General features: G+C 42.1%; 52 protein-coding genes (1 of these 52 running past the window's edge). 33 read left to right on the top strand and 19 right to left on the bottom strand.

Annotated elements, in window-relative coordinates; genetic code table 11:
* Positions 1 to 297 precede the first annotated feature (297 nt).
* Positions 298 to 573 carry a plasmid maintenance system killer gene (locus GX654_09820; GenBank protein NLD37153.1) on the top strand — a complete coding sequence of 92 codons (276 nt, stop codon included), beginning with the start codon at positions 298 to 300 and terminating at the stop codon, positions 571 to 573.
* Positions 574 to 583: 10 nt separating this feature from the next.
* The gene (locus tag GX654_09825; GenBank protein ID NLD37154.1) at positions 584 to 925 is read left to right on the top strand and encodes a HigA family addiction module antidote protein; all 342 of its coding nucleotides are present in this window, start codon (positions 584 to 586) and stop codon (positions 923 to 925) included.
* Between the two features lie 206 nt (positions 926 to 1,131).
* Here the strand turns inward: GX654_09825 and GX654_09830 are convergent, their stop codons facing one another.
* From GX654_09830 to aspS, 4 genes are all read right to left on the bottom strand, one after another.
* On the bottom strand, positions 1,132 to 1,749 hold the full coding sequence (locus GX654_09830; GenBank protein ID NLD37155.1) for a flavodoxin family protein: 618 nt from the start codon (positions 1,747 to 1,749) through the stop codon (positions 1,132 to 1,134).
* Positions 1,750 to 1,821: 72 nt separating this feature from the next.
* Positions 1,822 to 3,273 (bottom strand): Asp-tRNA(Asn)/Glu-tRNA(Gln) amidotransferase subunit GatB, encoded by a 1,452-nt coding sequence (gene gatB / locus GX654_09835; GenBank protein ID NLD37156.1) that lies wholly within the window; start codon positions 3,271 to 3,273, stop codon positions 1,822 to 1,824.
* A gap of 57 nt (positions 3,274 to 3,330) precedes the next feature.
* On the bottom strand, positions 3,331 to 4,764 hold the full coding sequence (gene gatA / locus GX654_09840) for an Asp-tRNA(Asn)/Glu-tRNA(Gln) amidotransferase subunit GatA (protein ID NLD37157.1): 1,434 nt from the start codon (positions 4,762 to 4,764) through the stop codon (positions 3,331 to 3,333).
* Between the two features lie 2 nt (positions 4,765 to 4,766).
* The gene (aspS, locus tag GX654_09845; GenBank protein NLD37158.1) at positions 4,767 to 6,938 is read right to left on the bottom strand and encodes an aspartate--tRNA ligase; all 2,172 of its coding nucleotides are present in this window, start codon (positions 6,936 to 6,938) and stop codon (positions 4,767 to 4,769) included.
* A gap of 374 nt (positions 6,939 to 7,312) precedes the next feature.
* Between aspS and GX654_09850 the strand changes: the two genes are divergently transcribed.
* The 6 genes from GX654_09850 to GX654_09875 all read left to right on the top strand — a co-directional run bounded on the left by GX654_09850 (position 7,313) and on the right by GX654_09875 (position 14,962).
* The gene (locus GX654_09850; GenBank protein ID NLD37159.1) at positions 7,313 to 7,750 is read left to right on the top strand and encodes a hydrogenase iron-sulfur subunit; all 438 of its coding nucleotides are present in this window, start codon (positions 7,313 to 7,315) and stop codon (positions 7,748 to 7,750) included.
* An 89-nt stretch (positions 7,751 to 7,839) separates the two neighbouring features.
* Complete coding sequence (locus tag GX654_09855; GenBank protein NLD37160.1) at positions 7,840 to 8,508, top strand: hypothetical protein; 669 nt, start codon at positions 7,840 to 7,842, stop codon at positions 8,506 to 8,508.
* Positions 8,505 to 9,422: a methylenetetrahydrofolate reductase gene (locus tag GX654_09860; GenBank protein ID NLD37161.1), complete on the top strand. Its 918-nt coding sequence runs from the start codon at positions 8,505 to 8,507 to the stop codon at positions 9,420 to 9,422. Before GX654_09855 ends, GX654_09860 begins: the two co-directional genes overlap by 4 nt.
* A 21-nt stretch (positions 9,423 to 9,443) precedes the next feature.
* Positions 9,444 to 10,841: a hypothetical protein gene (locus GX654_09865; protein ID NLD37162.1), complete on the top strand. Its 1,398-nt coding sequence runs from the start codon at positions 9,444 to 9,446 to the stop codon at positions 10,839 to 10,841.
* A gap of 73 nt (positions 10,842 to 10,914) precedes the next feature.
* Complete coding sequence (locus tag GX654_09870) at positions 10,915 to 12,333, top strand: 4Fe-4S binding protein (GenBank protein ID NLD37163.1); 1,419 nt, start codon at positions 10,915 to 10,917, stop codon at positions 12,331 to 12,333.
* Positions 12,314 to 14,962, top strand: a complete 2,649-nt coding sequence (locus GX654_09875; protein ID NLD37164.1) for a glutamate synthase — start codon at positions 12,314 to 12,316, stop codon at positions 14,960 to 14,962. The genes GX654_09870 and GX654_09875 overlap by 20 nt, the downstream gene beginning before the upstream one ends.
* Positions 14,963 to 15,067: 105 nt before the next feature.
* Here GX654_09875 and GX654_09880 read toward each other — a convergent pair whose 3' ends face one another.
* Complete coding sequence (locus tag GX654_09880; GenBank protein NLD37165.1) at positions 15,068 to 15,406, bottom strand: P-II family nitrogen regulator; 339 nt, start codon at positions 15,404 to 15,406, stop codon at positions 15,068 to 15,070.
* Positions 15,407 to 15,552: 146 nt separating this feature from the next.
* Here GX654_09880 and carA point away from each other — a divergent pair, with 146 nt between their 5' ends.
* From carA to GX654_09895, 3 genes are read left to right on the top strand one after another with little or no spacing between them, the layout of a single operon-like run.
* A complete protein-coding gene (carA, locus tag GX654_09885; protein NLD37166.1) occupies positions 15,553 to 16,689 on the top strand; it encodes a glutamine-hydrolyzing carbamoyl-phosphate synthase small subunit in 1,137 nt (378 codons plus the stop codon).
* On the top strand, positions 16,682 to 19,915 hold the full coding sequence (carB, locus tag GX654_09890; protein ID NLD37167.1) for a carbamoyl-phosphate synthase large subunit: 3,234 nt from the start codon (positions 16,682 to 16,684) through the stop codon (positions 19,913 to 19,915). Before carA ends, carB begins: the two co-directional genes overlap by 8 nt.
* Positions 19,916 to 19,928: 13 nt before the next feature.
* Positions 19,929 to 21,350 carry an amidophosphoribosyltransferase gene (locus tag GX654_09895; protein ID NLD37168.1) on the top strand — a complete coding sequence of 474 codons (1,422 nt, stop codon included), beginning with the start codon at positions 19,929 to 19,931 and terminating at the stop codon, positions 21,348 to 21,350.
* A 39-nt stretch (positions 21,351 to 21,389) separates the two neighbouring features.
* Here the strand turns inward: GX654_09895 and GX654_09900 are convergent, their stop codons facing one another.
* From GX654_09900 to GX654_09955, 12 genes are all read right to left on the bottom strand, one after another.
* Positions 21,390 to 21,551: a hypothetical protein gene (locus GX654_09900; GenBank protein ID NLD37169.1), complete on the bottom strand. Its 162-nt coding sequence runs from the start codon at positions 21,549 to 21,551 to the stop codon at positions 21,390 to 21,392.
* Positions 21,541 to 22,086 carry a hypothetical protein gene (locus tag GX654_09905; protein NLD37170.1) on the bottom strand — a complete coding sequence of 182 codons (546 nt, stop codon included), beginning with the start codon at positions 22,084 to 22,086 and terminating at the stop codon, positions 21,541 to 21,543. Before GX654_09905 ends, GX654_09900 begins: the two co-directional genes overlap by 11 nt.
* Positions 22,087 to 22,100: 14 nt before the next feature.
* Entirely contained in the window at positions 22,101 to 23,936 is a 1,836-nt protein-coding gene (locus GX654_09910) for a VCBS repeat-containing protein (GenBank protein ID NLD37171.1), read from the bottom strand.
* The gene (locus tag GX654_09915) at positions 23,933 to 25,561 is read right to left on the bottom strand and encodes a VCBS repeat-containing protein (protein NLD37172.1); all 1,629 of its coding nucleotides are present in this window, start codon (positions 25,559 to 25,561) and stop codon (positions 23,933 to 23,935) included. The genes GX654_09910 and GX654_09915 overlap by 4 nt, the downstream gene beginning before the upstream one ends.
* 14 nt (positions 25,562 to 25,575) lie before the next feature.
* Positions 25,576 to 26,571, bottom strand: coding sequence for a PDZ domain-containing protein (locus GX654_09920; protein NLD37173.1), 996 nt, complete (start codon positions 26,569 to 26,571; stop codon positions 25,576 to 25,578).
* Positions 26,568 to 27,431: an ABC transporter permease gene (locus tag GX654_09925; protein NLD37174.1), complete on the bottom strand. Its 864-nt coding sequence runs from the start codon at positions 27,429 to 27,431 to the stop codon at positions 26,568 to 26,570. The genes GX654_09920 and GX654_09925 overlap by 4 nt, the downstream gene beginning before the upstream one ends.
* Positions 27,424 to 28,353: an ABC transporter ATP-binding protein gene (locus GX654_09930; protein ID NLD37175.1), complete on the bottom strand. Its 930-nt coding sequence runs from the start codon at positions 28,351 to 28,353 to the stop codon at positions 27,424 to 27,426. The genes GX654_09925 and GX654_09930 overlap by 8 nt, the downstream gene beginning before the upstream one ends.
* A 372-nt stretch (positions 28,354 to 28,725) precedes the next feature.
* Positions 28,726 to 28,926, bottom strand: coding sequence for a hypothetical protein (locus GX654_09935; protein ID NLD37176.1), 201 nt, complete (start codon positions 28,924 to 28,926; stop codon positions 28,726 to 28,728).
* A gap of 598 nt (positions 28,927 to 29,524) precedes the next feature.
* Positions 29,525 to 29,713: a PspC domain-containing protein gene (locus GX654_09940; GenBank protein NLD37177.1), complete on the bottom strand. Its 189-nt coding sequence runs from the start codon at positions 29,711 to 29,713 to the stop codon at positions 29,525 to 29,527.
* A gap of 138 nt (positions 29,714 to 29,851) precedes the next feature.
* Positions 29,852 to 31,435 (bottom strand): hypothetical protein, encoded by a 1,584-nt coding sequence (locus tag GX654_09945; protein NLD37178.1) that lies wholly within the window; start codon positions 31,433 to 31,435, stop codon positions 29,852 to 29,854.
* Complete coding sequence (locus GX654_09950) at positions 31,432 to 32,364, bottom strand: ABC transporter ATP-binding protein (GenBank protein ID NLD37179.1); 933 nt, start codon at positions 32,362 to 32,364, stop codon at positions 31,432 to 31,434. The genes GX654_09945 and GX654_09950 overlap by 4 nt, the downstream gene beginning before the upstream one ends.
* A complete protein-coding gene (locus tag GX654_09955) occupies positions 32,357 to 32,764 on the bottom strand; it encodes a GntR family transcriptional regulator (GenBank protein NLD37180.1) in 408 nt (135 codons plus the stop codon). The genes GX654_09950 and GX654_09955 overlap by 8 nt, the downstream gene beginning before the upstream one ends.
* A 150-nt stretch (positions 32,765 to 32,914) precedes the next feature.
* Here GX654_09955 and GX654_09960 point away from each other — a divergent pair, with 150 nt between their 5' ends.
* The 17 genes from GX654_09960 to GX654_10040 all read left to right on the top strand — a co-directional run bounded on the left by GX654_09960 (position 32,915) and on the right by GX654_10040 (position 50,161).
* Positions 32,915 to 33,673: a MerR family transcriptional regulator gene (locus GX654_09960; protein NLD37181.1), complete on the top strand. Its 759-nt coding sequence runs from the start codon at positions 32,915 to 32,917 to the stop codon at positions 33,671 to 33,673.
* An 82-nt stretch (positions 33,674 to 33,755) separates the two neighbouring features.
* Complete coding sequence (locus GX654_09965) at positions 33,756 to 33,989, top strand: hypothetical protein (GenBank protein ID NLD37182.1); 234 nt, start codon at positions 33,756 to 33,758, stop codon at positions 33,987 to 33,989.
* The gene (locus GX654_09970) at positions 33,979 to 34,410 is read left to right on the top strand and encodes a PIN domain-containing protein (GenBank protein ID NLD37183.1); all 432 of its coding nucleotides are present in this window, start codon (positions 33,979 to 33,981) and stop codon (positions 34,408 to 34,410) included. The genes GX654_09965 and GX654_09970 overlap by 11 nt, the downstream gene beginning before the upstream one ends.
* Positions 34,411 to 34,589: 179 nt before the next feature.
* Positions 34,590 to 35,042, top strand: a complete 453-nt coding sequence (locus GX654_09975) for a cupin domain-containing protein (GenBank protein NLD37184.1) — start codon at positions 34,590 to 34,592, stop codon at positions 35,040 to 35,042.
* 25 nt (positions 35,043 to 35,067) lie between these two features.
* Entirely contained in the window at positions 35,068 to 35,493 is a 426-nt protein-coding gene (locus GX654_09980; protein NLD37185.1) for a hypothetical protein, read from the top strand.
* A gap of 219 nt (positions 35,494 to 35,712) precedes the next feature.
* Complete coding sequence (locus GX654_09985) at positions 35,713 to 36,237, top strand: RNA polymerase sigma factor (protein ID NLD37186.1); 525 nt, start codon at positions 35,713 to 35,715, stop codon at positions 36,235 to 36,237.
* A gap of 203 nt (positions 36,238 to 36,440) precedes the next feature.
* Complete coding sequence (locus tag GX654_09990; protein NLD37187.1) at positions 36,441 to 37,190, top strand: hypothetical protein; 750 nt, start codon at positions 36,441 to 36,443, stop codon at positions 37,188 to 37,190.
* The gene (locus tag GX654_09995) at positions 37,187 to 37,660 is read left to right on the top strand and encodes a hypothetical protein (protein NLD37188.1); all 474 of its coding nucleotides are present in this window, start codon (positions 37,187 to 37,189) and stop codon (positions 37,658 to 37,660) included. Before GX654_09990 ends, GX654_09995 begins: the two co-directional genes overlap by 4 nt.
* A 27-nt stretch (positions 37,661 to 37,687) precedes the next feature.
* Positions 37,688 to 39,961, top strand: coding sequence for a VWA domain-containing protein (locus tag GX654_10000; GenBank protein ID NLD37189.1), 2,274 nt, complete (start codon positions 37,688 to 37,690; stop codon positions 39,959 to 39,961).
* A 107-nt stretch (positions 39,962 to 40,068) separates the two neighbouring features.
* A complete protein-coding gene (locus tag GX654_10005) occupies positions 40,069 to 40,422 on the top strand; it encodes a hypothetical protein (protein ID NLD37190.1) in 354 nt (117 codons plus the stop codon).
* Between the two features lie 189 nt (positions 40,423 to 40,611).
* A complete protein-coding gene (locus GX654_10010; GenBank protein ID NLD37191.1) occupies positions 40,612 to 41,160 on the top strand; it encodes a porin family protein in 549 nt (182 codons plus the stop codon).
* A gap of 274 nt (positions 41,161 to 41,434) precedes the next feature.
* Positions 41,435 to 43,414 (top strand): PAS domain S-box protein, encoded by a 1,980-nt coding sequence (locus GX654_10015; protein NLD37192.1) that lies wholly within the window; start codon positions 41,435 to 41,437, stop codon positions 43,412 to 43,414.
* A gap of 483 nt (positions 43,415 to 43,897) precedes the next feature.
* On the top strand, positions 43,898 to 44,308 hold the full coding sequence (locus GX654_10020; protein ID NLD37193.1) for a hypothetical protein: 411 nt from the start codon (positions 43,898 to 43,900) through the stop codon (positions 44,306 to 44,308).
* Positions 44,309 to 44,536: 228 nt separating this feature from the next.
* Complete coding sequence (locus GX654_10025) at positions 44,537 to 46,078, top strand: sigma 54-interacting transcriptional regulator (protein NLD37194.1); 1,542 nt, start codon at positions 44,537 to 44,539, stop codon at positions 46,076 to 46,078.
* 41 nt (positions 46,079 to 46,119) lie between these two features.
* On the top strand, positions 46,120 to 47,289 hold the full coding sequence (locus GX654_10030; protein ID NLD37195.1) for a pyridoxal phosphate-dependent aminotransferase: 1,170 nt from the start codon (positions 46,120 to 46,122) through the stop codon (positions 47,287 to 47,289).
* Between the two features lie 132 nt (positions 47,290 to 47,421).
* The gene (locus GX654_10035; GenBank protein NLD37196.1) at positions 47,422 to 48,339 is read left to right on the top strand and encodes a DUF362 domain-containing protein; all 918 of its coding nucleotides are present in this window, start codon (positions 47,422 to 47,424) and stop codon (positions 48,337 to 48,339) included.
* Positions 48,340 to 48,421: 82 nt separating this feature from the next.
* Entirely contained in the window at positions 48,422 to 50,161 is a 1,740-nt protein-coding gene (locus GX654_10040) for a 4Fe-4S binding protein (GenBank protein ID NLD37197.1), read from the top strand.
* Here GX654_10040 and GX654_10045 read toward each other — a convergent pair.
* Complete coding sequence (locus GX654_10045; protein NLD37198.1) at positions 50,151 to 52,478, bottom strand: cysteine--tRNA ligase; 2,328 nt, start codon at positions 52,476 to 52,478, stop codon at positions 50,151 to 50,153. The two genes, GX654_10040 and GX654_10045, sit on opposite strands and share 11 nt — an antisense overlap.
* Positions 52,479 to 52,786: 308 nt before the next feature.
* Here GX654_10045 and GX654_10050 point away from each other — a divergent pair, with 308 nt between their 5' ends.
* Entirely contained in the window at positions 52,787 to 53,074 is a 288-nt protein-coding gene (locus GX654_10050) for a co-chaperone GroES (protein ID NLD37199.1), read from the top strand.
* Between the two features lie 28 nt (positions 53,075 to 53,102).
* Entirely contained in the window at positions 53,103 to 54,755 is a 1,653-nt protein-coding gene (gene groL / locus GX654_10055) for a chaperonin GroEL (GenBank protein ID NLD37200.1), read from the top strand.
* Between the two features lie 124 nt (positions 54,756 to 54,879).
* Here groL and GX654_10060 read toward each other — a convergent pair whose 3' ends face one another.
* A complete protein-coding gene (locus GX654_10060; GenBank protein NLD37201.1) occupies positions 54,880 to 55,887 on the bottom strand; it encodes a transposase in 1,008 nt (335 codons plus the stop codon).
* Between the two features lie 432 nt (positions 55,888 to 56,319).
* On the opposite strand from GX654_10060, the gene GX654_10065 reads away from it, so the two are divergent.
* The 3 genes from GX654_10065 to GX654_10075 form a co-directional block, all read left to right on the top strand.
* On the top strand, positions 56,320 to 56,820 hold the full coding sequence (locus GX654_10065) for a hypothetical protein (GenBank protein ID NLD37202.1): 501 nt from the start codon (positions 56,320 to 56,322) through the stop codon (positions 56,818 to 56,820).
* Positions 56,821 to 56,894: 74 nt separating this feature from the next.
* Entirely contained in the window at positions 56,895 to 57,308 is a 414-nt protein-coding gene (locus GX654_10070; protein NLD37203.1) for a hypothetical protein, read from the top strand.
* A gap of 133 nt (positions 57,309 to 57,441) precedes the next feature.
* Positions 57,442 to 57,671, top strand: partial view of a hypothetical protein gene (locus GX654_10075; protein NLD37204.1) — the 5' portion only. It continues 175 nt past the right edge of the window; 230 of the gene's 405 nt are visible here — the first part of the coding sequence; it begins with the start codon at positions 57,442 to 57,444; its stop codon lies off the right edge, out of view.

Consider the following 57,671-nt stretch of genomic DNA (forward strand, 5'->3'; position numbering starts at 1 on the left):
GTACCATAGGTTTGTCCTCCTTTTGCTTTTGGGAATTCGTTTTGTCTGGTAACTTAACGATCTCCCATAAGGAGGACTTTTTCAATATCAAAATTCATTAACTAAAAACCGTTTTTGGACAAGAGTGGGGATGGACATAAAAAACTAAGAAACTCTGATAGATGTTGCTTTACAGAAAGGCTAGGCTTGTCCTTGACCTTATAGGAGAGACAAAGGTTCTTAGATTTATAAAAATGAAAATCTGTATCTCTAAAAATCCGATATTGACAGTGTATCAAATCGTGTTACAATGCTGCTATGATAATAAGTTTTAAGCATAAAGGGCTTAGTGAGTTATTTATTAAAGGCGCTTCTCGCAAGGTGCATCAGGATTTACAGTCACGCTGCTTACGACGTTTGGATGCTTTGGAACAGGCAGAAAACCTGACCGATTTGAATCTTCAAGGATTCAATTTTCATGGGCTTCAGGGGGTTCCAAAACGATACAGCATACATGTAAATGGGCCCTGGAGTATAACATTTGAATGGCAAGATGGTAATGCGCTTAAAGTCGATCTTGAACAATATCATTGAGGATTAAAAAATGAGAGAATATTTTGTTAAACGCCCCTTGAAACGGCCACCCACTCACCCTGGCGAGATATTACGAGAAGAGGTTCTAAATCATCTCGGTTTATCAGTCAGTGAGGCTGCCAAGCGTCTTAATGTATCGCGTCAGCAGTTACATCGCGTCTTAGCTTGTACTCATCCAATTACAACAGACATGGCGTTAAGAATTGGCAAGTTCGCTGGCAATGGACCCGGTCTATGGTTGAGAATGCAACAGGCCTATGATTTGTGGTATGCGGAAAATCGTTTGGCTGATGAACTGTCCAAAATCAAATCAATTACTCAAAAATGCACCAATGAATTAAGAAACGCCTGAAACAAATCAGATGAAGACTTCAGGACTATGCAGGATCAAAGTTTAAACATATTCCCATTTCTGTGATGAAATAGGGGTCAGGTCTGCCAATGACTCTTGCCAATTATGAAATAGGGGAGGATAATCCATAAAAAAGTAAATAACTATTGAAAGGCAGTAATATCGAGGCGGTTAAAGGTTGTTATCTTTAGCCGCCTTTGCTTATTTTAAACCGGCTCAAGCTTACACTTGTTTGATGAGGGCATGGTTGCAAGCCATTTACCTGTTTGCTTTGCGATAACAAGTTTATTATCCAGGTTTTCACGCCTTGCAGGCAGCATATCCACCACATCAAAGCCGCAGAACATGAGTGTGCGTTCAAGATTAAAGCAGCATGATGTTGTGCCGTTTCCGCTTCCTCCTGCATAGCATATCCCCATTGCTATTGGCCCCATATCATTATTAAAGGGGCCGGGCATGGGCGCATTCGGGTTAACAGGCCTTCTGGGTATCCTTGATTTTATCCTGCGTAACCTGTCCAGGAATGCCTTCATGCTCTCGCTCAGGTCAGCGAAATATACCGGGTTGGCAAAGACTGTTACATCGGCATTATCTATCTTTTCCACAATGGATGAAAAGTCATCCTGAATAACGCATTTGTCTTCATCCCTGCATATGCCCCAGCCATCCTTGTTGCACTGCCTGCAATGGCTGATATCCATTTTGGGAAGATATATGACCTCTGTTTTGCCACCTGCCTCTTTCACACCCTCACAAAGGGCGTTAATGAGCATAGCGGTTCTTCCTTCAGGGTTACGGCTTCCAGAGATGACGATTGTTTTCATTTGAGTGCCTCCATGGTTGTAATGGTAAAATATTCATTTACCTTGCGCCTTGAGCCCTGCGCCTTGAGCCAGTTATTTAAACCTTTTTTTCATAATGTCTCTAACAATTTTCGGATTCGCCTTCCCCTTTGTTTTTTTCATCACCTGCCCCAATAGAAAATCAACTGGTTTCGTATCACCCGCTTTTATCTGTGTAATGGCATCAGGGTTTTCCCTTTCCACCTCATCCAGTATTGCTTTAATAAGCGAGTCATCTGCAACAGGTTTAAGATCCTTTTCTTTAATTATTTCATCAGGACCTTTGCAGGTGCTGAACATCTCGGCAAGTACCTTTTTAGCTATGGCCTCTGTCAGTTCCCCCTTTGCTATAAGGTTTATAAGCCTTGCCATGTCCTCAGGTTTAACAGGACACTCGGCAATTGAAACAGATGCATCATTGAGATATCTGAAAAGATCATTGATTATCCAGTTACTGAGTCTTCGGTTGTCTTCACAGGTTTCAATTGCCGCGATAAAATATTCCGAAACAGCCCTGTCTCTTGTAAGGGTTATTGCATCGTTTTTCGGTATGTTATATTTCTCGATGATCATGGCCAGCTTCTGATCAGGCAGCTCTGGCATTGTGCCTGTTACTCTTTCTATAAATTCCTCATCAAGCTCTATCTCAAGTAGGTCAGGGTCAGGAAAATACCTGTAGTCAGGCGCATCCTCTTTGCTTCTCATGGGTAGCGTTATCTTTTTTACCTCGTCAAAGAGCATTGTTTCCTGCTTAACCTCTTTTCCTGATTCTATGATCTCCTTCTGACGTTTTACCTCGTACTCAAGGGCATCCATGATGAACCTGAAGGATGACATGTTTTTTACCTCTGCCCTGTTACCAAACTTCTTTTTACCCTTTTCTCTGATGGAGATATTTACATCGCACCTTAGCTGCCCCTTTTCCATGGCGCACTCGCTTATGCCGATGTACTGGATAGTCTGTTTCAGTTTCTCAAGATATGCCTTTGCCTCGGTAAGGGATCGCATGGGGTTATTTTCATGGTCTGTAACAATCTCAAGCAGGGGCACGCTTGAGCGGTTGTAATCCACAAGGCTGTAATCGGCCTCATCAAAGGAATCTGACGAGTGGACAAGCTTACCTGCATCCTCCTCCAGATGAATACGTTTTATGCCGACCCTGTAGGGCTCTCCATCATCTCCATCTATCTCAAGATAACCGTTTTCGCAGAAGGGTCTTTCATACTGTGATATCTGGTATCCCTTTGGAAGGTCAGGATAGAAATAATTTTTACGCGCAAATCTTGACAGCCTGTTTATACCGCAGTTCAATGCAAGCCCTGCCTTTACAGCATATTCAACAGCCTTTTTGTTAAGTACAGGTAAGGCGCCGGGTTGACCAGTGCAGACCGGGCATATGGCGCTGTTTGGCGATGCATTATATTTAACCGGACATTCACAGAAAAGTTTTGTCTTTGTATCCAGCTCAACATGTGTTTCAAAACATATGATCAGTTCATATTCCATTTTATTATCCTGATTGAATCCTTCCTCTTTTAACTTCTATCTTTGAGCTTTCAGCCTTCAGCTTATTTTCTCATACCCGCTCGCCACCCTTAAGATCATCTCCTCGTCAAATGGCCTACCTATTATCTGCATGCCAACCGGGAAACCATTGATGTCGCCGCATTTGACACTTACCCCCGGCAGTCCTGAAAGATTTAGTGATACAGTATAAATATCCACAAGGTACATCTGAAGTGGGTCAGCCATCTTTTCACCGATTTTAAATGGCAGGCACGGGGTGGTAGGTGTGATGATACAGTCTACCCTGTCAAACGCATGGTCAAAGTCTTTCTTAATAAGGTTCCTTACCTTTTGGGCCTTGAGGTAATAGGCATCATAGTACCCTGCTGAGAGCACATATGTGCCAAGCATGATCCTTCTTTTTACCTCGCTCCCAAATCCCCTGCTTCGGGTCTTTTCATACATCATTACAGAATCATCTGTGTCTGTATCGGCCCTGTATCCGTATTTCACGCCGTCATATCTGGCAAGGTTGCTGCTCGCCTCAGCGGTTGCAATAAGATAGTAGCTGCTTATTGAAGAGGAGGCATGGGGCAGCGATATCTCTTCAATCTCCATGCCGTTCTTCTCAAGAAGCCTTACTGCATTTATTACAGAATCCCTGATCCCCTTATCAAGCCCCTCTACAAAATACTCCTTTGGAAGACCAACCCTTAGACCCTTTACTCCCTTTTCAAGGGATGATGTGAAGTCAGGTGTCGCTACATTCGCTGAGGTGGTATCCTTCGGGTCATGACCGCATATGGAGTTCAGCATCATGGCGCAGGCATCTGCGCTTTTGCCCAGCACCCCTATCTGATCAAGGGATGATGCATATGAGATGAGCCCATACCTTGATACCCTGCCATATGTGGGCTTTATGCCGGTGATACCGCAAAATGCGGACGGCTGCCTTATGGAACCACCCGTGTCTGTGCCAAGGGCGATAATGGCCTCGCCTGATGCCACTGCTGCGGCTGAACCCCCGCTTGATCCCCCGCATACATAGTCAGTGTTTAAAGGGTTGCGGGTCGGGCCTATTATACTGTTTTCAGTTGATGAACCCATACCAAACTCATCAAGGTTGGTCTTTCCGATAATAACCGCACCATCCTTTATGGCCTTCTGAACGGCAGTTGCATTATATGTGGGGGTATAATTTTCAAGTATCCTTGAGGCGCATGTTGTTTTAATCCCCTTGGTACAGAGGTTATCCTTTATTGCAATGGGGATACCATTAATGGGTGATACTGCCTCTTTGGCCCTGATACGCCTGTCTGCCTCATCTGCCTGCCTAAGGGCAATCTCCCTTGTCCTTGATATATAGGCGTTAATAGACGGCTCTTTTTCATCCATCCTTTTAAATACAGATTCTGTAAGCTCCCTTGAACTTATTTCCTTTTTCTTAAGAAGCCCGGTTAGTTCAATTGCCTTTTTGTCACATAGTTCCATGATCAGTTCCCCTCTATTATTTTTGGCACCCTGTAATAACCATCTTCACGGTCAGGGGCATTATTAAGGAGTTCAAGGGGATTCTCTCTTTCAGCAGGTATATCATCCCTCCACACATTCTTCATATCAAGCACATGGCTTATCGGCGTTACATTTGTTGTATCGATCTCTTCCAGCTCTGCCACATAATCCAGTATTGAATTGAGGTCATTCCTGTACTTTAAGCTCTCCTCTTCGGTCATGCTCAGCCTTGCGAGCCTGGCTATGTGCCTTACCTCATCTGTACTGATCTTTTCCCTTTTAACATGAGCCTTTTTTGATGTCTTGATCCTGTCAGGATCTTTTTCATTACTGATTGCCTGTATGCCCTTGATGCCCCCTGTAAGACCAAGCTCATCAAGCTGTGACCTGTCCGCAAAGTTGGGCGCCTTGCTTAAGGGACAAAATGCCTTTCTGTTTTTGGGGAAGGCGATGACATCCCTGATGGATTGGGTATTAAGTATCATTGAGACAACCCTGTCCATTCCAAGGGCAAGCCCTGCATGCGGCGGTGCACCGTATTCAAGTGCCCTTAAGAAAAAGCCGAATTTTGCCTCTGCCTCTTCCTGGCTCAAGCCAAGGGCGGTAAATATCTTTTTCTGTATGTTCATGTCATGTATACGGATGCTTCCCCCTCCAAGCTCCTCACCGTTCATGACAATATCATATGCCCTTGAATTAAGGGAGATGAGCTCATCCAGATTATGGGGATCAAAATCTGTCCTCTCAGGCATGGTAAAGGGATGATGCTGTGAGCCGATTTTACCATCCTTGTATTCAAAGAGCGGGAAGTCTGTTACCCACACAGGGCAGAATTTATCCTTTGGTATCAGGTTATAGCGGTTTGCAACATGGAGCCTGAGATCGTTTAAGACCCTGTTTACAGGCTCCGGCGATGTATCGGCTATCATCATGAGCACATCACCATCCTCTGCACCAAACCTTTTGATGAGACCCTCCAGCTCTTTTTTGCTGAAGAACTGTACAATATTTGACTGGAGTTCACCATCAATAACCTTCATCCATGACATGCCTTTAGCGCCGAATGACTGGACTATCTTCATGGAATACTCATTCTGGAGCACATTCTTGCTTAATGCCTCAGACATCCCCTTTACACAAAAACCCTTAATTAACCCCTTCTTTTTTATAATCTGTTTGAAGATGGAATATTCTGTATCTTTGAGCAGATCTGTAACATCCTCAAAGGCCATGCCGAACCTCAGGTCAGGCCGGTCAACCCCGTATTTGTCCATTGCGGTTTTATAGGTCATACGCGGGAAGGGTCGTGGAAGCGTAATACCGCCGATGGCGAATATCCTTACAATAAGCTCTTCAATAAGCTCATATATAAACTCCTCATCAATAAATGATGCCTCCAGGTCAAGCTGAGTGAACTCGGGCTGGCGATTGGGTCTCAGGTCTTCATCCCTGAAGCAGCGCGCCACCTGAAAATACCTGTCCATGCCGCTCATCATGAGGAGCTGCTTGAAGAGCTGGGGAGACTGGGGAAGTGCATAGAATTTGCCCTGGTGGACACGGCTCGGCACAAGATAGTCCCTTGCACCCTCTGGCGTGCTGCGTGTAAGGAATGGTGTCTCTATCTCGTAAAAATGTCTTTCATCAAGATAGCTCCTTATGCATTTTAATATCTCATACCTCTTTATAAAGAGGTGCTGCATGGATGGGCGTCTCAGGTCAAGATACCTGTACTGCAGGCGGAGGTCTTCATCAACATTTTCAGGCCCGGCTGAGATATCCTCGTTAAGCACCATTGCCTTTTCTGAAATACGAAAGGGAAGGGGATTGGCGCTTGATAAAATTTTAATCTCGGATGCCTCCACTTCTATAGTGCCGGTTTTAAGGTTGGAGTTTTCTGTGCCCTTTTCTCTTAAGGCAGCCCTGCCTGTTATCTCTACGACATACTCTTCCTTTAAGGATGCAGCAATATCATAACAGTTTTTATTTTTTTCAGATGAAAATACCACCTGAACGATTCCTCTGATATCCCTTAAGTGAATAAAAAGTACATTACCATGGTCGCGGATGGCATCCACCCAACCCAGCAGGAGTATCTCTTTTCCTGTGTGGTGCGGGGTCACATCTCCGCAGTATATTCTATCTTTCCAGTTCATTTTATTTTATACCCTGTTGTTGTCTGATCTTTTATCATTTAAAAAAAAGAAAAGGTGTATAACATAATTTTTTAAAAAAAACATAGCTTATAGTTGCTTTATTATCAAGGTTACTTTATGGCTTAAGTTTTTTTAACCTTTACCCCTGTTTACTTACAGGTAAGTTTTTAACATATGATCATAAATAATTTTAGAAAAAAATTGACAAATATGTAAACCTTTGTTATTTTTTTGATCGTACAAAGAAGTACGTTTTATATAATTAAAGATGACAAAGACGTCGTATTTACCTTAAAGGTGCGGCGTCTTTTTTTTTACCTGAAAAGGTAATGGTTTAAAAAGAGATTTTAAAACCGGTAAGAAAGGATTAAGATATGGAAAAGCATAATAACTGTAATATCGCCATTTTTTACTGCCGGAATGTGCCTCAAAGTGATGAGAACACAAGGATAAATCTGGAAAAGAGGTACGGCAGTTCAATTAAATTTTTTCCGGTGGTGTGCAGCGGGAGGATGGATATCCTGCACCTTATGAAGGCGCTTGAAACCTTTGCAGATGCGGCATTTATAATCACCTGTCCTGAAGGCTCATGCCGCTATTTTGAAGGGAATATAAGGGCAATAAAAAGGGTGGAAATGGCAAGAAAGATTTTAGAAAACATAGGTCTTGAGAAAGAGCGCATAGGCATAATGATCGGGAACAGAAATGAGCCAAAAACCCTTGAAGAGCAGGTAAAGGCCATAATCGACCAGGTAAAAGGGCTTACCCCCTCACCGGTTCATATGCCTGTCAAGGCAGTCGTAAATGGTTGAAAAGGGTTTTGGGATAAATAATGTCCCAGGTTTTTAATGACCTGATTGAAAAATTGTTGCTTATTAAAAAAAATTATCTGGAGAAGAAAATGATAACGGCTGAACAGAAACCTGTTGATGAGATAAGGCGAATGATAGCCCCCTATAAGCGTATCCTGGTTGTCGGATGCGGATCATGTGTTGCGGAGTGCGCTGCAGGCGGGGAAAAAGAGACAGCCCTGCTGACCTCTGCTCTAAGGATGGCAGCGAAAATGAACAGGGAAGAAAAGATAATTGATGAGGTTACACTGGAGAGGCAGTGCGTCAAAGAGTTTGTGCTGAAACTTGATGATTATACAGCAAAATATGATGTTTTCCTTTCACTGGGCTGCGGTGCTGGTGTACAGGCAGTTGCCAATATATATCCTGAGGTTCCAATAGCCCCTGCCCTTAATACAGAATTTCTCGGCGAGACAAGGGATCAGGGGCTATGGGTGGAAAACTGCCAGGGGTGCGGTGACTGTATGCTTTTTGATTTCGGGGGGATATGCCCTATTGCAAGGTGCGCGAAGCAGCTCTTTAACGGGCCGTGCGGCGGATCAAAAAACGGGGTCTGTGAAGTAAACCATGAAATTCCATGTGCGTGGCAGGAGATAATAGAGAGGCTTTCAGCATTTAATGCCCTTGAAAAACTTGAGGCGATTTATCCCCCAAAGGACTGGTCAAAAAAACATGGAAACGGGCCCAGAAAGATAGTGAGGGAGGATCAGCAAAAGTGACAGTGAAAAGCAATCTGAAAAGGGTTCTTGAAGAGGGTAAATTTGCAGTGACCGCTGAATGCGGCCCGCCAAAGGGGGCTGACCCTGATGTGATAATGGAAAAGGCCGCCCTGTTAAAGGGTATAGTTGATGCGGTAAATGTAACTGATAACCAGACCGCTATTGTCAGGATGTCAAGCCTTGCTGCATGCAGCCTGTTGATAAAGGCCGGTATTGAGCCTGTTTTCCAGGTTACGGTAAGAGACAGAAACAGGATAGCCCTTCAGTCTGATATCCTTGGGGCCGCGGCCATTGGTATTAATAATGTATTATGCCTGTCAGGCGACCATCAGATATTTGGTAATGAGCCACAGTCAATGGGGGTTTTTGATATTGATTCAATACAGTTATTGAATGTTGTCAGGAATATGCGTGACAGGGGCAAGCTTTCAGGAGGGGACGAGTTAACAAAATCCCCTGACCTGTTTATAGGCGCTGCTGCCAACCCCTTTGCTGACCCCCTTGATTTCAGGGTGATAAGGCTGGCAAAAAAGATCGCTGCTGGAGCTGACTTTATCCAGACACAGTGTATCTTCAATATGGACAGGTTTGAAAAATGGCTTCAAATGGCCATTGACAGAGGGTTTACTGAAAAGACATTTATCCTGGGCGGGGTCTCACCCCTTAAATCAGCCGGAATGGCTAAGTATATGAACAATAATGTGGCCGGAATGGATGTCCCTGAATCTGTAATCAAAAGGATGGAGGGTGTGCCTAAGGATAAACAGAAGGAAGAGGGCATAAAGATATGTGTTGAAACGATTCAGCGGCTTAAGGGGCTTAAGGGTATAAAAGGTGTTCATATTATGGCCATTGAGTGGGAAGAGGCAGTTAACGAAATTGTCAAGAGGGCAGGGCTTTTGCCAAGACCTTAAAAAAATCAGGAGAATAAAAGATTGCCTTCAAAATATGTTATCCATACTAAACAGACCGATCACCGGTTTGAACCTTTGACAAAATCAGGTGTTATCGCCTGGGAAGAGGGGTGCCTGAAGTGCCCTGTCTGTGTGAAAAAGGAGTGTGTCTACGGTGTCTATGAAAAGAGGCAGCTTAGTCCCGGGCAGATGATCGACTCTATAGACAATAAATGCCAGAACTGCCTCAGGTGCGTTCAGAACTGCCCCGCGCAGCTTATCCAAAAGTCCATAAATCCTGAGTTCATGGAGATGGGTGATACCCACTGGACACCCGATATAATCGCCCGCTTATGGTACCAGGGTGAGACAGGCAAGATACCTGTCTCAGGCGCAGGTTATCCCGGCCCATTTTCAGGCCCCGGGTTTGACTCCATGTGGACAGATATGTCCGAGATTGTGCGTCCCACAAGGGATGGCATACATGGGCGGGAATATATAAGCACAGGGGTAGATATAGGCAGTACACCCAGGAACCTTCTCTTTGATAAAGAGGGCAGGATGGTGAAAAATGGTTCTGCCATATTGGATATCCCTTTGCCGGTCATAATGAGGGTGCCTGATTTTGGCGCTATCAGCGATAACACCATTAAAGGCTGGATATCCGCTGCAAAAAGACTGGAGACACTCCTGGCCATCCCTGTAAAAAGGATTATGCCCGATTTTCTAAAGCTGAGCGGACATATTATCCCTGTTATCTCTTCAACGGATATTGATGGGCTTAATGGGGATGAGCATACAAGGATGGTGGAGTATATTTGGGACGAAAACGGCCTGCGAAATATGGCAAAACTAAAGGAGCTCTTCCCATCGGCCCTTGTCTCTGTAAGGCTTAATCTTAAGGGGGAATATCAAAAAGAGGCATTAAAAATTATTGAAGCAGGCTGCTCCATCATAAATCTTGAAGGCAGTTACAATGGAAGGGCAGGGGACGATGCATCAAGATATATGAAGGATACAATAAGGGAGATACATCTTTTGCTGGTGAATGAGGGGCTGCGTGATGAGTTGACACTACTTGCATCAGGCGGTTTTTCAATGGCAGAGCATGTTGCAAAATCGATTCTTTGCGGTGCGGATGCAGTATATGTGGATTTTCCCATTCTTATAGCCCTTGAATGCAGGATGTGCCGGAGATGCGAAAAGAGACTGCCATGCCCTGTTGAAATAGAAAAGGCATCCATTAACTGGGTGGCCGCAAGAACGATCAACATCATGGGCGCATGGCATAACCAGCTTCTTGAGGTTATGGGCGCTATGGGCATCAGGGATGTGAGGCGTCTTCGTGGTGAGGTCGGGAGGGCAATGTTTTTTGAAGAGCTTGATGAAAACATATTCGGCTCCTTAAACAGGATTGAGGAGGGGTTTGAACTTGACTGAAAATAAAAAATTTATCTTCCCTGAAATAGTGAGAACCCCTTCACGGTTCAGGAATGCCATTGGCAAATATCGTATGAACCGCACCAATGCATGCATCTCCTGCGGTAAATGTGTAGATGTATGCCCATATGGGGTGCATGTTGTAAAAAGGGGAAAGGTTTATGTGGAAAACCATTATCTTTGCATCGGGAAAGAGTGCCCCAGCCCATGCACTTCAGTATGTCCTGTAAATGCGCTTTCATACAGAAGAAACCCTACATTTGATACAATGGGTGATTACAGGTGGACACCTGATCTCCTTGCCAGCACATGGTATATGTCAGAATTTGGCACTGTCCCAAAGGTTGGTCTCAATTACCGCACAGGGGATAGCGGAGGCGGGTTTGATAAACTCAGAATCAAGCTCAGGAAGCAAGAGAAAACAGGTGATATTCCGGATGATGATATTGACCTCTCTGTTGAACTGAACCGGAGAGAGGATAATGCCCACAGGGTAAAGATAGAGGTGCCTTTTTACGGTGGCGGTATGTCATACGGCTCTGTCAGTGTAACCACAATATTGAGCAGGATGAAGGCCGCAAAGCTGCTTGGCACACTCTGCTGCACAGGTGAGGGAGGTTACCCTGATGAGCTTAAACCCTATGATGACAATGTTATAACACAGGTGGCAACAGGGCTTTTTGGTGTAAGAGAGGAGACCATCCAGCGCGTCAGGGTTGTGGAATTCAAATATGCACAGGGGGCCAAACCTGGTCTGGGAGGTCACCTGCTGGGCGATAAGGTGACCCCGGGTGTTGCAAGGATGCGTGAGGCTGTTGTGGGTCATCCACTCTTTTCACCCTTTCCATTTCACAGTGTTTACTCGGTTGAAGACCATAAGAAACATGTGGACTGGATAAAGGCCATAAATCCAAAGGCCATTGTCTCTGTAAAGGTATCCACCCCTACTGATGTGGATATGGTTGCAGTGGGAAGCTACTATGCCGGCGCACATATTATTCATCTTGACGGCAGTTATGGCGGGACAGGGGCTGCACCGGAGATAGCAAAAAAGAATATTGCCATGCCAATTGAATATGCCCTTCCAAAGGTTCATCAGTTTTTGACCGATGAAGGGGTGAGGGATAAGGTTACAGTAATTGCGGGCGGTGGTGTACGAACACCCCATGATGTGGCCAAGATAATAGCCCTTGGCGCAGACGGCGTATGTACAGGCACAGCCGATATGGTTGCCCTTGAATGTATCCGCTGCCATAAGTGTGAAAGCGGCAGGGGATGCGCAAGGGGCATTGCAACAACCGATGCTGAACTGGTACAGCTTATGAATAATGATTATGGCACACAGCGGCTGGTTAATATGTTCCTTGCCTGGAGGAGGGAGCTGATCAGGATACTCAAGAGGCTGGGGATGAGGAGTATAAAGGAACTTGTGGGAAGGAAGGATGTGCTGGCGCATTTGGATTATATTAATAATGGAAAAAATCATGTCTGAAATAATGATAAATAATATTATAAAATCGCGAAGAGAACTTGCGGGTGAGCTTCCGGTTAATAATATATTTGAAACAGAAGAAGAGGGGGGCTGCGGGGTTACTGGCTTTGCATGCAGCATCCCTGTGCGCGGAAAACATATCTTTGAGCCCTCAAAACAGATGCATAACAGGGGCAATGGCCGTGGCGGCGGGATCGCAGCAATGGGCTTTGACCACAGGATGCTTGGCGTTTCATCTAAGATATTAAAGGAGAGCTATATACTTCAGATCGCGGTTCTTGAGGATGATGTTATCAGGGAGCTGGAAAACAGGTTTATAAAACCCTTTTTCAATGTGGATTTTTCAGAAAAGATTCCAAGGCTTGATGATTACAGGGATGTACCGGGTCTTCTTGCAAAACCGCCCGATGTGTGGAGATTTTTTATCAGGGTAAAGCCTGCTGTCCTTAAGGAGTTCATAGAAAAAAACAATCTTGGCGACATGACAGAGAGGCAGGCAGAGGATGAATTTGTTTATCAGAACAGCACCAGGATCAATTCCAGGTATTATGATGCTACCGGCAGGCAGAGGGCATTTGTGCTCTCTCATGGGCGCAACTTCTTTATACTAAAGGTGGTAGGTTTTGCAGAAGAGGTGGTAAGGTATTACAAGCTTGATGATTTCAAGGCCAACATCTGGATTGCTCATCAGAGATATCCCACCAGGGGAAAGGTATGGCATCCGGCCGGGGCTCACCCCTTTATAGGCATGAATGAGGCCCTTGTGCATAATGGCGACTTTGCCAATTATCACTCTGTAAGTGAGTATCTTAAACAGAGAAATATTTATCCCAGGTTTCTTACTGATACCGAGGTCTCTGCACAGTTGTTTGACCTGTACAGCAGGACATATGGCTACCCACTCGAATATCTTATTGAGGCCCTTGCCCCGACAATGGAAAGGGATTTTGACAAACTGCCAGTTGAGAAACAGCAGATATACAGGGCAATCCAGGCAGCCCACATACACGGTTCGCCTGATGGGCCATGGTTTTTTATTATTGCCAGGAATGATACTGAAAATAACAGGCTGCAACTCATAGGTATTACAGACACAGCCATGCTCAGGCCCCAGGTCTTTGCCCTGCATGAGGGCCAGGTTCAGGTAGGGCTTATCTGTTCTGAGCAGCAGGCGATTGATGCAACCCTTAAGAGTCTTTCAGATGAAGACCCCAGAATCGGTACAGTAGCAGACATGTACTGGAACGCAAGGGGAGGGAGCCATACAGATGGCGGCTCCTTTATATTTAACCTTGATGAGATAAAACCCGGTTCAACCGAACGTAAGCTTACATGTGCTGATAAATTCGGTCATGAGATCAGGGCTGAGCAGGAAAAGACGCCCTATCTGCCGGGTCGAGTCTATTACTCAATGGAGGAGGATAACAGGGAAAAGTTCAATGTCTCTAGTTTCTTTGAGCTGCAGCAGCCGGACCTCCTGTTTGAGTATATCAGGGAGGGTATACTGAAATGGGATTATGCTGATCTTATGGATTGCTTTAAAGAGCTGAAAAAATGGTCACGGAAAAATGATGCGCACCTTGGCGTGGCAATAAGCGCGATCACTCAACTGATAGATATGCGTTATCCGACCGGTGACAAAAAACGCAGGTCAATACTCCAGATGCTCAATCATACACTTGAGAACATCTTCAGGTCTCTGCCAAACCTTGAAAACAGGGCCAGGAAAAGCTCCTACAGGCTTATTGACTGGGAAAGCAGGCAATTTTTCAGGGGGCCTGATTATGATGAAAAGGTGCTTGTTATTGATGCAGCCCTTTTCCCGCCGGAAGGGGATGAACGTGACAGCAGGCTTTTAACCGAGGCATATTTCAGGGGGTGGAGAAGGTTTATAGTCTTTGGACTTAAAGGACAGCGGTTTCACGGGTGCGGTCTTGGCCCTGATTCAGGCGGTGTTAAAATAGATATATACGGGAATTCCGGTGACTACCTTGCCTCAGGTATTGACGGGCTCACAATCTGTGTGCATGGAAACGCCCAGGATCAGTTAGGCCAGATAATGAAGTCAGGCAAACTGGTTGTATACGGCCACACAGGTCAGACATTCATGTATGGGGCAAAGGGGGGAGAGGTCTATATTATGGGTAATGCTGCGGGGCGGCCTCTTATAAATGCTGTTGGAAAACCAAGGGTGGTTATAAACGGCACATGCCTCGATTATCTCGCAGAATCATTCATGGCCGGAGATCCCCATTCAGGCGGAGGTTTTGTAATCTTAAACGGGGTGGATTTTGATATGGATGGGAGGGTTGTTCCACTTGAATATCCGTATCCCGGTGCAAACCTCTTTTCTCTGGCATCGGGCGGGGCCATATATATGCGTGACCCTCACCGGACAATAGACGATGAGCAGCTTAATGGAGGCCAGGTCTATGATATCGATGAAAAAGACTGGGAGCTGATCCTTCCCTACCTTGAGGAAAACGAGAGGCTTTTTGGGATATCAGTGGAAGATGATCTTTTGATGGTGGATGGCAGAAAAGTGACTCCGTTTGAGGCATATTGTAAGGTTGCCCCCATGAAACAGTGCCTTATCGAAGAGGATGGCCTTGAGGAGTGGGGAGTTTAATAACAGGGGATTATCTGATAATAATCTGCCCATTAATGCTGTAGGTTAAAACGCAGGATTAATGGGCCTTAAAGGTTGGCAGGCAAAGATAGATATATGAAAAAATCACAGGGCATTTTCGTTTTCTTCACCGGTTCTGATTCTTATGGCCTTTTCAAGTGGTATTACAAATATCTTGCCGTCGCCTATCTGACCGGTATTTGCCGTTTTAATGATAACATTTACAACCTCCTGGACAATGGCAGAATCAACAGCAACCTCAATCTTTATCTTTGGCTGAAAATCTACTGTATATTCAGCGCCCCTGTATATCTCTTTATGTCCTTTCTGGCGGCCAAAACCCTTGACCTCAGAAATAGTCATACCACTTATGCCAAGCGCCAGTATGGCCTCCTTAACCTCTTCAAGTTTAAATGGTTTAATAATTGCCTCAATCTTTTTCATGTTTTATCTCCATTTCTTATCTGTAACAGTCGTTATCGGGGATCAATATCCGCGGCGAAAACAGGGGTTCAATCTATTAGCTGGAATGTATAAATGTCAATAAAATTATTAATACTTATAATTATAAAAAACAGGTACTCTCAATCATGAAAGCCTTATTAGCACTGGAAGATGGCACAATATTTTATGGCCGCTCTTTTACCGGAGAAATTGAAACCACAGGTGAAGTGGTCTTTAATACAAGCATGTCAGGATATCAGGAGATACTGACAGACCCCTCCTATTGCGGACAGATCGTTACCATGACCTATCCGCTCATTGGTAACTATGGAATTAACCCTGAGGATGTTGAATCAGACAGGATACAGGTCAGGGCGCTGGTGGTTAAGGAGTATCAGGCGATGCCCAGTAACTGGCGTTCTGAATCCACATTAAAGGATTATCTTAAGAGGGCAAATATACCCGGTATTGAGGGTGTAGATACAAGGGCGCTTACAAGGCATATCCGCGTAAAGGGGGCTATGAGAGGCGCAATATCTACTACTATTACTGATCCTGATCAGCTTGTCGAGTCAGCCAGAAAGGCCCCTGATATGAGGGGAATGGATCTTGTAAGGTATGTTACATGCAAACAGCCCATGCTCTGGCAAAATGGCAAGCCTGTTGAACTTAAGAGCGGGCTCAATGATTTTACCTGGCCGGAGGGTAATGGCAAATGGAGGGTTATCGCGATAGATTACGGGGTGAAATACAATATATTAAGGTCTCTTGAAAGATGTGACTGTAATATCCTTGTCCTTCCCGCAAATACGGATGCTGAAACAATTAATAAACTAAACCCTGATGGCATCTTTTTAAGCAATGGGCCGGGTGACCCTGCTGCTGTTACCTATGCAATTGATACAATCCGTGAGCAGATCGGTACAAGGCCAATGTTTGGCATATGCCTTGGGCACCAGCTTATAGGGCTTGCGCTTGGCGGAAAGAGCTACAAACTCAAGTTTGGCCACAGGGGGGGGAATCAGCCTGTTAAGGACCTTATAACAGGAAAGGTGGATATCACCTCACAGAATCACGGCTTTTGTGTGGATATGGATTCTCTTAAAGACCCTGATATAGAGATCAGCCATATTAATCTCAATGACAATACTGTTGAGGGGCTGTTTCACAAAAAGATACCCCTGTTTTCTGTGCAGTATCATCCGGAGGCATCGCCCGGCCCCCATGATGCGGATTACCTGTTTGAAAAATTTGTAAAAATGATGGAAAAAACTTATGCCTAAACGAACAGACATAAAAAAGATATTGATTATAGGTTCAGGCCCTATTGTTATTGGTCAGGCCTGCGAATTTGACTACAGCGGCACTCAGGCCTGCAAGGCCCTGATGGAAGAGGGTTATGAGGTTGTGCTTATTAACAGTAACCCTGCAACCATCATGACTGATCCTGAAACAGCACACCGCACATATATTGAACCAATTACGCCTGAGATAGTTATAAAAATCCTTGAGAGAGAAAGACCACAGGCTATCCTTCCTACCCTTGGCGGGCAGACCGGTCTTAACACTGCTGTCAAGGTGGCAGAGACAGGTATACTTGAAAGGCTTGGCATTGAACTGATCGGCGCCTCCATACCCGTCATACAGAAGGCAGAAGACCGTGAAAAGTTCAGGGATGCAATACACAAGATCAATTTAAAGGTGCCTGAGAATGGTATTGTACGCAACATGGAGCAGGCCAGGGAGGTGGCTGAGAGAATAGGCTATCCCCTTATTATAAGGGCAAGCTTTACCCTTGGCGGAATTGGAAGCGGCATTGTCTACAACAAAGAAGAGATGGAGAGCATTGCCAGCGCCGGGCTCGATGCAAGCATGATATCTGAGATCATTATCGAGAAATCCCTTATCGGCTGGAAGGAGTATGAGCTGGAGGTGATGAGGGACTTTAAGGATAATGTTGTTATCATATGCTCCATAGAAAACTTTGATCCTATGGGTGTTCACACGGGTGACAGCATTACTGTCGCCCCTGCCCAGACCCTTACAGACCGTGAATACCAGATGATGCGTGATGCGGCCATAGATATTATCCGTGAAATAGGCGTCCAGACAGGCGGATCAAATATACAGTTTGCCATACACCCAAAAACAGGTGAGATGGTAGTTATTGAGATGAACCCCAGGGTCTCAAGGAGTTCAGCCCTGGCCTCAAAGGCAACCGGCTTTCCTATTGCAAAGATTGCAGCCAAGCTTGCTGTTGGTTACACCCTGGATGAACTTGCCAATGATATCACCCGTGAAACGCGTGCGGCCTTTGAGCCAACTATAGATTACTGTGTTGTAAAGATCCCAAGATGGACATTTGAAAAATTCCCCGGGGCTCAGGATCGTCTCACCACTTCAATGAAATCGGTTGGTGAAACAATGTCCATAGGAAGGACATTTAAGGAGGCTTTACAGAAGGCTATTAGATCCCTTGAGACAGGACGTTTCGGCCTCGGGTCTGATATACCTGGTGAGGAAGAGCAATATGACCTGCATGAGATAGAAGAGGGGCTGATAAACCCCAATTCCAGAAGACTCTTTTTCATCCGTGAGGCATTAAAGAAAGGTCTTTCAATCGAAAGGATAAATGAGCTATCGGCTATTGATCCATGGTTCCTTTTCAACATCAGGCAGATATATGAGATGGAAATGAAACTCAAGGGTATGGCGGATAATAATGTGGATATCATGGATTTTACACCTGAGTTTTTAAAGCAGATTAAGGAATATGGTTTCTCTGATGTCCAGCTCGGTATTATCTTCAATAGAACAGAGGATGAGATAAGGGAGATAAGAAAGCTAAAGAGCATTGAGCCGGTGTATAAACTGGTTGATACATGTGCCGCAGAGTTTGAGGCATATACCCCATATTACTACTCTACCTATGAACAGGAAAACGAGATAAGAAAGACGAATACAAAAAAGGTGATCATACTTGGCGGCGGCCCAAACAGGATAGGGCAGGGCATAGAGTTTGACTACTGCTGCGTGCAGGCCTCATTTGCGTTAAAAGAAATGGGCATTGAAAGTATCATGGTAAACAGCAACCCTGAGACTGTTAGCACAGATTATGATACCTCTGACAAGCTCTATTTTGAGCCCCTTACCAAAGAGGATGTCTTAAATATTATTGATCAGGAAAAACCGGAAGGTGTTATTGTACAGTTCGGGGGGCAGACACCACTTAATATTGCAGTGCCCCTTGCCAATGCCGGTGTGAAAATTCTGGGTACAAGCCCTGACAGTATAGACAGGGCAGAGGACAGGGAAAGATTTCAGATACTCCTTAATAAGCTCAATATTCGTCAGCCCCAAAACGGTATTGCTACAAACAAGGATCAGGCAATAAAGATAGCAGAGGAGATAGGCTACCCTGTGGTTGTAAGGCCATCCTTTGTGCTTGGCGGAAGGGCAATGAGGATTGTATATGACAGGCGTGATCTGCAATATTATATGGAAACAGCCGTAAAGGTATCACCCGGAAAGCCTATATTGATAGATAAGTTTCTTGATCACACAACAGAGATAGATGTTGATGCCATATCAGATGGTGTGGAGACCGTACTGGGCGGTATAATGGAACATATTGAAGAGGCCGGAGTTCACTCAGGTGACAGCGCCTGTGTGCTTCCGGCCATCTCACTCGGCACTGAAATACTGGATCAGATCAGGTCCCATACAAAGGCGATTGCAAAGGAGCTGAATGTTATCGGGCTTATGAATATCCAGTATGCTGTAAAAGATGGAGTCATATATGTGCTTGAGGTCAACCCCCGCGCCTCAAGAACCGTACCCTTTGTGAGCAAGGCCACAGGTGTTTCCCTTGCGAAACTCGCAACAAAGGTGATAATGGGATGCACTTTAAAGGAGCTGGGTTTTACTGAAGAGATCATCCCTGTTCATGTCTCGTGCAAGGAGTCGGTATTCCCATTTACAAGGTTCCAGGGTGTGGACACAATACTTGGCCCTGAGATGAAATCAACCGGAGAGGTAATGGGTATAGACACCACATTTGAAATGGCCTTTGCAAAATCTCAGCTTGCAGCGGGTCAGAAGCTCCCCCTTTCAGGCACAGTATTTGTGAGCGTAAAGGATTCGGATAAAAAGGATGTGTTAAGGTCTGTGGCCATTCTCAGCCAGACCGGATTTAACATCGTTGCCACAAGGGGCACAGCGGCATATCTGAGGGAGAATGGCATCCCGGTAAAGGATGTAAACAAGGTAAGTGAAGGCAGGCCCCATATTGTGGATATGATAAAAAACGGTGAGATCAGCCTTGTCATTAATACCACCAACAATAAAAAGGCTATTTCAGAGTCTTTCCCAATAAGAAGAAGCGCACTTGTGCTTGGAATACCATATACAACAACAATCGCAGGGGCAGGCGCTACTGCGCTTGCAATTAAAAAGATGGTTGAAGGCAGGATCGATGTTAAGACCATCCAGGAGTATCATAATTTTTAGTAAAGAGCTTAAAATGGAATGCTATTGTAATCAGATAAAAGAGATGACTGACAGGCCAAAGGATGAATGCGGCATATTTGCCATTTATCACCATGAAGATGCAGCGAAGTTGACCTATTTCGGTCTTTATGCACAGCAGCACCGTGGGCAGGAGAGCGCCGGAATAGTGGTGTCAGACGGCGAAAATATTGTTGAGCATAAGGCTATGGGCCTGGTGCCTGATATATTTAATGACAAGATACTTAATGAACTGAAAGGTAATATTGCCCTCGGACATGTGAGGTATTCCACAACAGGCTCTTCACTTCTGGCAAACGCACAGCCATTCAGGATAAAGCATGGCGGTAAGTGTATTGCAATGGCACATAATGGAAATCTGGTTAACGCATTCAGCATTCGTAAGGAGCTTGAAGATAGCGGGTCAATTTTTCAGACCAGTATGGACAGTGAGGTGGTGCTTCACCTTGTAGCAAGATCCATGAAAAAGGGACTTGAAAAGGCATTGATTGATACCATGAGCAGAATAAAAGGGGCCTATTCACTGGTACTTATGACAGAGGATACGCTCATTGCCGTGCGCGACCCCAATGGATTCAGGCCCCTGTGCCTTGCAAGGCTGAATGGGGGCTATGTTATTGCATCCGAGACCTGCGCCCTTGATCTGGTGCAGGCAGAATATATAAGGGATGTTGAACCTGGAGAGATAATCATCATCAACCAAGAGGGGTTAAGGAGCATAAAAGCCATTGCCCCTCAAAGAAAGGCTCACTGTATCTTTGAGCTTATATATTTTGCACGGCCTGACAGCTCTGTCTTTGGCCAGAATGTATATATGTTCCGGAAAAAACAGGGGCAGCTTATGGCAGAGGAGTTTCATGTGGATGCTGACCTTGTAATGCCCTTTCCTGATTCAGGCAACTATGCGGCTATAGGTTTTGCACAGGCATCAACGATCCCTCTTGAAATGGGTGTTATAAGAAACCACTACATTGGCAGGACATTTATCCAGCCCTCACAGACCATGCGGGACTTTGGGGTCAAGGTTAAGCTTAACCCTGTAAAGGAACTGTTCAAGGGTAAACGTATATTAATAATAGAGGATTCAATTATCAGGGGAACAACATCAAAAACCAGGATAGAGACCCTGCGTAATATTGGGGCAAAGGAGATACACATGCTTGTCTCATGCCCACCCCACAGGTTTCCATGCCACTATGGAATAGATTTTTCAACAAAGGGAGAGCTTATAGCAGCACAGAAGTCTGTTGATGAGATAAGAGATTTTATAGGGCTGGATAGTTTAGGCTACCTGAGCATTGAAAACCTTGTAAAGGCTACACATATACCAAGACAAGACCTTTGCCTAGCCTGTTTTGATGGCAATTACCCTGTGCCTGTTGATGAAGCAGCAGCAGGTAAGTTTTCACTGGAATAATAAATGTTGAGACAAGGCATTCCTTGTCTCAACTGTTCATCAATGGTGATACCTGATTGCATAATAGATCACATAGAGCCATGAAAACAGCCCGTGTATAACCGCCCATATAATAGACTTGTTCACAGACCATGAAATAGCAATAGCGAGGGCTGAACCGAATGTAATACCTGTTTTTGTAACCTCTGTTTTAGTCGACATCGGTCTCTCCTTTGATCATCCCCATATAATAGTTTGAAACCCTTTTGCGAAGAGGTTCATCATCCTTGACCAGTTCAAGTGCCTTATCGAGATTTTTCCTTGCGAGAGTACTGCTTTTAAAACCTTCCCACTCTATCTGTGCCTTTAAGAAAATTGCCTCTGGGAAATCAGGTATCTTTTCAAGTACCTCGTTGATAATTACAAGCGCTTCACTGTATTTCCCCATTGACTTGCTGAACCGTGCCTTTGAAAGATCAGCAGTATATTGATCTGTTAACGGTATCTTTTTGTTTGACCACCCTGTCAATAATGCAAAAAGACCTGTCCCGAGTTTTTCCACTATCAGGGCATATATTATGGAAAGGGGAATGCAGCATAATATGAATATGATCAGGTGATCAAAGGTGAAAAGCCTTTCACCCACAACGGTGTAAATAATAAATAAGGCAGCAGCGCACAATAAGAAGCAAAATATTACCCTGAATAAAAAAGAACGATCTCTGGCTTTGTTTGGTTTGATGCTAAATTTTACCATCTTTTGCCCCCTTCTTAACGGGAAATAAATAATGTGCCTGATATATTATTATTGTCCCGGTCTGTAAATAAAAATATATCATCCAGACTATCACTATTCAGATCCACAGCTGCAATACCCTGCTCAGCTGCCTTTGTATCCTTATGGGGATTATTAAGGTAGGGTAACAGCTCTATCTTAAAAACAGGCTGTTTATCTTTCAGTTCGAGCAGATTAAAATTGCCTAGTTCCGGCAGATTTTTCATCATCTTTTCCATATCTATTACATAATGATCTTCATTTATCACAAATCCCAGGCGATTCATAAGATCAATAATCTCATTAAACTGCTTCTCGCTTAACTGATCAATATTTCTGCTGTCATTTAACCTGAAACCCTGGATAGTGTTGTCTCTGAGCACCAGGCGATCATTTTTTTTATTCTCAGTTTTACCCAGGTTTGCAGGCACAACAGTAATATTTGAAGGGTTTTGCTCCCTGTTATCCAAATCATTAAAAAAAGAAAACAATTTAAGTGCAGATGGCATTTTTACAGTAAGGGTAATCTTGCGGCCTGGCCGTTTTTCAAATTCTTTACCCAGATTTTTATAGATAAAAAAATCAACATCTAGATCCTTTGAAAAGACAAACCACTGAAAGATATCACCAACAGAAATATCCGGTAACCGGATCAGGACAAGATCCTTTGGCCTGGTTTCATCCTGGTTATCACTTAGAAATGTGGCAAGCGCATCCTTTCCGGAGCTGTTTTTTGCCTTGTCCCTGGTTACCGCAGCAAATGCAACAAGCACATTCCCGCTTGATTTCAGTATCTGTCTGGGTTTTTCAAGATCAATACCCATAGATGTACCGTTGAACACAGTAATTTTACCATTATCAAGCAGCAGCAGATCCTCTATCTTGTCGCCATCCAGGTCCTGCATATACTGCTGAGGGCCTATTGGAAGGGCACTCAGGATATTGGAAAAATCCAAGGTGTCCAGGTTAAATTTCTTAGGAGGGGCTGTCATGGTGGTTAAATCATACCTGAAGCTCGGGTCAGATGGGAAACCTCCATCCGGTAGACCAAGAAAAATCTCTGTCAGTTTATCAACAGTAGAGATCAGGTCATTTCGCCCGTCATTGTTGATATCACGAATATTCATGGACGGTATGGAGATGCTTTGACCGACATTGCCTGCAATATTTGATTGCACTGATAATATAGACGCCATGTTCATACTGGTATTTATGAAGGTATTGTTATGATAATCGCCATTTTCATCCTGCAGGTAGATATGAAGTTTGCCATTCCCTGGCAGGATTATATCGTTCAAGCCATCAGAATTGATATCTCTTATAAAATTTAAAGGGTAGGCCCCTTTTGGCAAATAGCCCGGCAGATTATCAATAAGCGTTGATGGCTCACCAACAGAGTCTCTCTTAAAAGGCCATGCCATTACAGATTTCCCCTCAATGATTACCATAAGCCTTTTGGACCTGTCTGTGTCATCGGCCTTTTTTGCTGCCTTATAATCAATATCCCAGCCAACAGCATTGCCTGGCATATCAATAGAGATGTCAGGTCTGCTGAAATTAAAGACCTTTGAAATATCATCATCCTTTTTTTGAAAATAAATGGAGATACTTGATTCCTTTGAACATAAAAGGTCTTTTAAACCATCACCATCCATGTCGATTGGAATTATGTGCTCCTTTATGTTTAATATAGTGAATGGTGCTCCACTAAAGTTGAACTCATCTTTAACTGTTTCAGCAATGGCTGTACATACCCATGCCAGCTGCAGTGTCAGCAAAAAAGAGATAAGTCTGCACGCCATTTTCCGGTTATATGTAGATACAGGTCTCATTTCAGCGCTCCTTTCCGGGAGAGTATCAGGGATAAACCTTGCTGATGTTCAAGTATTATATCTGTCCGGTTATCCTGATTTAGCCTGACCAGTGTTTTACCGGTGATAAAATGTACCGGTGTAAAATAAAAAAAAGGTTCAGCTTCCAGTTTTAAATCCCTGTTTATCCTGTTTGCTGTCAGCGCCCCGTTATTATCAATTGAAATTACATCATTGACCCCGTCACCGTCAAAATCACCTGAAAATGATCTCTCTCCTGTAAGGGCTTTAAAATTGGTGGCAGTAAAATTTTCTTCATATGTGAAGGCGGGTGTTCTATCAAATAGTGTCTTTTCTTCTCCCATCTTTCTGCCCTTGAAAATTAAAAGCCTTCGTTCAACGCTTCCGCTTGAGACCGCTTTTACAGGGGAGGCGGAATAGGCGTTTATAATCAACTCAGGGTAACCATCCAGGTTAAGATCAATGGCCTCAAAATCAGATAAAATACTGGTCAGCTTTATTATATGGTCTGGGTTATCAAAGACAAATCTGCCCTCCTTATTAAGAAAGATATAAAGGGTTGAATTGAGCCCATTCATTTTGACAGTGATGATATCCATCAGACGATCACCATTGACCTCCATCATCTTGATGGTGTCATAAAGGGTTAACTCCCCCTGCCATCTGGGGGCAAAAGGTAATTCATCTGTTTTTGACTGGTAGACAATGTTAACTCTTTTTGTATTTTTATTATCAGATTCTATGTCATCCAGATAAATAAAATCATGGAGTTCGTCAGAGTTAAACCTTCCGGTAGAAACCCCTGGTATCCAATTCCTTGAATTCAGTATTGGAGGGTGAACAGGATTTTTTAAGGTCTCTGGTTGTAATTTGGTGATAAGCAGGTTCGCATATAGAGCCTGACCTCCAGCAGATACTCCGGCAGGCCCAATAGAAAGGTTATTCTGTCCCTGCTTGCTTTTCTTTAGAATGATCTTCGCCTCTGGCAGCATAAAGGGTTTACTGAACCCTTCATCAGGTTGACCTTTAAACAGAAAATAATTTTTTTGACCGGGAATCAATATATCTACAAGGCTGTCACTATTGAGGTCAGACAGGGCGCCTAGAAAATCAATGGCCTTTTTGTCAGGTACACTCTTTATCAGTTCAAACTCAAACAGTTTTTTAAGGTTACCGGAATAACCCTCTTTTGCACATGACAGGCTGTAACAGGCTGATCCTGTAAATAAAAGGAATTCACTTCCCGGATCAGTGCGCAGGTCAGCTAATGCAAAGGCGACAATATCCTTTTTTATTTCGATCCTGCGCCATGGTGCGCCTGAAAAATTTCCACTGGTTTCCTGTGTATATATCAAAAATTCCCGTCCGTTTGCCTCAGACCATGTGGCAATTATAATATCCTGTAACCCGTCTCCATTCATATCCCCGTTCCAGTAACCCTGCCTGTTATCACCGGTATCAATTTCAGATGAGACAAAATCTACTGAGGCCAGGCTGCTGTTTGCATGAATGAAAAATAACATGAGCAACAGTATCATCATATGCAGGGACGGGTATTGTCGAAGATCCCGATTCGCTATTACGGGTGCGAGCCTGCCGTAAGCAATATTGCAAAAGGTATGCATAATAGATTTCCTTTTTAATTTTTTGAACTATTTGTTTTATCAACCAGTTCGCCGCGATTTGAAGACTGAAACCGGATAAATTTTAATAAGCTGTAGTTTCGTTCTCCTTCATCCCGTTCATATGAGAAAAGGGATATAATCCAGAAATTAAGTATCGAAAACCTTTCTTTATCAGGGTTGAGCTTTGCCTCATACATAAAGAGAGGCCAAACATTAAACCTGCTCAACCGCCTGCCCGGATTCCAGAGGATTACCTTTTTAGTTGAAGGTTCAGACCTGTTACCAGCCTCTTTATCCAGTATGGATAGCGTTACCTCCTGACCATACTGATAATTTTCAGTCAATCTGTTTATCAGCCCCTGGGCAGATTCAACAGGCACATTATCAATAGAGACAACAGCATCACCCACCTCAATCCCTGCCTTTATCAAGGGGCTGTCAGGCCACAGCTGTGCAATTCTTGCCACTGCAATATTCTTATTTATGTCACTACCCATCTGAACCAGTTCTGTACGATAGCCTGCGCGGGTTTTAAGGGGTTCCGCCCTGTATCTTTCCTTTGGTTCAGCCATTTTTGTACTCTTTGGTGCCCCTATTGTTGTTTCAAATACAGTTGTATCTCTTCTGACCTCAAAAACATATTGATCGGCCTTGCCGGTTTCACAAATAGTGGCAACAGTATCAGGGTGGTTGGTCTTGATATCATTAATGGAGAGGATGATATCACCCCTTTTAAGACCTCCCATCTCTGCTGCACCTGATGGTATTATTGAGCGGATTCGGACGCCGGGCAGCACCTCAAGGTTATCCAGTGTATCACTCTCATTACCTTCCACCTCCATGCCAAAATCCGGGCCTTTGTCTGAATCCTGCGTCAGTTGCATGTTTTCAGGGGATAAATTTATATGGGGCGCAATGCTTTTCGGGGTGTAGGATGCACAACTGTTAAAGAATAAAAAACCGGTGCATAACAAGAAACAACATATAACAGATATTAATGGATTTTTCATAAGCTTCTCCTGTTTATGATTATGAGGCTGATTATTAATAAAATTATGGCCTCCGGTATAGGAACCCAGAGATTCAACTGGTGTATCCGGTCGTCTACCAGCACATCCGAATAGCCGCTGACTATGCGCTGAACATCCTTAAGATATGAGTGATCATTGAGCGCGGGTTGAAAGCTGCTGAAAATAAAATATGTGAACCTGCCAAATAGAGATTTAAATATATCAAGCAGTAAACCGGCGCCTATTGCAAGGCTTACAGCCTGAATAGCTGACCGGGCCAGTACAGAAAAAATAAGGCCAAAGCCAAGGCATGCGGGGATGGGTAAAAGGGCAAGTTTTAATCCAAGAAAAATCTCTTTTTTTATCTCATCCACACAAATTATCTGGTATCCATCTTCTATGACCGGCCCCAGTTCCCAGAAAAGGCCTGCCGTGAGCCATGTACACAGAATAGTAATCAGTATTGATACGAAGGCCATTAGACAGAGAACAAGATACTTAGCGATAACAATCTCACTGCGGCTGATACTCTTTACAATGCTGTGTCTTGTAATGCCCCTTTCATTATCAATAGCAAATATATATGCAGAAAACCCGAGTAAAAGAAGGCAGGCAACTGTAATACCTGTTGAGAGTCCGTCTACCATGTAGCCATAACCGGTGACAGATGACTCAACATTGCTGTTAACCGAACTCATCACCTGTGTGCCAATGCCCTGCAACCTTACCATGCACATCTTTAGTATAGCGGCAACAACCGGTATGATTATAAGCAGCAATGATGTCCGGCTTCTTATAAGGACAAAACATTCTGATTTAAGAGCGGTTAATATGCCATTAAGGCGGATTGATTCAGCCATTTATGTTACTCCCTGTGACCTTTCTGAATAGTGAATCCAGTGATGGTCGCATGCGGATTAGTTCATGGACATCTACTCCCTGAATATTCAGCTCCCTGTTTAATTGGGCAGTATTAATGCCATCCAGCTCAACCAGTATGCCGTCATTTAAGTGGTTGTTGCAGATTGTAACACCCGGTATATTTGACAGGATATTTAATATGTTATTTCCACCATTCGTGTGCAAAAGGGCGCGTGTATGTTCCAGGGTAAAAAGGGCTTCAGACTTTATTGACATGACTATTTGCCCCCTGTGCAGGATAGAAACATGAGTACAAATCCTTTCAAGATATGGTAGCTGGTGGCTGGCAAGCAAAAAGGTAATGTCATCCTTACGATTAAGTTCTTTGATTAACTGGAGCAGGTCATCAACACCACCGGCATCCAGGCTGCTAAAGGGTTCATCAAGGATTATAAATTCAGGTCTGCGAATCAGGGCCTGCGCTATGGAGGCACGGCGGCGGTTACCAAGAGACAGGTGTTTTACTTTATAGTCCCGGTATCTGGATATATTAAGTTTCTCTTCAACCTCTTCCGGGGAAGCGGTATTTTTATTACCACAGGTTATAGAGGCATATTTAAGCGCCTGATGTACTGTGAGGCTGGGGTGAATGCAGGGTGAATCAAAAACAACAGCAAGCCTTCCATGGGTTGTATGCAGCTTTGAGGGCTGGCAATCAAGTATCTGTATAGAGCCTGAGTTAAATGACTTTAACCCCAGAACACACTCTATTGTTGTGGTTTTTCCAGCGCCATTGAGGCCAACAAGTCCGTGTATCTCTCCCTGGTTAACCAGTAGATTCAAACCATTCAATACGCTGTTTTTACCATAATTTTTGTGTAAATCATGCACTGCGAGCAAGGTACTGTTACTGTTTTCCATAATCATCTTTAATAAAATATGGTCAGAACTTTCTTCTGCTTGAAGACATCAATTTGTAAAACGATAAGACTATTATTGATAATTCTGTAATGCTATTTTTAAAAGGCTGTAATAGCAATACTATAACTTACATCTGTTATCAATTTTATTCTTGGACAATCAAAATAGGTTTTTGTTCAAAATATTTTAATTTATTTTATTATTCGACCCATCCAAATTTATGCAGGGAGACTTTAGCATCCCTTCAAATCAGTTTTTAGCACAATGTTGTATATCTTATTTGAATTGTCCTTTAACCTGCTATACGCAGCAGAGATCGAAAAAATTCCCATGAAATAAATAATTATTAAAAAAATATGATTATCAAGATGTTTAAAAATACTGGGATTTATTACCGGCATTATTTGGGGGGAAACTTAAAAAATAACAGATACAATAACGCCATGAAAACATACTGTGGATAATTGCCCATAAAATCGATTTATTCATTGATAATGAAATGGCAATCGTAATAATAATGATAAGCGCATTACTGAACGCACCACGTGATTTGCTGAACCTTGCTTTTGAAATATCTGCAGAATATGTTTCCCGCGCCGGGACCTTTCTGTCAGACCATCCTGTCAACAATCCAAAAAGACCTGTCACGAGTTTTTCCACTAAAATGGCATATAGAATAGAAAGAGGAATACAACATATTACAAATATGATCAGGTGATCAAAGGTGAAAAGCTGTCCGCCTACAGCAGCGTAAATAAAAAAAAGGGCAGCTGTACACCATAAAAAACAGAATAAAAACCTGTAAAAAATGATCTCTCTTTTGCTTTGTTTGGTGTGATTTGAATTTTTGTCATATCATGAATTACCTTTCATATGCTACTTTCATATCGTCCAGCATGGGCGTGAAATTATGGGGCGAAACTCCCCTGTACATGAATCCGGTTAATATGTTTAATTTTATTGAGCATATTAACAGAAGTACTAGCCGACGGCAAGGGCATCTTCGTTAGGGGTTGTCTGAAGCCCGTCTACGCTAAAGCTACGCCGGGCTAATGAGAAGTCAGGCATACACCTGTCCTGCCATAGTTCGGAGAGCGAAGGCGGAAGGCCCAGTCTCCGAGTAGGGAGGGTTAAATTCTCCCCTTTACCCGATTATAAGTCTTTGTTTATTTTAGCTGTTACGAATTTTAGTAGGCATCATAAAAAATGTAACCAAATAAATTAATATTCCTAATCCGCTTATAAAAAAAAGGACTACAAATCCGATTCTGAATAGTAGTGGATCTTTTTCAAAATATTCTCCCAGACCTTCACAAACCCCGCCTATTTGTAATATGCCAGGTGTTTTGATTTTATACATTCTTTTTTTCTCCATTTTTCCTCCTTTTTAATTTTTGCTTAAAATATTATTTTCATATTAACTACTGATTTGGCTGACAAAATTTACTCCTGAATTTATTGCTTAACATTAGAATGTATTTTTCGACCATATCCAGGTTTAGCGATGACGTAATTTATTCATTATCAACGGTGTAAGTGCGACCGGTAAAAATGGCAGTGTGGCTGCACTGATCAGTATTATGACATGACTTAAACTCAGGTTCGGTAAACCTTTACCTGACCAGTGATTGAAAAACCACCATGGAAAGGCCCATAAAGAAACTACTACTATTGGAAAAACAAGGGCTGAAATTAATAATGTGGCAGTCGTAATGAGGTGTAGCCGCCATGCGACATAGTAACTAATCAGCACGACCAGAGGAAGAGAGAAGATTAAAACCTTCCACACCCATGTTGATGCAACATCTCCGATTATGATAGTTAGAAGCCAGGAGGAGAAAAATGCTGCACCACCTATGAAAGATAAAAACATTCCCAGACGAAGCATTGTCCAATAAATGATAAAGAAGCCATATAAACCAAAGATAGTCATGGATATGATTTCAAGCGTCGATTTATATTCATAGGTCCATTTTACAGGTGATATTAGATAAGTATAGGACAATTGGGCAGGAAAATAATCATATTCATACAATACTATTGCCAATGTAACCAGCATGATGATTGCAATTACATACAAAAGTGACCGCATCAAGGTGTACAGCTGAGCGATAGCTAAACTCTGAGTATGTACAGGTCTTCTCATCCAAAAGGTTGATGCACCGGAAACGTGGTTCCGGTGATCTAAACCAAAGATAAGGAAATTCGAAACAAAGGCTGTGCACACAGTTATTATGAATATAACCGGAATTGCCTGAGAAAGCAGTTGTGGTTTTTCAAGAAAAAATTTCCACAAAATAAGTAATATTCCGATGGCGCAAAGGGTAGAAAGAGGAAATATGTGACCCTTTTGACGTGATTCGAACCATATCTGGGCATGCATGGCTGATGTGAATGGCTTTGATGGCTTCCTGCGTAATATACCTAAAAGAGAGTCTACCCATTGCAGGCTGCTTGACCATGTGTAGTTCCGATGTACCGAAACACCCCAAAAAGAAATCACGATGGAAATAAGAATTATCAGAAATAGGGTGTTGGTATTCACTGACAAATTGTAATAGCCTGCGAAGAAAAGAAGAAAGCACACATAAATTCCTGTAATAATAGGAACCAGACATAAAAAACGTGCTCCTGGTCTAAGTAACCATGATAACCAGGATAATGTCTGCATCACAATGTATACCGTAACAAACCATAATAATTGAGTCCAGGTATAACTAATCTGATCAGAAAACAGCTTCTCAAAACCAAAGAGTATTAGAGACTGGATTGCTACAGCGACCATACCATAACCCATGTATACACAAAAAAGGGTTGATGTGCGGATAGGGTATCGAAATAGGCGTTTTGGGAATGAGAAATCGAGCTCCCTGGATTCGCAATGACCTGCAAGTAACACGATTGTAAGTAATAAAAAGCCAAGATACGAAAAGGTTTTTGAAATAGGAACAACCTTTTCCTGACTTATATAACCCGTCAAATACATGATCTGCCCGCTGAGAGCTAATAGCGATCCTGAGATCAGCGCCCAGCGGGTTCTTTTCCAGCGTTCCCATAGAAGGGCTTTAATGATGGTAATCATAACTTGACCTCCTTTGGTATAGGCCTGTCAACCCCGGCATATGCAATAAAGATATCTTCAAGTGAAGGGGGTGTATCATGAAATATTTCACAACCCATGTTTAATATTTTTGAATTAATTATATCCATATCTCCATTACAGAGTATTGTCCATTCCCGTCCTTTACCTTTAATTGAAATTGCGCCCTCTATCTCTGGTTTGTCTGGTTGTGATTCCGGGAATCTTAATGTTATTGAATGATGTTTTGCTTTAATACTTTCAAGTGAATCGTTAATAACTATATTACCTTCATGGATGATGGCTACATCATCGGCAACACGTTCCACTTCATCGAGGAGATGAGAGGAAAATAGAACTGTACGTCCTTCATCTGCAATAGTCCTGATAATTGCTGTAAGAATATCTCTTCGCACTATAGGGTCCAATCCTGAAGATGGTTCATCAAGAAGCAGCAGGGGAGGGCGGTATGCAAGCGCTGTAAGGAGCGCAGCCTGGGCCTTCTGGCCCCGAGAAAGCTGTTTGATTTTGGCTGATGGATCGAGCCTGAATACTTTAAGGAGTTCTTCAGCATATGTAACATCCCAATCCGGATAGAATGCCCTTGTATAATTCATGAGCTCATCCACGCGCATCCAGTGGGGTATATCTCGATCTTCAGACAGGTAACCGATTTTGCTCAGGGCACTAACAGGATCTTTAACCGGATCAATACCAAATACTTTGACTGATCCCTGTTGGGCCTTGAGTAAACCCATAATATGTTTGATGAGTGTTGTTTTACCTGCGCCATTCTCTCCCACAAGGCCTAATACCCTGCCTTGTGTTGCTGTCAGATTTATATTATTCAAGGCAACCTTTTTACCAAATCTTCTTGTAAGTCCTTTTACTTCGATGGGTTGTGCGTCATATCTATAATCAGAATCAGTCATTTTTATTTTTCCCCTTTTCGGCAGATTTAAAAAGATGATTTTTTTGTCTTATAATTTCAATCAGTTCTTCAATTTTAAAATCCAGTTGGTTTGCCTCTACCAGCAATCCCTCTATAAGCTTGCTTATTATCTGTAAACGTTCTGAGTAATCCAGGGGCGAACTTTTTTCTGCTACACGGGTGCCTGAGCCCTGTCTTGAAACAAATATGCCTTCTACCTCAAGTTCCTTATAGGCCCTCGCAACTGTGTTGGGGTTGATAATCAGTTGTTCCGCAAGCACACGGATAGGCGGGACGATCTCACCAGGAGTAAGCCGCCCTGATGCAACCATGTGCTTTATCTGTGTGACGATCTGTTGAAAAATTGGTACACCGTCTTTTGTAGAGATATGTATCTGCATCCCCGGATTTTCCTTTAAAAGGTAAATTGTATTAAGAGATTAATGCAATTGTATTAATGTGTCAATACAATTATTTTATTTAAAATGATAAATTTCTCTTGACCCTCACGTTACGTTATACTGTAGCATCTCTTTTCAGTGGAGGAGATTATGAAGGTTTATACTGTAAGCAGGCTTGCAAAACTGGCAGGTGTGAGTGTGCGCACACTTCACCATTATGATGAGATAGGGCTATTAAAACCATCCTTTCGCAGTGACTCCGGTTATAGAGAGTATCAGCGTGAGGACCTTTTACGTTTGCAGCAGATACTGTTTTACAGGGAACTGGATTTTTCATTAACAGAAATCAGGGACATCCTTGATGATCCTGATTATGATGAGGTCCAGGCACTTGTGAAACACAGGCAGACTATTGAAGAACGTATTGGACGGCTTTCAAATCTCCTTGCGACCATTGATAAAACAATAAAACATTATAAGGAGGAGACTATGACTCTCACAGATGAAGAACTGTATGAAGGTTTCAGTAAAGAAAAGATAGAAAGATATAAAAAAGAGGTAGATGAAAAGTATGATCCTGAACTGGTCAAGACCAGCAGGGAGCGCATGAGCAAAATGAGCAGGCGTGAATGGCATGAGACAAAGGATGAAGGTGATAAAATCTCAAAGGATCTGGCTGAGCTTATGGGTAAGGCATCTCCTGATTCAAAGGAGGTTCAGGCCATTATAAAACAGCATCATGCATGGATTGAAAAATTCTATCCTGCAAATGCTGAGACCTATAAAGGGCTTGGAAAGACCTATGTTGAAAACCCGGAATTCAAGGCGTTTTATGACAAATACAAAACCGGTCTTGCAGATTTTTTATGTGCAGCTATGGAATATTATGCTGATAACCAATTAGGCTAAAATAAGATAAATTAAATTAACTTTGACAACACGCAATATATGTGTTACACGTAATATCGTGTAACACATATCGGGGGATTTTATGAAACAAAATATTACTCTGAGTGTAGATAAAGAAATACTCAGAAAGAGTAAAATTATTGCTGCCAAAAAAGATATGTCTGTAAGTAAAATGCTTGGAGATATTCTTAAAGAGCTGGCTGACAGAGAGGATAAATATTTAGCTGCACAAAAGAAGGCTATTAAAAATCTTGAAAGCGGATTTAACCTTGGCGGTAAAAAGACATGGTCAAGAGAGGAACTTTATGAGCGATAAGGTTTTTGTTGATACCAACATCCTTATATATGCGCATGACCTGGACGCTGGAGAAAAATATAAAATAGCTAATGAGCTGGTTTTAGAATTATGGGAATCAAGAAGAGCGGTTATCAGCACTCAGGTGTTGCAGGAGTTTTATGTCACCCTTACAAAAAAGATTTTAAAGCCATTAACCGGTAACATTGCAGCGGGAATTATCTCAAGTTATTTGAACTGGGAGGTTATTATAAATAAACCCGAAAACATATTACTTGCCACAGAAATAGAATCTCGTTATCAGATATCCTTTTGGGATGCTTTAATAGTATCAGCAGCCTATGAAGGAAATGTAAAAACAATTATAACTGAAGATCTCAATCACGGCCAGTATATGGAAGGTATAAAAATAATGAATCCATTTTTAGATGGGCATTGTTAACTGCTAGCCTGATTTCTGGATAATACCCATCCAAAAACTGTTATTCATAGTTTTGCATATAGACAGCCGTCCTATCACATAATCATTAACTAAAAAATATAAGTTTTAATTTTTCATATAGGAAATAGAATATTATTTATAATGCTAAATTGATTTACCAGTTCGGGGGTTATTTACCGATGAAAACCATTACTCTTATAGATCACCCGGAGGGTGGTCGTTTCTGTGAAGTTTTCAGGTCAGCCAGGATTGTCACCACGCATAAAGGTGACAGGCGATCTGCACTTACCCATATCTATTTTTCACTTAATCCGGGTGAGGTAAGCAGGTTTCACAGGGTAGCGTCAGATGAGGTTTGGAATCTTTATCAGGGTAAAGGGGGCAACCTTTATATATGGGATGGGTCAGATAACTCTCCAGAGCACATGATTCTTTCAGCGGAAAATAATAATTTCTGTCATATGGTAACAGCCGGTTTATGGCAGGCAGCAGAGCCTTTATCAGATACTGTCCTTGTGGGCTGTTCTGTTGCGCCAGGGTTTGAATATCAGGATTTCTCGCTAATGTGTGTAGAATCAGATGAGGCAAAGAGGCTCGTCTCATTAACTCCTGATATGAAAAAATTTCTGTAGAGAAGAAGAAATGTTACGCCTCCTTATGATAATAATATTCGTTCTGATCATACCGGGATGCAACAATGAGGTTCAAAAGCTTAAGGACTTTGAAAGCGATGGATGCACACTTTTCCCGGACAATTCACCCATCGATAAATCAGACTGGTGTGAATGCTGTTTTGAACATGATATTGCCTACTGGAAGGGTGGAACTAAGGATGAACGATTAAAGGCAGATAAAGCACTTCGTGAGTGTGTAAAGGAGAAAACAGGGAATGAAAATCTGGCAAATGTCATCTATCAGGGTGTTCGATCCGGAGGAAGCCCTTATTTTTATAACTGGTACAGATGGGGTTATGGCTGGGGTTATGAACGAAAATATAATAAGTTGACAGCAAAAGAAAAGAAAGAGGTGGAAAATAAATTAAAGGAATATTTTTCACGTAACATTGTTCATCCATGCAGTTGATATTAATAATGCATCGAAAAATTATCAATAATCATTTTTAACAATTTAGAATTGTGATCTTGTTTTCGTCATTCCAGCGAAGGCGGGAATCTATAAAGGTAAATAAAAACTTAAAACAACTGGATACCCGCCTGCGCGGGTATGACGGATTAATCGTGATTAATTTATTTGTTTTATAACTGACAGGAATTTTTATATTAATATGGAATTTCCATAACAATGGATAAAAACCTCTCAGACATTGAACTCATTAAGCTTGCCAATAAAGGCGAAGAATCTGCCATGAACACCCTTTATTATCGTTACAGAGAATGGGTTTACGGGCTTGCATTCAGGCTATGTGGTAATAAAGAGGATGCTTTAGATGTATTGCAGGAGGTATTTATATACTTCTTTAACAAATTCCCCGGGTTTGAGTTACGAAGCGTCCTTAAGACCTTTTTATATCCTGTAGTAAAAAACACTGCTATCAGCCAAATCCGAAAAAAAAGAAAGGTTGTTCCCCTTGATGAATCATATGCCCAAAGCATCCCGGATGAAAGTATTGACCGGGATGCCGGGCTCAGGGATCTCTCTGAGTATATGGAAGGATTCTCAAGGGAAGATAAGGAACTTGTGTTCCTCAGATTTTATGATGAGTTGCAGCTTACTGAGATTTCTGAGGTATTCAAGGTCCCGGTAGGAACAGTTAAGTCCCGTTTAAACAGGCTGTTAGGGCGGTTAAGGGAAAAAGTTAATAAATGATAATCAGGGTTCAAGGGTTCGAGGGTTCCAGGGGTCAAGTAAAAGCTTTTAAAAATCACTTGAATCCTTGAATTCTTTCTCCCAAATAATTCTCCCCCCTATTGTAAGCTACTGTGGAGGATAGGTGGAGAAAAGAACAAAAAATAAAAAATTATGGAACCTTTTTGGGGTTTAATGCGCTTAACCATTCAAAGGGTAAAAAAATGACAGATGAAAAGAATAATAAAAATGAAGAATTATTTCTTGCTGATCTGGAAGCTCAGAGGACCGGTGAGGAAAATGGTTCTTCAATACAACCTGATGAGCAGGCCGCTGATGATCTGAAAAATATATCTGGGCTGTTCAAGGCAGCAAGGCCTGATCCGGATGATATATCAGAGTCAGTTGATAATGCTGTGCTGGGATATATAAGAGAGAAAAGCAGGGAGATCAGGAGAGATCGTAAAGTTGTCCATTTATTCCCGCGTTATAAATGGGCTGCAGCAGCCGTTATGGGAGTTCTTGTATGCGTAGTGTCAATCAATCTACTCTATGAAAAAGATAAAACTGCAGAAAAAATCCTGAGCAAAAATATTACAACAGTACCAGCAGTATTATCTGTGAAAAAGGATGGAAAAGAATATTTTGCAGTTAACAACAACCAGTCTGCAAGGATAAAGCCCGCAATTGGTGAGTTAAAGCAGGATAAACCAGTCCTGAAGATGGTCAGTGCAGAAACCCATGTTAAAAAATCTATAAAAGAAAAACTTGATTCCATGCCTGCTCCATCAGCAAAAGACATTGATGGAAACGGCAGGATAGACATCATTGATGCCTATTTATTGAATCAAAAAATATCAAACGGAACTGTCACTTCTAAAGAACTGGACATGAACAGGGATGGATTGATCAATAATGAGGACATAGAAGATATAGCATACACAGCAGTATCCCTGAAAAGGAGTGAGGTATGATGAGGATATTTTTACTCATAATATCATTAAATTTTATTATATCTTCTTCTGCCTTTGCCGAAAGTCCGGAGGAAGCAGACTGTAAAGGAAAAATTAGTTTCAGTACTGCTGAGGTATATGTTGACAGTAATAAAGATGCACTTACAGCATATCAGATTGATATCAGGTACGACAAAGAAAAGATAAGGATAGTGGGCCTTGAGGGAGGAGCAGACGGATTTAATAAGCCACCATTTTATGATCAGGCGGGACTTGAAGGCGGGCATATAATTATAGCTGCCTTTGTAAGTGATGATATACAGGCTAAAAAGGGCGGTTCAAGGGTTGCCAGGCTTCATCTCCAGACAACCGGATGCCCGCCATTTGAGCTTAAAACCGAACCAATGGCAGCAGCAAAACCCGGGGGAAAGAGTATTCCTATTAAGGTTAAAATAGATATTAACAACAGGCAGAGTTTTGATAACAGGTAACAACACACTAATATCAGGAGGACGAGAATGAAACGGAAATGCCTGGATCTTTTATTTGTCACTATACTTTTTATTATATCTCTGCAAATTTTTCCAGGATGCATAGAAAAAGTTTCTATTACCCCTGATAAAAAGATTGAAATAACTGTAGCCCCTGATTCTTCTGGAGATGAAGATAACTATGACTATGCAATGAAGCGGAAAGCTGACATGTCTGCGAGTGATGAGGCTAACTACCAGCCAAAGTTTTCAGAGGTTGAGTATGCTGAGCGGAGGTCAGAAGTTGAATACTCTGCACGTGCGAAAGCAGAGGAAATGGTAAGAGTAAGATTATTTAAAGGAAATAAGTTGACCTTGGAAGAAGGACAATACAGACAAAATACAGAATCATCATTTAAAGATGAAGCTCTTGGCTCCGAACTATGGATAATTGAAAAGAATCCTTCAGTCATAGGAGAAGAATACAAGACAGAATCTCCAAAACTTGTTTGTTCGCTTCCTGGTCAAAATGAAGTCATTTTACCTCTTGAACATACCAGTGTAGATGCCCACATCTCAGGTTATATAGCCACAGTGAATGTACTTCAGAAATATCATAACCCCTACAGTGAGAAGATTGAGGCTGTTTATATATTTCCATTGCCACAGAATGCTGCTGTAACCGATTTTGTTATGATAATAGGTGACCGGAAGATCAGAGGGCTTATTCGTGAAAAAGAGGAGGCCAAGAGGATTTATGAGGAGGCAAGATCACAGGGATACAGGGCATCCCTTTTAACACAGGAGCGTCCAAATATTTTTAAACAGAGTGTGGCAAATATAGAGCCCGGAAAAAGGATTGATATCAGTATTACCTTCTTTAATCCCCTTAAATATGAAAATGGGGAGTTTGAGTTTGTATTTCCAACGGTTGTGGGGCCACGCTTTAACCCTCCCGGAAGCAATACAGGTATAGGTGCTGTGGGTAGGGGAGCACATGGTAATTCAGGGCAAGAGACAGATGTCCATTACCTTAAGCCTGGTGAGACTTCAGCACATGATATATCCATTAATGTTGATATTGATGCAGGTGTGAGTATTGAAAATGTGTACAGTAATTCCCATGTCATAAAAGTGAATAATAAGGCCCCTTCTCATGCCATTGTCACCCTCAGCCCAAATGACATGGTTCCTAATAAGGATTTTATTCTGAGGTATAAAACATCCGGTAATGAAGTGAAGACAGCAATGATGGTTCATAAGGGAGAAAAAGACACCTATTTTTCTCTTCTGCTTCAGTCGCCTGATAATTTAAAGAACCTGCCCAGAATACCCCGAGAGATGGTTTTTGTCTTGGATTGTTCCGGAAGTATGGATGGGAAGCCTATTTCAAAGGCCAAGGAGGCTGTAACAAGGGCGCTTAAAAATCTTGATAAGAACGACACATTCCAGATAATACAGTTTTCATCAAGCGCATCATCACTTGGGCCAAACCCTATAGAAGCAAACCCTGAGAATGTGAAAAAAGGTCTTCAGTATCTTAATTCGCTTTACAGTGAGGGTGGCACCATGATGATAGAAGGTATTAAGGCCTCCCTTGATTTCCCTCATGATAAAAGAAGATTGCGCATTGTTTCATTCATGACAGATGGTTATATAGGTAATGAAGATGAGATACTTGCTGCCATCCATGAAAGGCTTGGTGAATCCAGGATATTCAGTTTTGGTGTGGGTAACTCTGTTAACAGGTATCTGCTTGAACAAATGGCATTAATGGGTAGAGGGGCTGTTGCCTATGTCGGGCTTGATGAATCGGCCGGTGAGGCAGTTGATCGTTTTTATGATGTGGCGACCCATCCGGCAATGGCCAATATAGATATAGACTGGGGAAACCTTGAGGTCGAAGATGTGTACCCAAAAAGAATACCTGATCTGTTTGTAGGTCGCCCAATTATGATAACCGGAAAATTAAAAAATACCGAGAAAGGCAGAATAAGGATAAATGGACAGGTGGGCAGGAATGAATCCTATGTTGATGTGGCGGTTGATCCAAATAACAGTGAAGCCAAACACTCTGGGATTCAAAGTGTGTGGGCAAGAAATAAGATAGCTGAGCTTTCAAACAGAGAGAGCTACAACCCGAGCGATAGACTGAAAAGCGAGATAATAGCAACCTCAATTAATTACAACCTTATTTCGCAGCATACAGCCTTTCTGGCAGTAGACAGCCTTGAGAGAACAGAAGGTGATCATGGATACACGATTGATGTTCCTGTGCCTGTACCTGATGGTGTTAAATATGGAACAACAGTTACGAATTAGGATTATCTATAGAGACGGGTTTGTATAATGAAGAGACAGGTTTAAAATCTGTCTCTACCGGGCTGAGAAAATGTGTTTTCTGAAAATATGAAAATAAGGAGAATAACATGTTAGTTAATCTAAAAACCTGTTTTATTATTTCCATATTTATTGTCTTTATATTGCCAGATTTTGCGGTGTCTGGCGAAAACAAGATTGAAGAACAGCGAAAATCTTCTGATAAAATGATATTGGAAAAAATGCATAAAGAGAAATGTCTGCCCCAGATAGATGAAAGATATTCCATGATGATTTTCGGGCTGAATAGCCACTCTTATCTCATTGATCCTGGAATATTAGCAAAGAATACACTTGAACCCAATGTACATGCAGAACTAAGGGTTATTAATCCTTACACAAAAAAGGAAATCACCTGGAACAGGATGCCTTGTTTTGTTTCAAAAAGACAGGAACTAAAATAATAAAAAAATACGGAACTCAATAACTGTCCCGCTTGAGTAGAACTGAAGTATCTGAGAAGCATGTTTTGAAGCCTCCTGTTCAATTTTTTATGAAGAATTGTCTGGGAGGAATATAAAAATAGTGCCAGTAGAATGTTGAATCGGGTTGTGAATAGTAAATTAATTATACAATTGAAAGGAGAAAAAAGAATGATGAAAATGTATTTATTGGCAGGGCTATTATTGATAACAACAAGCGTGTTTGCGGAATCACCAACAGATAAAGGCGTATACAGTCTAGGTGGTTCAATCAGTTACCGGAATATAGATGCTGATGATGGTTTGGATGAAGACCTATATAGCTTTTCCCCATCTGGTCGTTATTTTATTTTTGATAATATTGCATTGGGAGGCTCTGTAACATATGAAAAAACTTCGGGTATCCTTGATACTAAGAGCTATGGAATAGGGCCAAACATAAGATATTATCTCCCTTATAAAACAATGAATCCTTTTTTTGAGGCTGGTTATTCATATTTAAGGACAAAGTTAGAGACCCCATATGTATCATCAAAAAGGACTTCTAACGAGTTTTCGGTTGGGTTTGGCCTGGATCTTTTTATTTCCAGGAACGTCTCAATAGAACCAATTGTAAGTTATTCATGGAGGGATTATAAAGATGATCTATCATATTTGATAGATGATATGGATCAAAAAACATTATACTTTGGTGTAGGTGTTAACCTGTTTATTTTTTAAGAAGGAATTGATTATTTATTGAGGGAGTATTTCAAAGGTAATATTATTACATTATAAAATATTCCCTTAGAAAGCCATACCTTATCCTGTTATCATTTCTATTTTCACCATGCTTGATATTTTTCTAAAAAAAGCCTAAGAATAGACGATTGTATTATTTCAAACACAATGAAATTGAACCTCTTTGCCATTATCGGGAGGAAAAATTGCTCCTATGTAAAATTATAATCTCTAACCCTATATCCATATAACTCATGATTAATGGAGGCTCTACATGCAGGAAAAAATCGACTCTAAGAAAGCTGAAGATGAGATAAAGAGGCTAAAGGAGGAGCTGAAAAAGCTCAACACTGAAAAGGCACTGCTTGAAGAGAAATATGAATTTTACAGGGCCATCTTTGATAATGCCGGGGTCACAATAAACCTTGTTGATCCTGAGACCCTGAAGTTTGTGGAATTCAACAAGAATTCATATGAAAGCCTTGGATATACCCGTGATGAATTTATGAAATTAAATATCCCGGACATTGTGGTGAGTGATTCTCTGGGAGGGCCACTTGAAGTGCCTCCGGAAATTTTCGGAAATTCAACCAGCTATGAATCAAGGGTAAAGACAAAAAGCGGGGATAACCAGGATGTGCTTGTGATAACAAAATACCTGAAAACGAAAGGCAAAACCTTTTTCAATAATGTGGTTACAGATATTACAAGGCTCAAGGAGACAGAGAGGGCGCTTAAAAAGAGTGAGGAATTCAGTTTCTCTATTCTTGAAAACTCTCCAAGCCCTATAATGGTGATCAACAAAGAGTTCAATATAGAATATGTCAATCCTGCAATGGTAATCCTTACCGGGTATAATGCAGAAGAGCTTCTTGGGACAACCTTTCCATACCCCTGGGTAGATGAGATTTTTTCAGTTGAAACCTGGAGAGAAGCTACCTCGAAAGGGGTTAAAAACCAGGAGGCTTCCTTTATAAATAAAAAAGGAGAAAGGTTCTATGTTATTTTCTCTACTACTCCGGTTTATAGAAATGGTGAATTTCAATATTCACTAAGTACTGCACTGGATATAACAGAAAGAAAAAGGGCGCAGGAAGAGGAGAAGAATCTCAGGATCAAATATGAAAGGGCACAGAGGATGGAGGCCCTTGGCACTTTAGCAGGCGGCATTGCCCATGATTTTAATAATCTGCTCATGGGTATACAGGGAAGGACCTCACTGATGCTTATTGAAAAAAGCAATCATGACCAGGAATATGAGCACCTGATGGGGATCGAGGAGTATGTGAAAAGCGCCACATCACTTACCCGGCAGCTTCTTGGTTTTGCCAGGGGAGGAAAATATGAGGTCAAACCTTTAAACCTTAATGAACTGCTTTCTTTAAGCGCTGATATGTTTGGCCGTATGAAAAAGGAGATAAGCATACATAAGAGCCTGGAGGAGAACCTTTGGACAAGTGAGGTTGACCGTGGGCAGGTAGATCAGGTACTGATGAATATCTTTGTAAATGCATGGCAGGCTATGCCAGGAGGAGGCAACCTTTATATTGAAAGTGAAAATATAGAGCTAAAGGAGTCTTTTTATAAGCCTTACAAGGTCAAATCAGGCAGATATGTGAAAATCTCTATTACAGATAATGGCACAGGAATGGACAAGGCCACCATGGAAAAGATATTTGACCCATTTTTTACCACTAAAGAGATGGGCAGGGGAACAGGCCTTGGTCTTGCCTCTGTTTATGGTATCATGAAAAATCACGGGGGATTTGTTGATGTCTACAGTGAAAAGGGTGTAGGCACTATTTTTAAACTCTATTTTCCCGCTTCAGAAAAGGAGGCTGTAAAAGAGGTCCCTGTAAGCGAGTCGATCATTAAAGGTAGTGGTAAAATACTGCTTGTGGATGATGAAGAGCTGGTTATTGATGTAGGCACGAGGATGCTTGAAAAACTTGGTTATATAGTCCTTGCCGCTAAAAATGGAAAAGAGGCAATGCAGGTATACCAGGAAAACAGGGATAAGATTGATATGATTATCCTTGATATGATAATGCCCGGCATGAATGGCGGGGATGTATTTGAAAAATTAAAAGAGATCAACCCTGAAATTAAAGTCCTCCTTTCTAGCGGGTACAGCATTAATGGCCAGGCGGTTCATATACTTGAAAAGGGGTGCAGGGGATTTATACAGAAGCCTTTTGACCTTCAGAAATTGTCTCAGAAAATAAGAGAGGTGCTTGAAGGAGGCGGACACTAAGTAGTGTCTATCTTAAACTTTCGTTTTTGAATTTCCATACTCCTTAACAGAGCTACTGTGGGCAAATGGTCATCCATTAGCGATCAGCTTCCTGTCCCGCCATAGCCTTGTGCGACGGCGGATCACAGAAAGGTTTCAAACCAAAGAGTTAGCTGAAAGCCCCATCCAGAATTTGCCTCTTTCTGGATGGACACTACATAATAATGCCATATCTATGGCCCTTTATGTATTTTCCTGTCATTTTGTTAGCATATATTTTTTATTTTATTATTCAATATGTTACGTCAAATTAATGGCATGAATTTCGATATCATGGCAACAAATTGGCTTGAATATAATTGCCTCCAATGCGGTTATCTGTATATCAACCTGTTATTACTGGTAATTTTATTTATTTTTTGATTGGCATGATTATTGATAGATAAAAGCCAACAGAGTTATAAAACCTGTAATAACAATATAGTAAATTCAGTTGATATAAATATGAGAGAAAAAGATAAAACAATAACAGCTAAGTTTAACAACACTGACCTGAAAGGCCATAAGTTGATTCAGTTTTCCATGTCAAACAGTGGTGACAGTTCTGCTATTTTGCAGATAAAACAGATAATAGATGAGACAACTGACACTATCTTTTCCATACATAAGAAAGATCTTCTGGTAAACCCGATAACCTATATTGTCCCTGCTGTGTGGGGCAGGGTCAAAAAGGGAGACCTGAACCCCAAACAGAAAAATATCTTTCTGTCCATAGAGACAATGGTGAGAAATGTTATAGATATTATGGAATTTGATGAGCTTACTGACTCACAGCGTTTTTCAATAGAGTATCTCATAAGGGGTCTTGTTATCTCTAAAATTACCTATCTGATTGCCTCATCAAGGTCAAATTAACAGAACACCCTGTGATGTCTGTTGCAGATTGTTACATAAAAAAAGCCTCTTCAGAAAATAGCCCCTTTATTCATAAGATTCTCAATGCTGAGCTTCATCTTTGTTAAAAAAATACCAAAATATTAATAATATTATTTGCATAATTTATTACATTTTTGTAATCAGTATATGCGTTTGTTTCAATTTTGGATTCATGTAATTATTAAACAGGGGAAATGAGTAAAATCAATGTCAGAAAAAACAGCTAATCCAAAACCGGATGAGATTCAGTGCCTCTATGAGATTACAAAGGCAATACACGGGACACTTGATCTAAGGAGGGCTTTGTACAAGGTTCTTGATCTTCTTGAAGAATACCTGGGGATGAGCAGGGGTTCAATTTCTCTTTTAAATCATGAAACCGGCGAGATACACATAGAGGTTGCACACGGGATATCCTCCACTGCAAAGACAAAGGGACGCTATAAGCTGGGCGAAGGTATAACCGGAAGGGTCATAGAGACAGGAAGGCCAATGGCTGTGCCCAGGCTTAATGAAGAGCCCCTTTTTCTTGATCGCACAGGATCCAGAAGCAATATTGATAAATCAAAGATCGCATTTTTCTGTGTTCCTATAAAAGACAGCAACCATGTTATAGGCTCTTTAAGTGTTGACCGTCTTTTTAAAGAAACAGAATCCCCGGATGAGGATGTAAGGCTTTTAACCATAATAAGTATCCTGATAGCCCAGAAGGTTGCTATGCTTGAGCAGATCAACAAGGAGAAGGATCAGCTTAACACGGAAAACATAAGGCTTAAGAAGGAGCTTGGAAAAAAATACAGCTTCAGCAATATTATAGGCAACAGCCATAAGATGCAGGAGGTGTTCCATCTTATAAGCCAGGTGGCAAAGAGCAATGCCAATGTCCTTCTCTTAGGTGAAAGCGGGACAGGTAAAGAGCTTGTAGCCAATGCAATACACTATAACAGCCTGCGCACATCAAACCCGTTTATCAAGGTCAACTGTGCGGCCCTGCCAGGTAATCTTGTGGAGGCGGAGCTTTTCGGCTACATGAAGGGGGCATTTACAGGCGCAAGCATGCCAAAGGCGGGCAAGTTTGAGCTTGCCAACAACGGAACCATTTTCCTGGATGAGATAGGCTCTCTTCTCCTTGAAAGCCAGGGAAAACTCCTGAGGGTCATACAGGAGAGGGAGCTTGAAAGACTTGGAGGGACAAAGGTAATAAAGGTAAATGTGCGCATCATCGCGGCAACCAATATTGATCTTTCAGATGCCGTTGAAAAAGGCACCTTTAGAGAGGACCTCTTTTACAGGTTAAATGTATATCCTATCTATCTGCCTTCACTGAAAGAGAGGGAGGCAGATGTGCTTATGCTTGCTGACTTCTTCCTTGATAAATACTCAAAGGAATACAATAAGGATATAAAAAGGATATCCACACCGGCGATAGATGCTTTGACCCGTTATCACTGGCCCGGAAATGTCAGGGAGCTTGAGAATTGTATTGAAAGGGCGGTGCTTCTGTGTGACGGGCAGGTCATACACAGTTATCATCTCCCGATGACGCTCCAGACCGCTGAGGATACTGGAACCCAGCAATCCATGTCGCTTGAAGATTCAATTGCCAATTTTGAAAGGGACCTGATTATAGACTCCCTGAAGAGCAGCCGGGGGAACATGAGAAAGGCAGCCCTGGCCCTTAAGACAACTGAAAGGATATTCGGGTACAAGGTGAGAAAATACGATATTGACCCGAGACATTATAAATAAGGTCTCATGATTGACCGGTTATTACAGGTTGTTGCACCATTATGGTTTATGATTTTAACAAAGAGATTCCACGTGAACAGAGCGGGTCTGTCAAATGGGACCTTAGAGAATCCCGCGGCGATAAAGATATCATACCCATGTGGGTTGCAGATATGGATTTTCAGGCCCCTGATGAGATTATTAATGCGCTCACCAAAAGGGCAGGGCATGGCATATTCGGTTACACATACCCTTCAGATTCCTACAGAGAGGCGGTTTGTTTATGGATGAAAAAAAGGCATAACTGGGGGATTGAAAAGGAATGGATTGTTACAACCCCTGGAGTTATATCTGCATTCAGCGCCGCAATAGAGACATTTACCGATGAAGAGGATAAGATAATCATCCAGCCGCCTGTATATCATCCCTTTAAAAAGGTCATCAAGGCCAGCAACCGCAGAGTTATAGAAAACAGGCTGATCATAAAAGATGGACATTACACCATGGATTTTGCGGGTCTTGAGCAGCTCCTTAAAGATGGCGCGTCAATGATGGTACTGTGCAGCCCCCATAACCCTGTTGGCAGGGTATGGACAATGGATGAGCTTAAAACACTTAATGAACTCTGCATGAAATATGACACCTTTATTTTGTCAGACGAGATCCATTCAGACCTGATCATGCCCGGTTACAAACACAGGGTAATGGCTAAGATATCTTCAGGTGTAAACACAAAAATAATTACCTGCACAGCAGCAAGCAAGAGCTTTAACCTGGCAGGGCTCTCCTGCTCAAATGTCATTATCAGTGATCCTCACATCAGAGGACTGTTCCTGAAAAGAATTCAAAGATCATCTATCTCAACACCCAATATATTTGGCCTTCTTGCCACTGAAACTGCATATAGCCTCTGTGAAGGTTGGCTTGATGAGCTGCTTCTTTATATCCATGAAAATTATTTATTTATGAGAAGATATATAGAGGATAATCTCCCTCTGATAAAGGTCACAGACCTGGAAGGCACCTATCTTTCCTGGCTGGATTTCTCAGGTTATGGATTAACTGATGCTGAAATAGATGAGACCCTTATAAAACAGGCAAAGGTATGGTTTGACAACGGGCCACAGTTCGGTGCAGGCGGTGAGGGGTTTCAGAGGATAAATCTTGCATGCACAAGAAATACATTGATAAAAGCACTTGAAAGGATAAAAGCAGTATTCAGCTCAATATAAATTTTTTGCCCCCAGAAAGTGGTTGAAAAATCCATATTGATTGTTAAACTGTGGGTCATACTGGTTTCATGATGGAGAATTTTGATGAACAGAGAATACTTTGAAAAAATGGACAGATTAATCGAAGACCGGCTGAGCAGAAGGACATTCCTGAAATACCAGATGAAGGGGCTACTGTTTCTTACTGCCGCTAGTTCCGGGCTCATTTTGCCCAGAAAGGTTTTGGCAGAGCCTCTGCCTGATATAGCGGTGGTAAAGGGTGAGGCAGCAAAGGCAGTAAGGGCGGCTGTTGAACTCCTGGGCGGTATGAAGAAATTTGTAAAAACGGGGGGCAAGGTGCTTATAAAACCCAATATGAGCTTTCCGAATCCTCCTGCTATGGCCACAACAACACACCCTGATGTTGTGTGTGAACTTGTCAGGATGTGCAATGAGGCAGGCGCATCAAATATCCTTATCGCCGATTATCCTCTTTTTGATACAGACACATGCCTGAAACGTTCGGGGATACTTGATGCATGCGGAAAACTGGAGAACACAAGGGTTGTAGGCGCTTCAAGTGACAGATTTTACAAGGATACTGAGATTAAAGATGCCAGAAAGATGAGCCGAAACGGTATTTTTCAGGAAGCATTCAAGGTGGATACCCTTATTTCGGTACCTGTTGCAAAATCCCATACAGCCACAGGTGTAAGCCTTGCCATGAAGGGCATGATGGGCCTTGTATGGGACCGTTCAGGTATGCATACAAAGGAATTATCATCATCAATAGTCGATTTGTGCACTGTGCTCAAGGCTGATCTGACCGTGATCGATGCTACCAGGGTGCTTTCCACAAACGGCCCCAGGGGGCCCGGAAAGGTGCTCAAGGAAGATACCATTATTGCTTCAAAAGATATGGTGGCGGCTGATGCATTTGCAGTGTCAAGGTTCCAGTGGTATGGGAAAAGGTATAAGCCAGCCCAGGTGAAGTATATCCTTGAGGCCCATGAAAGGGGCCTGGGTAGAATGGATATAGAAAATCTTGAGGTAAAGGAGATCCAGGTCTGATTTTCCCTTCAGGTTATTTAATCATGTCAGCGCCAGATACAGTAACGGGCACTGACATTTCAACTTATATACAGGGATACATATGAGATTTCGAACCATAATACAGTTTATTAGTCTGGCCGCATTTTTATTCTTGCTGGTAACGGTTGCAACTACAGCGGTGGGGCTAGTTTCCCCTGACCTTTATCTCTGTATGGACCCTCTAATCGTCTTCGGATCAGCCATAAGCGGGAGGGTCTTTCTTGTTTCATTTATCCCGGCCATTATTGTTGTTCTTGTCACCATATTTTTCGGCAGGCTGTTCTGTGGATATATCTGCCCAATGGGTATAACTGTTGACTGCAGCGACAGGCTGCTTAAGCTGAAAAAGAAAAAGGGAGAAGGAATGCCTTATTTGTACAGGCTCAAGTATTATCTCCTGTTTATCGTACTGGGTTCAGCCATCCTTGGTGTTTCCGCGGTCTTTATCGGCTCCCCGCTCTCTCTTATCACAAGGTTCTATGGCCTGGTTATCTATCCGGTTATTACATTTTTGGGGAAGATGGGGCTGGACCTGATACACCCGGTTGTCGACCATTTTGAGATTTACGGGCTCTTATATGCAGATATCTCTTCTCCCAGGTATGCTACCATTTTTTTTGTGCTTCTCCTTTTTATTGGGATATTTGCGGCAGGTAAAATCAATACCAGGTTCTGGTGCAGGTATTTATGTCCGGCAGGCGCCATGCTTGCCCTCTTTTCCAGGTTTTCCATTGTGAAAAGGAGTGTATCCGATGCATGCACAAAATGCGGAAAGTGCGTACGATCATGCCCAATGGGGGCTATTGATAAAAATTCGCCTGATAATACCTCCTTTAAGGAGTGTATAGGGTGCCTTACATGCAGGTATGTGTGCCCGGTCAATGCAATTGATTTTAATATAAAGATGTTAAAAATAAAAGATAACCCCGATTTTGTCCCTGAAAGGCGCGCTGTTTTATACTCAGGGGTTGCAGGTGCGGTTTTTGCCTCGGCAAATCTAACAGGCCTTTATTCTGTATATGGTAAACCTGGTGTGGGTTCTGTTTCTCCAAAAGAGCTGGTGAGGCCCCCAGGATCAAGGCCTGAAGATGATTTTCTTGCACTGTGTGTGCGCTGCGGAGAATGTATGGTTGCATGCCCGAATAATGCACTCCAGCCAGTGTGGTTTGCCCGTGGCGTTGAGGGCCTTTTCAGCCCGTCACTTGTCCCCAAAAGGGGCGCATGCAATCCTGACTGCAATAACTGCGGCGTAGCATGCCCGACAGAGGCCATAAGGCCCCTTGATATCCTGGACAGAAGGTGGGCAAAGACAGGCACTGCCAGGATCATGCGTGAAATGTGCCTTGCATGGGAGCACCAGAAAAGGTGCATGGTGTGCGATGAGGTGTGCCCTTACAGCGCCATAAAATTCAGGTCTGAACCGGGTAACCCTGTGCCTGTGCCAGAGGTACTTGAAGAAAGGTGTTCAGGTTGCGGTTTCTGCGAGCATCACTGCCCTGTACAGAATCAGTCTGCCATTTATGTTACACCAATGGGCGCTGTGAGGTTAAACAAAGGCTCCTTCATGGATTATGGCAAATCACAGGGGCTGAATATTTCACTTGAGCATGAGGGCAAAAAGGAGCAGTCTGGTGCCGGGGGTTACCCCGGGGAATCCTATCCCTCTTTTGAAGGAGGTGCCCCTGGTTTTGAAGCAGATTCCCCCGGATTTGAAACAGGCATTGACAGCCTTGAGCAGGGTAAAGGGGAGTTAATACACGAGGATGGTGAGTACGACATTGCCCCCGGATTTACTGAGTGATCTTTCTCAGGATGGGGCCATCGGCTGTATCTGTTATCTCGATCCCTTTTTGACTAAGGAGTTCCTGGCGGATACGGTCCGATGTCTCCCAGTCCTTTAACCTTCTTGCCTCTTCTCTTTTTATCAGCATCTCTGTCACTTCAGGATCAGGTATATTTACATCGAGGTCAAAAACATCAATCACCGAATTAATCTCCTTAAGAGACGCCATGATCTTAAGCCTGTCCTCCTGGGAGAGACCGCTTTTATCAATAATTATATTCACCCTGTTCATGAATATAAATATTGATGCCAGGGCAGGGGCAATATTGAGGTCATCATCCATGGAGCTGTTAAAACTGTTCCTGAGATCATAGCAGGTCTGATCTATCTCAGGGTTTGATGAAACCTCCCGGCAGTTGTGGAGTCTTGCAACAAATTTATCCATATTGGCAAGTGTCTTTTTGGCCATATCAAGTTTTTCCCATGAAAAACTGACAGGTTTCCTGTAATGGCTGCACAGTAGCCAGTAACGAAGCTCCCTTCCCGTATATCCTTTTCCAAGAATGCTCTTTATAGAATAGGCTGGGTCACTCACCTGTGACGGCTTTTTACCATCTATCATCACCAGTTCGTTATGGAGCCAGTATCTGGCAGGGGCTTTACCTGTTACAGCCTTTCCAATTGCAATAGAGTTTTCATGGTGCGGGAATATCAGGTCTATACCGCTTGTATGGATATCATACGTTTCACCGAGGTATTTCAGGGTCATGGCAGGGCATTCAAGGTGCCAGCTCGGCCTGATGTTACCCCACTTTGTCTGGTAGAATATTCCTTTTTTAAGCTCATTCAGTGTTGATCTCTTTAAAAGTGTAAAATCCCTGGGATTATCCTTTTCATACTGCTCAAGGTCAACGGTCTTGCCAAGTTTTATCTTGTTAAGATCGATACGGCTGAGTTTGCCGTAATCCCTGAATCTTGCAATATTAAAGTACAGGGATCTGAATTTTTCATATGCATATCCCTTTTCAAGCAGTGTGCCTGCGAGTTCTATCATATCATTAACATGCGCTGATGCCTTTGGATATGCCTTTGCCTTTTTAACCCTCAGTATTTCAAGCTCGTCCATGAACTCATCATAGAATTTATCTGTGAATTCCCTGAGAGGTCTCCCCGCCTTTTCTGCCCCCTGAATGGTCCTGTCATCAATATCAGTTACATTCATTATGTGGGTTACTTCATATCCCCTGAACTCAAGATAACGCCTTAAAAGGTCTGAAAACACAAACCTCCTGCATTCGCCTATGTTTATGGGCTGAGCAAGAGTTGGACCGCAGGAATATATGCTGACCCTGTTTTTTTCAAGGGGGGCGAACTCCTCTTTTTTTCTGGTAATTGTATTGTAAAATACCTGGCCTGTCTTTGTCTTATCTTCAAACAGTGCCGTGCTCAGGTATCTTTCACCACCATCCGGGATAATTACGACGATTGTTCCGCTCTCCATCTCCTTTGCTACAGTAATAGCAGCAGCCATTGCAGCCCCTGAGCTCATACCGCAGAAGATGCCCTCTTTCCTGGCCAGGAGCCTTGCAGTCTGGTATGCCTCTTCATCATCTATCCTTATGATGCGATCTACTTTTGTTTTGTTATAAATTCCTGGGGTATAGGATTCCTTCATATTTTTAAGTCCCTGAATCCTGTGGCCAAGATAGGGTTCCATGCCTATTATCTTAATGCTGCTGTCAAACTCCTTTAGTCGTTTTGAGATGCCCATCAATGTGCCGCTTGTGCCAAGGGCAGCGACCACTGCATTTACCTCATGGTTTGTCTGTTCCCATATCTCAGGGGCAGTAGTATTATAATGGGCCTTCCAGTTTGATTCATTATTATACTGATCAGCGAGCCAGTAATTTTGAGGCTCTTTTCGCATAAGGTCATAGACAAATTCTATGGCCCCGTCTGTTGAGAGGTGCAGGGGTGTAAACTTGAGTTCAGCGCCCATTGCGTGTAATATCTTTTTTCTCTCTTCACTTACCGCTTCGGACATAACAAGCATTATCCTGTAGCCCTTTACAGCCGCGACTAGGGCAAGACCTATCCCGGTATTTCCGCTTGTGGCCTCAAGTATAGTCTTGTTTTTTGTCAGTTCACCGCTTTTTTCCGCATCTTCAATCATCTGAAGGGCTGGGCGGTCTTTTATGGACCCGCCAGGATTAAAGGATTCCAGCTTAGCCAGGATCTTAACATTTTTATTGGGGTTAAGCCTGTTAACAGGTATAAGTGGCGTATTTCCTATCAGGTCAAGAATTGTGGTCGGAATCTTATTTTTTATATCCATGCTGAATTCGCTTAAATATGTGTGTATAGAAATATATAAAACAGGTTTTGGATACTATTAAAATAATCCTTCTATTTCAACATGTAATTTTTTTTTCAAGATTACTTGACAAATTTTTATTTGGAATTATGTTTGTGCAGTTTTTAATCTCATCGTAAACAGATGAAATTTCTTGAACATTTTCAAAATACATAAAACGGAAACATATGAATTAACAGGGTCCGTTTTTAAAAAAGAAAATTTAAAAGGAGGTATGGTTTCCTTTAATTTTATTTTAATCTACTAATCTTTAAGGAGGAAAATTTTAAATGAAAATCAGACCATTACACGATCGAGTAATAGTTAAAAGGATCAAAGAGGAAGAGACAACAAAGGGTGGAATCATAATTCCTGATACCGCAAAGGAAAAACCCTCTGAGGGAAAGGTTATTGCAGTAGGAAATGGCAAGATCCTTGAGAACGGCACTGTAAAGCCGCTTGAGGTCAAAAAGGGTGACAAGGTACTTTTTGGTAAATATGCCGGTACTGAGATAAAGATTGAAGGTGAAGAGCACCTTATTATGCGTGAAGATGACATTATTGCCATTGTGGAATAGGCATAAAATAAAATAAGGAGATTAAGTTATGGCAAAAGAGATTAAGTACGGTGGAAAGGCCCGCGAGTCAATTTTAAGAGGCGTTGACACCCTTGCTAATGCGGTTAAGGTTACTTTAGGTCCCAAAGGGCGCAATGTAGTTCTTGATAAGTCTTTTGGCTCGCCGAACATCACCAAAGACGGTGTTACAGTAGCAAAAGAGATAGAACTTGAAGACAAATTTGAAAATATGGGCGCCCAGATGGTCAAGGAGGTTGCCTCAAAGACCTCTGATGTTGCAGGAGATGGTACAACAACAGCCACTGTTCTGGCCCAGGCAATATACCGTGAGGGTTCAAAACTGGTTGCTGCCGGTATCAACCCCATGGCCATTAAGAGGGGTATTGAAAAGGCTGTTGAAGTAGCAGTAGAAGAACTCAAAAAGATATCAAAACAGACAAAAGATCAGGAAGAGATTTCACAGGTTGGCACAATATCAGCCAATAATGACTCCACAATAGGAAATATTATTGCTGAGGCAATGAACAAGGTAGGAAAAGAGGGTGTTATCACCGTTGAAGAGGCAAAGAGCATGGACACCACCCTTGAGATCGTTGAAGGTATGCAGTTTGACCGCGGATATCTCTCACCCTATTTTGTAACCGATGCAGAGAAGATGACAGTTACCCTCAATAACCCCTATATCCTGCTTAATGAGAAAAAGGTCAGCGGTATGAAGGATCTTGTACCCATACTTGAGCAGATAGCCAAGATGGGCAGACCTCTGCTTATTCTTGCTGAAGATGTTGAGGGTGAGGCGCTTGCAACACTGGTTGTTAACAAGCTCAGGGGCACATTACAGGTAGCAGCCGTAAAGGCACCTGGCTTTGGCGACAGAAGAAAGGCAATGCTTGAGGATATAGCGATTCTTACCGGCGGAAAGGTAATTGCAGAAGACCTTGGCCTTAAACTTGAAAACGTAACACTCAATGATCTTGGTACAGCAAAGACCATAACCATTGATAAAGATAATACTGTTATAGTAGATGGCGGCGGATCAAGAAAAGACCTTGAAGGCAGGGTAAAGATGCTCAGGGCGCAGATTGAAGAGACCACATCCGATTATGACAGGGAAAAACTCCAGGAAAGACTTGCAAAACTTATTGGCGGTGTTGCTGTTATTAATGTTGGTGCAGCCACAGAGACCGAGATGAAGGAGAAAAAGGCAAGGGTTGAGGATGCACTTAATGCAACAAGGGCTGCTGTAGAAGAGGGTATAGTTCCAGGCGGCGGTGTGGCTCTCTTAAGATGCGTAAAGGCGATTTCCAAACTTGAGCTTCCCGGAGAAGAGCAGAACGGGGTAAATATAGTAATGAGGGCGCTTGAAGAGCCTATCCGTCAGATTGCAAATAATGCAGGTCTTGAGGGTTCGGTTGTTGTTGAGAAGGTAAAGAATGAAAAGGGCGCCATGGGCCTTAATGCTGCAACAGGCGAATATGAAGACCTTATCAAGGCTGGTATCATTGATCCCAAAAAGGTTACCAGGTTTGCACTCCAGAATGCAGCCTCAGTAGCATCTCTGCTCCTTACAACAGAGGCAATGATAGCTGAAAAACCCTCTGAAAAGGATGATATGCCTGCTATGCCTGGCGGTGGAATGGGTGGCATGGGTGGTATGGGCGGTATGGGCGGTATGATGTAACAGCCCTGTTTAACCTTACAATAATTAAAACCCTGTCAGTTATATTCCTGACAGGGTTTTTTATTTATAATGAGTACTTTTTTATGATGGGACGTAATATAACGTCCTTAAATATTACAATATATCAAATCTCTAATAAATAATTACCATCTTTAGCTGTCTTTTCTCCTCGCCTTACAGCATAACTCACAGCCGCTATTGTTAAACCAAGCTTTCTCGATAAGTCTGTCATTGAAATACCCAGCTTATTATTACACCAGTAACAAAGCAGATCCCGGGCCTTAACCCTGTCCACTTGATTGCCTTTTCCTGTTATATAATCCTTATCAAGTTTAAATATTGCACTGACTCTTTCTACTATCTTTTCAAAATCATATCCCTTTGAGCTTAATGCATATTTCTCTGTAAAACTCTCTTCTGCCTCAGATAAAACCGTGAGAACAAAGTCACTCTCTCCTAATATCCTCTGATCACTTTTAATTCTATCCTGACCGGTTAATCGAATCTTCTTTACCTCTCCCCATCCTCCCATGCTCCTTATTAAACCACCCCCTACCAACTCAGGGCGCCTTCCCATGGAAATACCTTCCTCAACATATGAGAGGTATTTCTTCCTTGCACTGCGTCTATTCTTACCAAAATAGCTCAATACATAATCAATATCCTGCCATCCTCTCTTTACCTTCCCCATTACAGCACTGTGCCCGGAATATGGATATCTATTGAGCTCATCCATATCTTTGACAATTTTAGCCCTTAGGGGGTTCAGGTGTATATACCGGACAAGTTCCTGTAAATAGGCATCTTCCTGGCAGATAATGGATTTATACCTGTTCTGAAACAACTGGCCATGCCGCTTGTGTCTTCTATTAAAATAAACAGCATAGCCTGTCAGTAATCTTCTCATAAATTGAGAGATGCCTGATGGGCCACTTCTTAAAAATATATGGATGTGGTTGGGCATAAATGCCCATGCGTAGCATTGGGTTTTTGTTTCAGGGATAAGAGTAGCGAGACGATCAATAAAATTATCACGATCTTCATTATCCGTGAATATCTTCCGGCGTTCTATTCCCCTTATCATTACATGATGTAATATACCGGGGGTATCTAATCTTGCTGTTCTTGGCATGGGGTTACCTTACTCATACCATTTTTATATGTCAACTTATTTTATTATTGAAGGACGTCCCCGTTTGCACACAAAAGCTGAAATGTAGTAGCGGAAATATGGTATTTGGCCGATCCGGCAATGTTGCCCAAATGGCCAAATATCATTAAAAAATAAATTCCGGGGTGAATAAATCCTATTTACAAAAAAAGCCAACAGTAGCAAAACTTGTAAATATAAAAATTAAAACAAAAATCATCTTTAATATAAACTGGTTATCAAAAAATAATAGTCGGTAAATAGCAGGCAGAAACAGCTTTTAACCATGCAGTCAAGGCGACTGGCTAGCATCATGTTGAATCAAATTCAAAGCCTTTGCAGCCTTTCTCCTTGCATGCCATTGGTTGCCATAAATCCGCCAGCTCCTTACCGCCGCTGTTATGGGAGAAAGTTATGAGAAAAACTATACTTTTACTCGTCACTATATTTTTATTAATACAATCACATTCATTTGCTGCTGACAAAATACCGGAAATTCCAGTTTCAAAACAAAGCGGAATTTCATTTGAAAAGGATATAAATCTAAAAAAAACCGTTCTCAATTTTTTATATTATGAATCTTGCGATAGCAGTAAGGAGAGAGATTATAAAGGGATGTATGGACTGTTGTCTCGAAATTATTTAAGTGAAAACTTTCCACATGTTAATTCAGCCTTGGAATATGATAAAGAAATGAAAGATATTAATGAAATATACCATCTTGTTTATCTAATGGTTGAAAATGTAGTATTTATTAAAAAGGATAAGGTAAAAATAAAAGTAAAATTTGAATCAGGGGATGAAGGCGTATTACAAATAATGGAAGAAGATATATTTTTCATTCTTGAAAATGGTTTATGGAAATATGAAGGCGTAGATATAGAATCATCAAAGGTTATAGAAACAATAGAATGACCCATAACCTGTCGTTCAACCCGACCCACGACGGCTATGCCACGTGGGCCGGTTAACTAATAGGAGAAGGAAGAATGAAGATCATAGGCATATTATTAATATGTTTAGTAGTTCTCGGTTGTAGTGAAAATCATCGAGATCTTACTGAGTATGATCTTGACGCAAATTCATTTGACACTGAAGCCATGGCGAAAATCGAGCGTGAATCTGGAATTAATATTCCCGATGGCGCAAAGGGTCTTGCGTTTCATCATATACCTCCTGTCGATCCTATCGTCTTTGCTAAAATTGTGATCCCAGTGGATGCTCAAGAATTGATTAAGAATCAGATCAATAAATTCACTTACAGTGGCACTCAATTTCCAAAGGACTTCGCTAATGATAGGTGTAAATGGTGGCTTTCAGGTAAAGATAATGTTCTACTATCGAAGCAAGTCTTTAATAATTGGGTTCTACATCGAGCTATATCTGGTAAGAGAGGAAGTTAATATCGTCCTATACATCAAATATTTCACAGTATAGCTCCTAACAAATAATTCAACTCGGAATGGCTAAAAGCGCTTTCGCGCTTTCAGCCATCCGGTTAATAAATCGAAATGTTTTTAATTAAGGAGGTAAAACATGAATCGTAATCGTAAAATGTTTCTGTTTGTAGCATCTATCTTAATGTCCATATTTATTAGCTCATCTGTCCTTCAGGCCAATAATTCAAAAAATGAGAAACAATTCATTACACAAGAGCAAGCGACAAAGCATGCTGCAAAACTCGCCAATGAGAAGTGTCAAAAAGACTTTGGCATGTCTCCATTTAAACCTGATTCATATAAAGCTGAATTAGTAAATTCAAAATG

The organism is Desulfatiglans sp. (assembly GCA_012513605.1).
In the GTDB taxonomy this organism is placed as follows: Bacteria; Desulfobacterota; DSM-4660; order Desulfatiglandales; family HGW-15; genus JAAZBV01.

Bases quoted from the DNA above. Each gene is read 5' to 3' on its own strand.
- GX654_09820 (NLD37153.1), top strand. From the start codon at position 298: ATGATAATAAGTTTTAAGCATAAAGGGCTTAGTGAGTTATTTATTAAA.
- GX654_09825 (NLD37154.1), top strand. From the start codon at position 584: ATGAGAGAATATTTTGTTAAACGCCCCTTGAAACGGCCACCCACTCAC.
- GX654_09830 (NLD37155.1), bottom strand. From the start codon at position 1,749: ATGAAAACAATCGTCATCTCTGGAAGCCGTAACCCTGAAGGAAGAACC.
- gatB (NLD37156.1), bottom strand. From the start codon at position 3,273: ATGGAATATGAACTGATCATATGTTTTGAAACACATGTTGAGCTGGAT.
- gatA (NLD37157.1), bottom strand. From the start codon at position 4,764: ATGGAACTATGTGACAAAAAGGCAATTGAACTAACCGGGCTTCTTAAG.
- aspS (NLD37158.1), bottom strand. From the start codon at position 6,938: ATGAACTGGAAAGATAGAATATACTGCGGAGATGTGACCCCGCACCAC.
- GX654_09850 (NLD37159.1), top strand. From the start codon at position 7,313: ATGGAAAAGCATAATAACTGTAATATCGCCATTTTTTACTGCCGGAAT.
- GX654_09855 (NLD37160.1), top strand. From the start codon at position 7,840: ATGATAACGGCTGAACAGAAACCTGTTGATGAGATAAGGCGAATGATA.
- GX654_09870 (NLD37163.1), top strand. From the start codon at position 10,915: ATGAACCGCACCAATGCATGCATCTCCTGCGGTAAATGTGTAGATGTA.
- GX654_09875 (NLD37164.1), top strand. From the start codon at position 12,314: ATGGAAAAAATCATGTCTGAAATAATGATAAATAATATTATAAAATCG.
- GX654_09880 (NLD37165.1), bottom strand. From the start codon at position 15,406: ATGAAAAAGATTGAGGCAATTATTAAACCATTTAAACTTGAAGAGGTT.
- carA (NLD37166.1), top strand. From the start codon at position 15,553: ATGAAAGCCTTATTAGCACTGGAAGATGGCACAATATTTTATGGCCGC.
- carB (NLD37167.1), top strand. From the start codon at position 16,682: ATGCCTAAACGAACAGACATAAAAAAGATATTGATTATAGGTTCAGGC.
- GX654_09895 (NLD37168.1), top strand. From the start codon at position 19,929: ATGGAATGCTATTGTAATCAGATAAAAGAGATGACTGACAGGCCAAAG.
- GX654_09900 (NLD37169.1), bottom strand. From the start codon at position 21,551: ATGTCGACTAAAACAGAGGTTACAAAAACAGGTATTACATTCGGTTCA.
- GX654_09905 (NLD37170.1), bottom strand. From the start codon at position 22,086: ATGGTAAAATTTAGCATCAAACCAAACAAAGCCAGAGATCGTTCTTTT.
- GX654_09910 (NLD37171.1), bottom strand. From the start codon at position 23,936: ATGAGACCTGTATCTACATATAACCGGAAAATGGCGTGCAGACTTATC.
- GX654_09915 (NLD37172.1), bottom strand. From the start codon at position 25,561: ATGCATACCTTTTGCAATATTGCTTACGGCAGGCTCGCACCCGTAATA.
- GX654_09920 (NLD37173.1), bottom strand. From the start codon at position 26,571: ATGAAAAATCCATTAATATCTGTTATATGTTGTTTCTTGTTATGCACC.
- GX654_09925 (NLD37174.1), bottom strand. From the start codon at position 27,431: ATGGCTGAATCAATCCGCCTTAATGGCATATTAACCGCTCTTAAATCA.
- GX654_09930 (NLD37175.1), bottom strand. From the start codon at position 28,353: ATGGAAAACAGTAACAGTACCTTGCTCGCAGTGCATGATTTACACAAA.
- GX654_09940 (NLD37177.1), bottom strand. From the start codon at position 29,713: ATGTATAAAATCAAAACACCTGGCATATTACAAATAGGCGGGGTTTGT.
- GX654_09945 (NLD37178.1), bottom strand. From the start codon at position 31,435: ATGATTACCATCATTAAAGCCCTTCTATGGGAACGCTGGAAAAGAACC.
- GX654_09950 (NLD37179.1), bottom strand. From the start codon at position 32,364: ATGACTGATTCTGATTATAGATATGACGCACAACCCATCGAAGTAAAA.
- GX654_09955 (NLD37180.1), bottom strand. From the start codon at position 32,764: ATGCAGATACATATCTCTACAAAAGACGGTGTACCAATTTTTCAACAG.
- GX654_09960 (NLD37181.1), top strand. From the start codon at position 32,915: ATGAAGGTTTATACTGTAAGCAGGCTTGCAAAACTGGCAGGTGTGAGT.
- GX654_09965 (NLD37182.1), top strand. From the start codon at position 33,756: ATGAAACAAAATATTACTCTGAGTGTAGATAAAGAAATACTCAGAAAG.
- GX654_09970 (NLD37183.1), top strand. From the start codon at position 33,979: ATGAGCGATAAGGTTTTTGTTGATACCAACATCCTTATATATGCGCAT.
- GX654_09975 (NLD37184.1), top strand. From the start codon at position 34,590: ATGAAAACCATTACTCTTATAGATCACCCGGAGGGTGGTCGTTTCTGT.
- GX654_09980 (NLD37185.1), top strand. From the start codon at position 35,068: ATGATAATAATATTCGTTCTGATCATACCGGGATGCAACAATGAGGTT.
- GX654_09985 (NLD37186.1), top strand. From the start codon at position 35,713: ATGGATAAAAACCTCTCAGACATTGAACTCATTAAGCTTGCCAATAAA.
- GX654_09990 (NLD37187.1), top strand. From the start codon at position 36,441: ATGACAGATGAAAAGAATAATAAAAATGAAGAATTATTTCTTGCTGAT.
- GX654_09995 (NLD37188.1), top strand. From the start codon at position 37,187: ATGATGAGGATATTTTTACTCATAATATCATTAAATTTTATTATATCT.
- GX654_10000 (NLD37189.1), top strand. From the start codon at position 37,688: ATGAAACGGAAATGCCTGGATCTTTTATTTGTCACTATACTTTTTATT.
- GX654_10005 (NLD37190.1), top strand. From the start codon at position 40,069: ATGTTAGTTAATCTAAAAACCTGTTTTATTATTTCCATATTTATTGTC.
- GX654_10010 (NLD37191.1), top strand. From the start codon at position 40,612: ATGATGAAAATGTATTTATTGGCAGGGCTATTATTGATAACAACAAGC.
- GX654_10015 (NLD37192.1), top strand. From the start codon at position 41,435: ATGCAGGAAAAAATCGACTCTAAGAAAGCTGAAGATGAGATAAAGAGG.
- GX654_10020 (NLD37193.1), top strand. From the start codon at position 43,898: ATGAGAGAAAAAGATAAAACAATAACAGCTAAGTTTAACAACACTGAC.
- GX654_10025 (NLD37194.1), top strand. From the start codon at position 44,537: ATGTCAGAAAAAACAGCTAATCCAAAACCGGATGAGATTCAGTGCCTC.
- GX654_10030 (NLD37195.1), top strand. From the start codon at position 46,120: ATGGTTTATGATTTTAACAAAGAGATTCCACGTGAACAGAGCGGGTCT.
- GX654_10040 (NLD37197.1), top strand. From the start codon at position 48,422: ATGAGATTTCGAACCATAATACAGTTTATTAGTCTGGCCGCATTTTTA.
- GX654_10045 (NLD37198.1), bottom strand. From the start codon at position 52,478: ATGGATATAAAAAATAAGATTCCGACCACAATTCTTGACCTGATAGGA.
- GX654_10050 (NLD37199.1), top strand. From the start codon at position 52,787: ATGAAAATCAGACCATTACACGATCGAGTAATAGTTAAAAGGATCAAA.
- groL (NLD37200.1), top strand. From the start codon at position 53,103: ATGGCAAAAGAGATTAAGTACGGTGGAAAGGCCCGCGAGTCAATTTTA.
- GX654_10060 (NLD37201.1), bottom strand. From the start codon at position 55,887: ATGCCAAGAACAGCAAGATTAGATACCCCCGGTATATTACATCATGTA.
- GX654_10065 (NLD37202.1), top strand. From the start codon at position 56,320: ATGAGAAAAACTATACTTTTACTCGTCACTATATTTTTATTAATACAA.
- GX654_10070 (NLD37203.1), top strand. From the start codon at position 56,895: ATGAAGATCATAGGCATATTATTAATATGTTTAGTAGTTCTCGGTTGT.